55 protein-coding genes (1 of these 55 cut by a window edge) are annotated in these 56104 nt (G+C 57.9%); 36 read left to right on the top strand and 19 right to left on the bottom strand.

Features of this window, described 5'->3' with window-relative positions; genetic code table 11:
• Both AC13D2_RS07175 and AC13D2_RS07170 read left to right on the top strand, forming a co-directional pair.
• Positions 1 to 322, top strand: the 3' portion of a protein-coding gene (locus AC13D2_RS07175) for a UbiH/UbiF/VisC/COQ6 family ubiquinone biosynthesis hydroxylase (protein WP_292048737.1). The gene continues 902 nt to the left of window position 1, outside the view; 322 of the gene's 1224 nt are visible here — the last part of the coding sequence; the start codon falls outside the window, past its left edge; its stop codon occupies positions 320 to 322.
• Between the two features lie 52 nt (positions 323 to 374).
• On the top strand, positions 375 to 1289 hold the full coding sequence (locus AC13D2_RS07170) for a DUF808 domain-containing protein (RefSeq protein WP_300497170.1): 915 nt from the start codon (positions 375 to 377) through the stop codon (positions 1287 to 1289).
• Position 1290: 1 nt separating this feature from the next.
• On the opposite strand, the gene AC13D2_RS07165 is transcribed toward AC13D2_RS07170, so the two are convergent.
• The 9 genes from AC13D2_RS07165 to ubiE all read right to left on the bottom strand — a co-directional run bounded on the left by AC13D2_RS07165 (position 1291) and on the right by ubiE (position 7498).
• The gene (locus AC13D2_RS07165; protein ID WP_292048735.1) at positions 1291 to 2010 is read right to left on the bottom strand and encodes a 16S rRNA (uracil(1498)-N(3))-methyltransferase; all 720 of its coding nucleotides are present in this window, start codon (positions 2008 to 2010) and stop codon (positions 1291 to 1293) included.
• Complete coding sequence (gene tatC, locus AC13D2_RS07160; protein WP_292048734.1) at positions 2007 to 2801, bottom strand: twin-arginine translocase subunit TatC; 795 nt, start codon at positions 2799 to 2801, stop codon at positions 2007 to 2009. The genes AC13D2_RS07165 and tatC overlap by 4 nt, the downstream gene beginning before the upstream one ends.
• Positions 2798 to 3313, bottom strand: coding sequence for a Sec-independent protein translocase protein TatB (tatB, locus tag AC13D2_RS07155; protein ID WP_300497175.1), 516 nt, complete (start codon positions 3311 to 3313; stop codon positions 2798 to 2800). The genes tatC and tatB overlap by 4 nt, the downstream gene beginning before the upstream one ends.
• Before the next feature lie 10 nt (positions 3314 to 3323).
• The gene (tatA, locus tag AC13D2_RS07150) at positions 3324 to 3560 is read right to left on the bottom strand and encodes a twin-arginine translocase TatA/TatE family subunit (RefSeq protein WP_292048732.1); all 237 of its coding nucleotides are present in this window, start codon (positions 3558 to 3560) and stop codon (positions 3324 to 3326) included.
• A gap of 88 nt (positions 3561 to 3648) precedes the next feature.
• Complete coding sequence (locus tag AC13D2_RS07145; protein ID WP_007153186.1) at positions 3649 to 3978, bottom strand: phosphoribosyl-ATP diphosphatase; 330 nt, start codon at positions 3976 to 3978, stop codon at positions 3649 to 3651.
• Positions 3971 to 4408 (bottom strand): phosphoribosyl-AMP cyclohydrolase, encoded by a 438-nt coding sequence (gene hisI, locus AC13D2_RS07140; protein ID WP_300497178.1) that lies wholly within the window; start codon positions 4406 to 4408, stop codon positions 3971 to 3973. The genes AC13D2_RS07145 and hisI overlap by 8 nt, the downstream gene beginning before the upstream one ends.
• Positions 4409 to 4422: 14 nt before the next feature.
• Positions 4423 to 6072 (bottom strand): ubiquinone biosynthesis regulatory protein kinase UbiB, encoded by a 1650-nt coding sequence (gene ubiB, locus AC13D2_RS07135; protein WP_292048729.1) that lies wholly within the window; start codon positions 6070 to 6072, stop codon positions 4423 to 4425.
• On the bottom strand, positions 6069 to 6707 hold the full coding sequence (locus AC13D2_RS07130; RefSeq protein WP_292048727.1) for a ubiquinone biosynthesis accessory factor UbiJ: 639 nt from the start codon (positions 6705 to 6707) through the stop codon (positions 6069 to 6071). The genes ubiB and AC13D2_RS07130 overlap by 4 nt, the downstream gene beginning before the upstream one ends.
• Entirely contained in the window at positions 6707 to 7498 is a 792-nt protein-coding gene (ubiE, locus tag AC13D2_RS07125; RefSeq protein WP_292048726.1) for a bifunctional demethylmenaquinone methyltransferase/2-methoxy-6-polyprenyl-1,4-benzoquinol methylase UbiE, read from the bottom strand. The genes AC13D2_RS07130 and ubiE overlap by 1 nt, the downstream gene beginning before the upstream one ends.
• 114 nt (positions 7499 to 7612) lie before the next feature.
• Here ubiE and AC13D2_RS07120 point away from each other — a divergent pair, with 114 nt between their 5' ends.
• Positions 7613 to 7891, top strand: coding sequence for a polyhydroxyalkanoic acid system family protein (locus AC13D2_RS07120; RefSeq protein WP_007153181.1), 279 nt, complete (start codon positions 7613 to 7615; stop codon positions 7889 to 7891).
• Between the two features lie 14 nt (positions 7892 to 7905).
• Here the strand turns inward: AC13D2_RS07120 and AC13D2_RS07115 are convergent, their stop codons facing one another.
• Together AC13D2_RS07115 and AC13D2_RS07110 are read right to left on the bottom strand one after the other, a co-directional pair.
• Positions 7906 to 8655, bottom strand: coding sequence for a DUF8198 family protein (locus tag AC13D2_RS07115; RefSeq protein WP_292048725.1), 750 nt, complete (start codon positions 8653 to 8655; stop codon positions 7906 to 7908).
• 73 nt (positions 8656 to 8728) lie between these two features.
• Positions 8729 to 9652 carry an alpha/beta hydrolase gene (locus AC13D2_RS07110; protein WP_292048724.1) on the bottom strand — a complete coding sequence of 308 codons (924 nt, stop codon included), beginning with the start codon at positions 9650 to 9652 and terminating at the stop codon, positions 8729 to 8731.
• A 342-nt stretch (positions 9653 to 9994) separates the two neighbouring features.
• On the opposite strand from AC13D2_RS07110, the gene AC13D2_RS07105 reads away from it, so the two are divergent.
• From AC13D2_RS07105 to AC13D2_RS07090, 4 genes are all read left to right on the top strand, one after another.
• Complete coding sequence (locus AC13D2_RS07105) at positions 9995 to 11389, top strand: WS/DGAT domain-containing protein (protein ID WP_292048723.1); 1395 nt, start codon at positions 9995 to 9997, stop codon at positions 11387 to 11389.
• Between the two features lie 182 nt (positions 11390 to 11571).
• The gene (locus tag AC13D2_RS07100; protein WP_292048722.1) at positions 11572 to 12675 is read left to right on the top strand and encodes a porin; all 1104 of its coding nucleotides are present in this window, start codon (positions 11572 to 11574) and stop codon (positions 12673 to 12675) included.
• A gap of 243 nt (positions 12676 to 12918) precedes the next feature.
• Positions 12919 to 14088: a nitric oxide-sensing protein NosP gene (nosP, locus tag AC13D2_RS07095; RefSeq protein ID WP_421911403.1), complete on the top strand. Its 1170-nt coding sequence runs from the start codon at positions 12919 to 12921 to the stop codon at positions 14086 to 14088.
• Positions 14066 to 16327, top strand: a complete 2262-nt coding sequence (locus AC13D2_RS07090) for a hybrid sensor histidine kinase/response regulator (protein WP_286810471.1) — start codon at positions 14066 to 14068, stop codon at positions 16325 to 16327. Before nosP ends, AC13D2_RS07090 begins: the two co-directional genes overlap by 23 nt.
• Before the next feature lie 4 nt (positions 16328 to 16331).
• On the opposite strand, the gene AC13D2_RS07085 is transcribed toward AC13D2_RS07090, so the two are convergent.
• Complete coding sequence (locus AC13D2_RS07085) at positions 16332 to 17009, bottom strand: response regulator transcription factor (protein ID WP_040474417.1); 678 nt, start codon at positions 17007 to 17009, stop codon at positions 16332 to 16334.
• Positions 17010 to 17275: 266 nt separating this feature from the next.
• On the opposite strand from AC13D2_RS07085, the gene AC13D2_RS07080 reads away from it, so the two are divergent.
• The 5 genes from AC13D2_RS07080 (at position 17276) to AC13D2_RS07060 (ending at position 22480) form a co-directional block, all read left to right on the top strand.
• On the top strand, positions 17276 to 18295 hold the full coding sequence (locus AC13D2_RS07080; protein WP_482938389.1) for an ABC transporter substrate-binding protein: 1020 nt from the start codon (positions 17276 to 17278) through the stop codon (positions 18293 to 18295).
• Positions 18292 to 19068, top strand: a complete 777-nt coding sequence (locus tag AC13D2_RS07075) for an ABC transporter permease (RefSeq protein WP_482938388.1) — start codon at positions 18292 to 18294, stop codon at positions 19066 to 19068. The genes AC13D2_RS07080 and AC13D2_RS07075 overlap by 4 nt, the downstream gene beginning before the upstream one ends.
• The gene (locus tag AC13D2_RS07070) at positions 19061 to 19735 is read left to right on the top strand and encodes an ATP-binding cassette domain-containing protein (protein ID WP_300497198.1); all 675 of its coding nucleotides are present in this window, start codon (positions 19061 to 19063) and stop codon (positions 19733 to 19735) included. Before AC13D2_RS07075 ends, AC13D2_RS07070 begins: the two co-directional genes overlap by 8 nt.
• Before the next feature lie 91 nt (positions 19736 to 19826).
• Complete coding sequence (locus tag AC13D2_RS07065; RefSeq protein ID WP_482938387.1) at positions 19827 to 21881, top strand: phospholipase effector Tle1 domain-containing protein; 2055 nt, start codon at positions 19827 to 19829, stop codon at positions 21879 to 21881.
• Entirely contained in the window at positions 21878 to 22480 is a 603-nt protein-coding gene (locus AC13D2_RS07060) for a DUF2931 family protein (protein ID WP_482938386.1), read from the top strand. Before AC13D2_RS07065 ends, AC13D2_RS07060 begins: the two co-directional genes overlap by 4 nt.
• Before the next feature lie 31 nt (positions 22481 to 22511).
• Here the strand turns inward: AC13D2_RS07060 and AC13D2_RS07055 are convergent, their stop codons facing one another.
• Genes AC13D2_RS07055 through AC13D2_RS07040 form a run of 4 tightly spaced genes read right to left on the bottom strand, consistent with a single transcriptional unit; the run spans position 22512 to position 26237 of the window.
• Positions 22512 to 23315, bottom strand: coding sequence for an ABC transporter permease (locus AC13D2_RS07055; RefSeq protein WP_007153168.1), 804 nt, complete (start codon positions 23313 to 23315; stop codon positions 22512 to 22514).
• A 2-nt stretch (positions 23316 to 23317) separates the two neighbouring features.
• Positions 23318 to 24040, bottom strand: coding sequence for an ABC transporter ATP-binding protein (locus tag AC13D2_RS07050; RefSeq protein WP_482938385.1), 723 nt, complete (start codon positions 24038 to 24040; stop codon positions 23318 to 23320).
• A gap of 5 nt (positions 24041 to 24045) precedes the next feature.
• On the bottom strand, positions 24046 to 25020 hold the full coding sequence (locus AC13D2_RS07045) for a YVTN family beta-propeller repeat protein (RefSeq protein WP_482938384.1): 975 nt from the start codon (positions 25018 to 25020) through the stop codon (positions 24046 to 24048).
• Positions 25021 to 25064: 44 nt separating this feature from the next.
• On the bottom strand, positions 25065 to 26237 hold the full coding sequence (locus tag AC13D2_RS07040; protein ID WP_482938383.1) for an ABC transporter substrate-binding protein: 1173 nt from the start codon (positions 26235 to 26237) through the stop codon (positions 25065 to 25067).
• Between the two features lie 261 nt (positions 26238 to 26498).
• Between AC13D2_RS07040 and pedF the strand changes: the two genes are divergently transcribed.
• The 15 genes from pedF to AC13D2_RS06965 all read left to right on the top strand — a co-directional run bounded on the left by pedF (position 26499) and on the right by AC13D2_RS06965 (position 42397).
• On the top strand, positions 26499 to 26927 hold the full coding sequence (gene pedF / locus AC13D2_RS07035) for a cytochrome c-550 PedF (RefSeq protein ID WP_292048712.1): 429 nt from the start codon (positions 26499 to 26501) through the stop codon (positions 26925 to 26927).
• 76 nt (positions 26928 to 27003) lie between these two features.
• Positions 27004 to 27960: a substrate-binding periplasmic protein gene (locus tag AC13D2_RS07030; RefSeq protein ID WP_482938382.1), complete on the top strand. Its 957-nt coding sequence runs from the start codon at positions 27004 to 27006 to the stop codon at positions 27958 to 27960.
• Positions 27961 to 28186: 226 nt separating this feature from the next.
• On the top strand, positions 28187 to 29962 hold the full coding sequence (locus AC13D2_RS07025; RefSeq protein ID WP_482938381.1) for a PQQ-dependent methanol/ethanol family dehydrogenase: 1776 nt from the start codon (positions 28187 to 28189) through the stop codon (positions 29960 to 29962).
• A 228-nt stretch (positions 29963 to 30190) separates the two neighbouring features.
• Complete coding sequence (gene exaC, locus AC13D2_RS07020) at positions 30191 to 31711, top strand: acetaldehyde dehydrogenase ExaC (protein WP_292048709.1); 1521 nt, start codon at positions 30191 to 30193, stop codon at positions 31709 to 31711.
• Positions 31712 to 32075: 364 nt separating this feature from the next.
• Positions 32076 to 32147 carry a pyrroloquinoline quinone precursor peptide PqqA gene (gene pqqA, locus AC13D2_RS07015; protein ID WP_007153157.1) on the top strand — a complete coding sequence of 24 codons (72 nt, stop codon included), beginning with the start codon at positions 32076 to 32078 and terminating at the stop codon, positions 32145 to 32147.
• Between the two features lie 52 nt (positions 32148 to 32199).
• The gene (gene pqqB / locus AC13D2_RS07010) at positions 32200 to 33129 is read left to right on the top strand and encodes a pyrroloquinoline quinone biosynthesis protein PqqB (RefSeq protein WP_482938380.1); all 930 of its coding nucleotides are present in this window, start codon (positions 32200 to 32202) and stop codon (positions 33127 to 33129) included.
• Positions 33130 to 33149: 20 nt separating this feature from the next.
• The gene (gene pqqC, locus AC13D2_RS07005) at positions 33150 to 33881 is read left to right on the top strand and encodes a pyrroloquinoline-quinone synthase PqqC (RefSeq protein WP_421912097.1); all 732 of its coding nucleotides are present in this window, start codon (positions 33150 to 33152) and stop codon (positions 33879 to 33881) included.
• An 11-nt stretch (positions 33882 to 33892) separates the two neighbouring features.
• Complete coding sequence (gene pqqD, locus AC13D2_RS07000) at positions 33893 to 34156, top strand: pyrroloquinoline quinone biosynthesis peptide chaperone PqqD (protein ID WP_482938401.1); 264 nt, start codon at positions 33893 to 33895, stop codon at positions 34154 to 34156.
• Entirely contained in the window at positions 34153 to 35307 is a 1155-nt protein-coding gene (gene pqqE / locus AC13D2_RS06995) for a pyrroloquinoline quinone biosynthesis protein PqqE (RefSeq protein WP_482938379.1), read from the top strand. The genes pqqD and pqqE overlap by 4 nt, the downstream gene beginning before the upstream one ends.
• Positions 35308 to 35380: 73 nt before the next feature.
• Positions 35381 to 37171 carry a S9 family peptidase gene (locus tag AC13D2_RS06990; RefSeq protein ID WP_482938378.1) on the top strand — a complete coding sequence of 597 codons (1791 nt, stop codon included), beginning with the start codon at positions 35381 to 35383 and terminating at the stop codon, positions 37169 to 37171.
• Between the two features lie 64 nt (positions 37172 to 37235).
• A complete protein-coding gene (gene ercA, locus AC13D2_RS06985) occupies positions 37236 to 38399 on the top strand; it encodes an alcohol dehydrogenase-like regulatory protein ErcA (protein WP_036206008.1) in 1164 nt (387 codons plus the stop codon).
• Positions 38383 to 40134 carry a PAS domain-containing hybrid sensor histidine kinase/response regulator gene (locus AC13D2_RS06980; RefSeq protein WP_482938377.1) on the top strand — a complete coding sequence of 584 codons (1752 nt, stop codon included), beginning with the start codon at positions 38383 to 38385 and terminating at the stop codon, positions 40132 to 40134. Before ercA ends, AC13D2_RS06980 begins: the two co-directional genes overlap by 17 nt.
• A gap of 49 nt (positions 40135 to 40183) precedes the next feature.
• Positions 40184 to 40468 (top strand): hypothetical protein, encoded by a 285-nt coding sequence (locus AC13D2_RS06975; RefSeq protein WP_292048702.1) that lies wholly within the window; start codon positions 40184 to 40186, stop codon positions 40466 to 40468.
• 31 nt (positions 40469 to 40499) lie between these two features.
• Complete coding sequence (locus AC13D2_RS06970) at positions 40500 to 41876, top strand: class II fumarate hydratase (protein WP_292048701.1); 1377 nt, start codon at positions 40500 to 40502, stop codon at positions 41874 to 41876.
• 38 nt (positions 41877 to 41914) lie between these two features.
• On the top strand, positions 41915 to 42397 hold the full coding sequence (locus AC13D2_RS06965; protein WP_420389575.1) for a CDP-archaeol synthase: 483 nt from the start codon (positions 41915 to 41917) through the stop codon (positions 42395 to 42397).
• A 9-nt stretch (positions 42398 to 42406) separates the two neighbouring features.
• On the opposite strand, the gene AC13D2_RS06960 is transcribed toward AC13D2_RS06965, so the two are convergent.
• Complete coding sequence (locus tag AC13D2_RS06960) at positions 42407 to 43381, bottom strand: metallophosphoesterase (RefSeq protein ID WP_292048699.1); 975 nt, start codon at positions 43379 to 43381, stop codon at positions 42407 to 42409.
• A gap of 145 nt (positions 43382 to 43526) precedes the next feature.
• Between AC13D2_RS06960 and chrA the strand changes: the two genes are divergently transcribed.
• The 3 genes from chrA to msrB all read left to right on the top strand — a co-directional run bounded on the left by chrA (position 43527) and on the right by msrB (position 45889).
• Complete coding sequence (chrA, locus tag AC13D2_RS06955; RefSeq protein ID WP_292048698.1) at positions 43527 to 44705, top strand: chromate efflux transporter; 1179 nt, start codon at positions 43527 to 43529, stop codon at positions 44703 to 44705.
• A gap of 97 nt (positions 44706 to 44802) precedes the next feature.
• Complete coding sequence (gene msrA / locus AC13D2_RS06950) at positions 44803 to 45450, top strand: peptide-methionine (S)-S-oxide reductase MsrA (RefSeq protein WP_292048697.1); 648 nt, start codon at positions 44803 to 44805, stop codon at positions 45448 to 45450.
• A gap of 10 nt (positions 45451 to 45460) precedes the next feature.
• Entirely contained in the window at positions 45461 to 45889 is a 429-nt protein-coding gene (gene msrB / locus AC13D2_RS06945) for a peptide-methionine (R)-S-oxide reductase MsrB (RefSeq protein WP_292048696.1), read from the top strand.
• 9 nt (positions 45890 to 45898) lie between these two features.
• Here the strand turns inward: msrB and AC13D2_RS06940 are convergent, their stop codons facing one another.
• Entirely contained in the window at positions 45899 to 46870 is a 972-nt protein-coding gene (locus tag AC13D2_RS06940) for a calcium/sodium antiporter (protein WP_292048695.1), read from the bottom strand.
• A gap of 332 nt (positions 46871 to 47202) precedes the next feature.
• Here AC13D2_RS06940 and mqo point away from each other — a divergent pair, with 332 nt between their 5' ends.
• From mqo to AC13D2_RS06915, 5 genes are all read left to right on the top strand, one after another.
• Positions 47203 to 48684 carry a malate dehydrogenase (quinone) gene (gene mqo, locus AC13D2_RS06935; RefSeq protein ID WP_482938376.1) on the top strand — a complete coding sequence of 494 codons (1482 nt, stop codon included), beginning with the start codon at positions 47203 to 47205 and terminating at the stop codon, positions 48682 to 48684.
• Between the two features lie 153 nt (positions 48685 to 48837).
• Positions 48838 to 50070 (top strand): ATP-grasp domain-containing protein, encoded by a 1233-nt coding sequence (locus tag AC13D2_RS06930; protein WP_007153140.1) that lies wholly within the window; start codon positions 48838 to 48840, stop codon positions 50068 to 50070.
• Between the two features lie 53 nt (positions 50071 to 50123).
• Complete coding sequence (locus tag AC13D2_RS06925; RefSeq protein ID WP_482938375.1) at positions 50124 to 52148, top strand: hypothetical protein; 2025 nt, start codon at positions 50124 to 50126, stop codon at positions 52146 to 52148.
• Positions 52149 to 52176: 28 nt separating this feature from the next.
• Positions 52177 to 53847, top strand: a complete 1671-nt coding sequence (locus tag AC13D2_RS06920) for an acetolactate synthase large subunit (protein ID WP_482938374.1) — start codon at positions 52177 to 52179, stop codon at positions 53845 to 53847.
• A gap of 50 nt (positions 53848 to 53897) precedes the next feature.
• On the top strand, positions 53898 to 54767 hold the full coding sequence (locus AC13D2_RS06915; RefSeq protein ID WP_482938373.1) for a hypothetical protein: 870 nt from the start codon (positions 53898 to 53900) through the stop codon (positions 54765 to 54767).
• 132 nt (positions 54768 to 54899) lie between these two features.
• Here AC13D2_RS06915 and AC13D2_RS06910 read toward each other — a convergent pair whose 3' ends face one another.
• The gene (locus AC13D2_RS06910) at positions 54900 to 55496 is read right to left on the bottom strand and encodes an exopolysaccharide biosynthesis protein (protein WP_482938372.1); all 597 of its coding nucleotides are present in this window, start codon (positions 55494 to 55496) and stop codon (positions 54900 to 54902) included.
• Positions 55497 to 55677: 181 nt separating this feature from the next.
• On the opposite strand from AC13D2_RS06910, the gene AC13D2_RS06905 reads away from it, so the two are divergent.
• The gene (locus AC13D2_RS06905) at positions 55678 to 56025 is read left to right on the top strand and encodes an MgtC/SapB family protein (RefSeq protein WP_482938371.1); all 348 of its coding nucleotides are present in this window, start codon (positions 55678 to 55680) and stop codon (positions 56023 to 56025) included.
• The last annotated feature ends 79 nt before the right edge of the window (positions 56026 to 56104 follow it).

Below are 56104 nucleotides of genomic sequence, written 5' to 3'. Positions count from 1 at the left end.
CGATGCAGCCCATACCATTCATCCCCTGGCCGGCCAGGGGGCGAATCTGGGTTATGGGGATGTTCGTGCATTGCTGGACGAACTGGCCAGTGCCCGGAGCAAAGGCATTGATCCAGACAACGAGCTTGTGCTGGCCCGTTACCAGCGTCGTCGCAAGGGTGAGAATCTCGCGATGATGGCGGCCATGGAAGGTTTCAAGCACCTGTTTGGCCGTGATGAGTTGACTGTGCGTTGGCTGCGCAATACCGGCATGCGCTGGCTGAACCAGCTTGGACCAATCAAGAACCGTATTGCGGCCGAGGCCATGGGGCTGGATGCCTGATCATGGCTTGCGGGGCGCACCACCAACGTAGTTGAACCAAAAGGAATTCGTTATGGCTGCCAGCAGTCTTCTCGTATTGATTGATGACATCGCCACGGTTCTGGACGATGTTGCATTGATGACCAAGGCAGCCACCAAGAAAACGGCTGGTGTGTTGGGGGATGACCTTGCGCTCAATGCCCAGCAGGTAACCGGTGTGAAACCCGCACGGGAGCTGCCGGTGGTCTGGGCGGTGGCGAAGGGCTCCATGCTCAACAAGGCCATTCTGGTTCCGGGCGCTCTTGCCATCAGTTTCTTCGTGCCCTGGTTGGTGATTCCCCTACTGATGCTGGGTGGCGCCTTTCTCTGCTTTGAGGGGTTTGAAAAAATTTCTCACCGGTTCCTGCACAGGCAGGAAGATGAGCAACACAAGGAAGAGCTCCACAACGCCCTCAAAGATCCCGACGCCGATCTGAAAACGGTTGAGAAAGACAAGATCAAAGGCGCGATCCGCACAGACTTTATCCTGTCGGCTGAAATCATAGCGATTACCCTGGGAACAGTCAGCAGTCAAAGCATCGGAATGCAGTTTATGGTGCTGACGGTCGTCGCGGTAATGATCACCATCGGTGTCTATGGACTGGTGGCCGGTATTGTGAAGCTGGACGATGGCGGTCTGTACCTTAGCCAGAAAGAAAGCCCGTTAGCCAGGCGAGTTGGGGAGGGCATCCTCTGGTTTGCTCCCTGGATGATGAAAGCCTTGTCAGTGCTGGGGACCATTGCCATGTTCCTGGTGGGTGGTGGCATTCTCACCCATGGGCTGCCGCCGGTGTCTGAAGCCATTCGTCATTTTGTCGAAGGTTTCGGTGGTGTTGGGCAGGCCGTTATTCCGGTGCTTGCGGACGGCCTTTTCGGCGTTGCGGTGGGGGCGTTACTGGTGGCGGTGATCACACCACTGACAAAGCTGTGGAAGGCGCGTTCGGCCTGAATTAAACGCAGGCATCGAAAAGGCGGCTGACCAGCACCGGTACGGCGGTTTCCACCCGAAGGATGCGGCTGCCAAGGTGTACCGCCTCGCAACCTGCCTCGACCAGTTTGTCGACTTCATAGGGAATGAATCCTCCTTCCGGGCCTATACACAGGGTGGCGGGCTCGTTGATCATGGCTGGGCACGGCGTGCGGGTGCCGGGGTGGGCGACAAGCGCCCGGGTGTTTTCCATAAGTGCCGGTAGTTCATCCTCCACAAACGGCTTGAACAGCTTGCGGATACGAACGCGGGGGAGGCGGGTGTCTCGTGCCTGCTCAAGCCCCAATGCCATGTTTTCCCTCAGGTTATCTTCTGAGAGCCACGGTGTTTGCCAGAAGCTTTTTTCCACCTTGTAGGCGTTTATCAGCCAGATGTCCTTAACCCCAAGGGTGGCACAGGTCTGCAGCACGCGACGGAACATTTTTGGCCGCGGCATGGCGAGAATCAAGGTAAGGGGTATGGGAGCAGGGGGTGGGGTGGTCAATTCCACCTGTAGTACAGCCTCAGTATTGGTGAGCTGGAGCACGCGGCCCGTTCCAATCTCTCCGTCTGCCAGCCCCACAGGGACCAGGTCGCCTTCCGACACCTTCAACACTGAATTCAAGTGCGCCAGTCGGCGGCCTTTCAATATGGCTCTGTCTGCAGCCACGAAATCATCCGGGAATAATAGCGCCAGATTCATTCGTTGGAGGCATCCGTTGCGTCAGGTGATTCCACTTCCCGTCTGGCGAGTCGCCCAAACAGGATGCCCAGCTCAAACAGCAGCCACATGGGTAAGGCCAGTAGGGTCTGGGAGATGATATCTGGCGGAGTAAGCAGCATGCCGATCACGAAGCAGCCCACCACAATGTATGGGCGTTTTGCAGCGAGGTCCTCAGGCGTGGTGGCACCGGTGAGAATCAGCAGTATGGTGGCGATGGGAATTTCAAAGGCAACACCGAAGGCGAAGAACATTTTCAGTACGAAATTGAGGTAGCTGCTGATATCCGGCAACTCGACAATGCCTTCCGGGCCGATGGCGGTGAAAAATCCGAACACCAGTGGGAACACCACGTAGTAGGCAAATGCCGCCCCCAGATAGAACAGGACGACTGAGGTAAACAGCAAGGGGAACGCGAGTTTCTTCTCGTGGGCATACAGGCCCGGCGCAATAAAGCTCCAGAGCTGGTATAGAATCACCGGAATGGCCACGAAAACGGCCAACACCAGAGCCAGTTTCAAGGGGGCAAAGAACGGCGACGTGATGTCCGTTGCGATCATGGTCTGGCCGACGGGCAGCAAATCCCGCAAGGGTTGCGATATCAGCAGGTAGAGTTCGTTTGCGAACGGATAGATGGCGGCAAAGCAGATGATCACCGCCAACACCATTTTCAGCAGACGGTTGCGCAGCTCCAGCAAGTGTTCCACCAGCGGCATTTCCGGCTGGGTATCTTCGGGACGAGGGGCGTTTTTGCCGTCAGGCTGGGTTGTCATGAACGGTTATCCGGCGTGCTTTCCTGTTGTTTCGGGGTGCCATCGGCCGAAGGGTCCTGCGCCTTGTCATCTTCTCGCGGCGGACCCTCAGGGTCCAGAGAGGCATGGCCGGAGCCGTTGGCCGAGGTTGGGTCTTCCTCCGGGTCCAGCATGGGTTCCGTCTTGGGCTCTGACTGCGTGGCAATCCGCCGGGTTGCAGGCGCGGGCCGGTGTTTAGCCTTTTCGTCGTCGGACAGAACCATGTGCTCGTATTTCTTGGCCTCGTCCAGGGCGCCGCGAACCGATTTCTGCACATCATCCAGGCCGACATCGCCGGCCTTGCGCAGTTCTTCACGAAGTTCTTCCGCCTTGAGTTGGCGGTCGAGTTCCGATGAAAACTGGCTCACCATGCGACGGGCACCACCAATCCAGCGCCCGGCTGCCCGGGCTGCTGTAGGCAGGCGCTCGGGGCCGAGAACCAGTAACGCAATAACGCCGCAGATCAGCAGCTCGACAAAGCCGATATCAAACATTCAGCCCGTCTCAGCTGTGGGACTTGTCCCGTGGCTTCTCTTCGGCGCCGGCTTCATGGGCCTTCGCGTCGGACTCTTCTTCGATGGTGCCCGGGCTGTCGTCCTTCTTGTCGTCTTCGTTCATGGATTTCTTGAACCCACGAATGGCACCGCCCAGATCACCGCCGATGTTGCGGAGTTTCTTGGTTCCGAATAACAGGATGACAATGCCAAGTACGATTAGGAGTTGCCAGATACTGATGCCCATGACGGGACCCTCGTCTTAAGTTTCTGTTACGTTTGATTGTACGCCACTTCGGGGGGCTTCCGGAAACCCTCTTCGGGGGCTACCCGGGTTACTGATCCCGGGAGGCTTTCTCTTCAAGGCCAGACAGATCAAATCGGCTGGCGAGTTCGTCGATGACGTCCTTGGGGCCAAGACCTAACCGGGACAGCATCACCATGCTGTGAAACCAGAGGTCGGCGGTTTCATAAACCACGTCCCGGGTTTCGCCAGAGTGCTCCGCGTCCTTGGCGGCCAATAACGTCTCAGTGCACTCTTCCCCTACCTTTTCCAGGATTTTGTTGAGCCCTTTCTGATGCAGGCTGGCGACATAGGATGTCTCCGGGTCTGCTTCCTTGCGGGCTTCCAGCACCTGAGCCAGTTGCTCGAGAACGTCACTCATGGTTGCTACCTCCCTGTTTTTTGCCGTAAATAGCCTCGGGGTTCCGCAGAACCGGGTCGACGCTCGTCCATTGTCCGCCTTCCAACCGGCGATAGAAGCAGCTTCGTCGCCCGGTGTGGCAGGCGATACCGCCTTTCTGCTCGACCTTCAGAAGAATCACGTCCTCATCGCAGTCCAGCCGGATTTCCGAGATCACCTGCTGGTGGCCGGAGGTTTCCCCTTTGCGCCACAATTTTCCGCGGGACCGGGACCAATACACGGCCTGGCCTTCCTCGGCGGTCAGCCTGAGAGACTCTGCGTTCATCCAGGCCATCATCAGAATGTCGCCGGTAGCGGCATCCTGGGCAATGGCTGGTACCAGTCCATCTGTATTCCAGCGAATTTCCTTTAACCAGTCAGGCGCCCCGACTCTAGCGTTTGAATCTTGCATTTAGATGACGTCCGTCAGTTGTTTCGTTCACGGCCAACAACCAGCCAGGCCGCTGCGGCCAGTAAGGCCCAGCCATGAATGGGCATGGTCTGTGCCAGGGTGGCAAGGTCATGGTCGAGGCTCAGCCAGGCCACACCAGCCAGGGCGACTGCGGCCATTCCTCGTCGCCAGCGCCGGTCGGCCCGTGCACGGTTTTCACGAATAAGCTCCAGTGTAGCGCGACTGGGGTGGTCGTTGGAGCCCGTGTTGCGTAACTGCACCAGCGCGTCGTGTACCAGTTGTGGCATTTCCGGCGATTGCTCCAGCCAGGCAGGCAAATGGGACTGCAGGGATTTGATCAGGCCGGACGGGCCGATGCGTTTGCGCATCCAGGCTTCCAGGAAGGGTTGAGCGGTGCTCCACAGGTCCAGATCCGGGTAAAGCTGGCGCCCCAGACCTTCCACGTTCAACAGGGTTTTCTGCAGCAGCACCAGTTGCGGTTGCACCTCCATGTTGAAGCGCCGCGCCGTCTGGAACAGCCGTAGCAAAAAATGGCCGAAGGAGATGTCTTTCAGTGGTTTCTCGAAAATTGGCTCGCAAACGGTGCGTATGGCGGCCTCGAATTCATTGACCCGGGTGTCCGGTGGCACCCAGCCGGACTGGATATGCAGCTCGGCGACCTGGCGGTAATCGCGGCGGAAAAACGCCAGCAAATTGCGGGCAAGGTAGCTTTGATCATCCGGTGCAAGGGTGCCAACGATGCCGAAATCGATAGCAATGTATTTCGGGTCGGCGGGGTTGCTGACATCCACAAAAATATTGCCCGGGTGCATGTCGGCGTGGAAGAAACTGTCGCGGAAAACCTGGGTGAAGAAGATTTCCACCCCTTTTTCCGCCAGTACTTTCAGATTCACGCCGGCTTCACGAAGCGCCGGAACATCGGCAATAGGAATGCCGTGGATGCGCTCCATCACCAGTACCGACTTGCGGGTGTAATCCCAGTCGATGGAGGGGATATAAATCAGCGATGAGTTCTCGAAATTACGGCGCAGCTGGCTGGCGTTGGCGGCTTCGCGTTGCTGGTCGAGTTCGTCATGAATGGTGGAGTCGTAGTCTGCCACTACTTCCACCGGGTGCAGCCTCCGGCCTTCCGACCAATAGCGTTCAAGCAGGCCGGCCATCATATACATCAATGCCAGATCCTGGCGGATGACCCGTTCAATGCCGGGGCGGATGACCTTGACCACCACTTCCCGGCCGTCAAGGAGAGTAGCGGCATGCACCTGGGCGACCGACGCAGAAGCCATGGGTTCGCGGGAAAACTCTGCAAACAGTTCCGAGACCGGTGCACCGAGGGATTTTTCAATAATGCTCTGGGCGGCATCGCCAGGAAAAGGCGGCACCCGGTCCTGCAGGTGCTTGAGAGAAAGCGCCATGTCGTCGGGAAGCAGGTCCCGGCGCGTCGACAGGATCTGACCGAATTTGACGAATACCGGCCCCAGCTCTTCAAACGCAAGGCGCAGGCGGTCCCCGCGGTCCAGCTTGGGTTTCGGGAACAGGTGCCAGGGGGCCAACAGGAAAAACACCTTCAGCGGAACAGGCAGTTCCGCCAGTGGTAGAAAGGTGTCCAGCCGGTAGCGGCAGAAAACCCAGGCAATGCGGAACAGGCGTTGCAGGCGCGTCACGGCGTCTCCGTTTGGTTTTGTTCTCTGGAATGCTCCAGCCGCTTGATCCTGGCTTCCAGGCGTTCAGTCTTCAGGTTCAGCCGGTCGATATCGGTAAACGTGGCTTCCAGCTCCCGGCGCCCAGGCAGGCTTCGGCTTTCCTCATGAATGTATTCTTCAACATTGGCGTTCAGGGATGTAAACGCCTGTCGGCTCCAGCGAACAGCCCCGCGAACGCGCTGGCCGATAAAATGCGCAGGCACATCACCCACATACCCGGCCATGGCGGCTTCCCAGTCAGGGTTGAGTTGGTCGATGGCGCGCTGGAACTGGTGCGCCATGGCGGTATCGCCAGTCACGTGAATGCGGCCTTCGCTGAAAACTCCGTCATCGCCGGTGGCCAGGGCGGCAAATGCCATGGGGCGGCCGGACAGGATCAAAGCAGGGGCTTCCGCCGGCTGGCTGGCAACCCGAATGAGATTCCCCGCCTGTTGCAGCGTCAGTGTGAGGCCGAGCCCGTCCAACGAAAACTGTACCGGCTCCGTGAGCGCTGACATCAGCGCCCGCCTGCCAGCGGGGTCCAGCGCCAATGCCCGGTTGAGCGCGCTCTCAATGATAGAGGTGGCGGCGGACAACAGGGTCGGGCCGGGAAACATCAGGGCTTGATTCCCACATGCAGGGCGACCACGCCGCCGGTCATGTTGTAGTACTTGCAGTTCACCAGGCCGGCCTCTTCCATCATCGCCTTGAGCGTATCCTGGTCCGGATGCATGCGGATGGACTCGGCCAGGTATTGATAGCTGTTGGAGTCACCTGCAATCAACTGGCCCATCAGCGGCAGCGCGTTGAATGAATACACGTCATAGGCTTTGCTGAGCAGAGGGTTCTTCGGTTTGGAAAACTCCAGCACCATCACCTTGCCACCGGGTTTCAGTACCCGGGTCATATCCCGCAGGGCCTGGTCCTTGTCGGTGACGTTACGCAGGCCAAAGGCAATGCTCACAGCGTTAAAGCTGTTGTCCGGGAACGGCAGGTGTTCGGCGTCCGCCTGTACGTATTCGATGTTGCCAGCGTAGCCACGGTCCATCAGCCGACCCCGCCCAACCTGCAGCATGGACGCATTGATGTCGGCCAGTACAACCTTGCCAGTTGGGCCGACCAGGTCGGAGAACTTCATGGTCAGATCGCCGGTACCACCGGCAATATCCAGCACCTGGTGCCCCTTGCGCACGCCGGAAAGCTCAATGGTGAAACGCTTCCAGAGGCGGTGGATTCCCATGGACATGAGGTCGTTCATCAGGTCGTACTTGCCGGCCACGGAATGGAACACGTCAGCGACCTGACCCGCTTTCTGGCTTTTCGGCACGTTGCGAAAGCCAAAATGGGTAACGTCGTCTTTTGGTGCTTCCGCCTGCGGCTGGTCGGTAGACGGTTGTTGCTCGCTCATGGGCCTGTCCTGTCAGAATCTGAACCCCGTATTCTAACGCTTGCGGGGGTGGCTACAAGTTTAATGCCGCCTTACACTATAAATTGCGTCCGAAATCCTGGAGATATCCGTTTCATGTCCACAATTGATGTACGCCGTACTCATTCCCTCGACAAAGAACACGCCCGTCAAGCGGCGGAAACCCTGGCTGAGGACCTGTCAAAGCAGTTCGATGTGAACTATCAGTGGGAAGGGGATCACCTCAAGTTCAAACGCAGTGGCGTTAAAGGCCAGTTGGAAATCACCGATAGCAATCTCCATGTTCATCTCGAACTGGGCATGATGCTGCGGCCGTTCAAATCGCGGATTGAGCAGGAAATCCACTCCCAGCTTGACCAGATCCTGAAGGCCTGAGTTCCCCTCTGTCGTTAAAGGTCACTCGGCAGCTCAAACGGTTTCGGGTGGCCGTCCAGGATGTTCTTCATGACCCGTTTCTCCCGTGTGACCAGCCGGTCAATCAGCAGGTCTACATCGTCCATTTTACGGAACGCGGAATAGCCCCGGTGCAGGAAGCTGTGCAGGTCGCTGAGGTCCGCCATTTCTGCGGGTGCCCGGCTCATTGATAGCAGCCAGCCAAGGGAGCGGTTACGCACATAGCGGTCGAGCTGGCGCCCCACTTCAGCCACCAGGGTAATCTGCCGTTCCCGCTGTTCCAGTTTCTGGCTGCGGCGAAAGATCTCGCAGTAGGCGTCGCTGGAAAGTTCGCGGGAAGAACAACCGTGTAAGTGGCAGAGTTCGGCCAGCTCGAGGTCCAGTTGCTGAGTGATCAGATTCAACTCCACCAGCCCGGCAAAGGTGTCCAGTAGGTTGTCCGGCAGCCACTTCACCATCTTCGGGAATACGCGGTCGATGTTGTCGTCGCGTCGGGTCATGCCGGCGGGGGCGTAGAGGTCCGTGAGCAGGAACTCCAGGCCGGTGTGATAGCCAGGGTGTCGATAGAGGTCCGCGTGGGTGGCCTTCAGGCGCTCCGCTTGCCAGTCCGCTATCCGGAAGGTGTGTTTCAGCAGGGGGTGGGTGGCTTTGTACTGGCGGAAATCGTGGTAGTCCAGCAGCAGCTGCTGCAACCGGCGGGCGCTGGCGGAATGGGTTGGGGTAGCGACTAGGCGCTCGCGATACATGGGGGTGTGGCTCCACTGGACCTGCAATAGAAGCGCGCCAGTTTAGCGGAGCCGGAGCTTGAGTGCAGCTGTGCTAACCCTGGGCCGTTGCCGGCAGACTCTCAAATCCCGGCACCCATTCCTTGCTGTCGAGGGTGATAAAGTGGCTGGGTGCCTCGGTTTCGACAATCCGCATGGTGGTTGGGCTTTGGCGTGCACTGGCCAGCATGGCCTGTCGATCCAGTATTCTGTCCACAGCCGGTATCAGGAAGGTGCCGTAACGAACCTTGCTGTATACACTGGTGTCTGTCCTCTCCATCCAGGCCATCAGGTTCTCTATGTTGCGAACAATGGTCAGGTGGTCCTTGGTGGCGGAAAACAGTTTACCCAGCAGCTGCTTCTTGCGTGGGTTCATCTTGCCGAAGAAGGTTTGGCCATAGGCGGAGGAGGGCGCGCTGTTTATCAGGCGAATCAGCCAGGGCCACATGCCGTGGCTCACCGGTTCGAGTACCGCAGTCACCAGTGCAGAAAGGCGCCCCTGGGGCAGCACGGGGGCTTCCAGCACCAATTCCACATTTTCATACAGTTCCGGCCATTGATTGATGGCTTCAAGAATGACAGCTCCGCCACGGGAATGGCCGTGCACGCGAATGTTGTCGGTATTCGGCAGATTCGCCAGCGCCTGATTGAGTATGCAGGCGTCGTACTCGATCGTGCCGTCGAGGTGTTTGATCGGCACTTCCCAATCCGGTGCTTCGGGCGTCACGCCGTTTACGGGAATATGATAGTTGCTGCAGGTCAGCAGGATCAGTTCGGTTGTCGGTGCTTCGTAGGCCTGGGTGAAGTAGCAGTGATTTTCCAGAAAACCGTGGACGCCAATCACGGTCTGTTCGGCCTTGCCGCTGTGATTACGGACCGAAACAGCGCCAGTGCCGACGCGGTAGACTCGCCCTGAGAACATCTCCGAGTAGGCGCTATCGATCGGTTTTATCAGTTTTCGTACATGGCTCGCTTTCATGACTGCTCTCCTTCAGCACCTGATGCCTGCCTTTTTGGGTCTTTATGGGCGCTGGTACATTCAGTTGTACCGACTTCTGCCACCGCAGGTATTGGCACTGATTACTGTTTTTACGCTCAGTCAGGGCCAATAGACGTTTGGCGAACAGTGCGTAAAGGCACGTGCAGTGCCTAATAACCATTTCATCAAGCTTTATCCCGAGTATAGGGGGGGAAGGTTACTTCCGTGTAACTTTTTGTAACTCCGTGACGTTGGCAGCCTTATGGAGCCTTCAGTGCTTGTCTGGCACAATGCGGCGTCAACTTTTCATTTCTTGCAGCATTTATCCGGGGACAGACAGGTTTGAGTCAAAAGGAATCGCATCTGCTGTTGCCTGTGGACTCGGCCTGGTTGGCTCTTGAGCGGCCCGACAACCCGATGACCATCACCGTCATGTTGCGGGTGGAAGGGCTCACGGAAGCTCGGTTGCTGGAATTCCTGCGTATTTACTGGCTCGCCTGGGAGCGTTTCCGCTATATACCGGTTCGCCGCGCCCCTGGCTGGTGGTGGGAAGAAGATCCGGTATTTTCGCTCCATCATCACCTGGAGGTGGTCGGCGGCCAACTGGATCGGCAGGCCTTGCAGGACTGGGTATCAGCAAGGTTGAACCAACCGTTGCCCACGTACCGTCCACTCTGGAAATTCTGGCTGCTTCCCGATGCCGAAGGCGGCGCAGCGCTCCTTCTGCGTATGCACCACTGCTACGCTGACGGGCTCTCTCTGCAGGGCATATTCGACCGCTTGTGCCCGCCGTCACCGCAACAGGCACCGGTGCTTTACGGTGCCTCGGAACAGGCGGATACCGGGCGCTGGGGAAGAGCCGCCAACGCCTGGTTGCGTGAGCTGACGGCCAGTGAGTGGCCGCGGGAAGAGGTTGGTCCGGGTGGCGACATACCCCGCAACGGCGGCACCGCCAGCCGCAATGCCCTGGAACGGGCAACCTGGAAAAGCCTCAAGCTGGTCAATGAACTCAGCCAGTTCCTGGTAGAGCCGGAAGACACGGATTCCTCACTCAAGCGGTCACTGCTGGGTCGTCGCCAGTGCCGCTGGTCGCAACCCGTCGAACTTGAACGCTTTCGACGGATTGCAACGCATACCGGCGTTACCATCAACGATGTGCTACTCAGTTGTGTGGCGTCTGCAGTCCGCAACCGGCTTGTTGCGGACGATACCGACATGGATGAGGCAGTGCTTCACGCGGCGGTTCCAGTGGATATCCGCAACCGTCTACCGGAAGGGGTAAAGCCGGAACCTGGTACTCTGGGCAATTATTTCGGAACCGTATTCGTGCCGTTACCGGTGGATGGTGAAAGCGCCCTGGAGCGGCTGTTCCGCATCAAGCATGAAACCCGAAAACTCAAGAAAAGTTGGCAGCCTGGCCTGTCCTGGGCGTTGACCGGCAGCGCGTCGCTGATTCCCGAAGCCTGGCGTCAGCCGGTAGCCGACCTGTTCTACCGCAAAGCCAGTGCGGTGGTGTCCAATGTCCCCGGTACCCGGGAACAACGCTACCTGGCCGGTTGCCGCATTCTGGAACAAATGTTCTGGGTACCCCAGGCCGGGGATATCGGGCTCGGCGTCAGCATTGTCAGTTACGCCGGCCAGGTCCAATTTGGTGTGGTGGCCGATGAGGCTGTCATGGCCGATCCCGAGTCCTTCCTGGATGACTGCCTGCAAGAGTTGGAATGCTTCCCTCTCTGACGGGTCGTAGTTCCAAAGTCCTGTTTTTATAGCCTCCTAAAAGATCAGAAAACCTGCCCCCTTGGCGCATTTTCCACCCCCGCTGCTTCACCGACCATTGAATTCAGGCGAAAGAATGCGCCTGAGACACGGGTAACCACCCGCTGCTCAACACCCAGATCCAATAAAAACCGGGGGAGTTTATGAACAACAACAATTTCCGAAAGTCAGGGCTGGCGATTGCAATGGCTGGTGCGATGTCGGTCAGCGCCGGCGCAAACGCGGCCATCGAAGTGTACAACGAAGACGGAACCAGCTTTTCCGTGGATGGCTATTTCAACGCCTTCTATGTCAATCGTGACGACAAGCTGAACGACACCCGCAATTCCGACGTTAAAATGGGGTTCCTGCCCAACACGATCGGTTTCAACTTCAGCAAGGAGATGGGCGACCTGACCCTGGGTGGCCGGTCTTCGTTCTGGTCCACCATCAACGACAGCCTTCAGTCACCGACGGATACCGCCATCGATGTGCGTCAACTGTACGCCACGGTAGACGGATCTTTCGGTCAGGTTCTGATTGGTAAGGATTTTGGTTTGTACGCCCGCTCCAACATCTTCCTGGACGAAATCCTGATGGGTTTCGGTTCTCCGGGTGCGTCAACTGGCGTCTCGTTTGGCAACATACGCACGGGCTATCCTTACCCCAATCCCTCTGCCCAGATTACCTATCGGACCCCGGATATGGGCGGTTTGAAGGTGGCCGCTGGTATTTTTGAACCTGCCAACACCACACCGGGTGCGGAGTCAGAACAGTCCGCGCCGCGTTTTGAAGCAGAGGTTACCTACAGTGCGGACCTGAATGGCCTGGCGTTGACAGGCTGGGTAAATGGTCGCCATCAGAGCTCTGAGAACGCAACCACGGAAGTGGATAGCCAGGGCCTTGGTTACGGCCTTAAAGCCTCTGTTGCAGGGCTGTCGCTGACGGCTTCTGGCTTCACCTCCGAGGGCGACGTTCCGGTATTGCTGACGGATGCGGCCCTGGCTTCGGAAGAGGACGCCGACGGCTACCTGCTTCAGGGGTCTTATACCCTTGGCGCCAATCGTTTGGTGCTGTCCTACGGTGAAACGGACTCTGACCAGGGAAATTTTGAAACCGAGAACACCTCGGTCGCGGTCTTCCATGATGTAAACAGCAACTTCAAGCTGGTTGCCGAATACAACATGTTCGAGCAGACCACGAAGTCCACCGGCGCGGATGCAGCAGAATTCGACACCCTGGCGCTGGGTGCTGTGATCACGTTCTGAGTGTTTGAAGAGTGCCCCGGCACCGGCAAGGATTCCTGGTGCTTGGGCCTTGCCCCTAAGACTAAAGTGCCGGTTTGCTTTACCGCAAACCGGCAGCGCCAGCAGGCATTGATTCAGGAGGGTTTTTAATCAATGGCTTACGATCACTTTGGCGCGCCAATTAAAAGCACTGAAGTCGCATTGGCTCCGTTTGCGGATTCCGTAGAATCGAGTGAAAGCCACTCGGTTTCGGAGCGCGTATCCATGAAACCCGTTACCACGCTGCCAGCTGTTCGGGTAGCCAGCTCCCATGTTCGTGACCCGATGCTGGCCGCCACCAATCTTGCCAGCGAGCTCAATCATGAACACCTGGGTTGTGTCCTGTTTTTCTGTTCCGCTGAATACGATCTTGGCCGTCTGGGCATTGCGCTTGAACACGTCTTTGACGGCGTGCGGGTCAGTGGTTGTACGTCTGCGGGGGAGATAACACCGGAAGGTTACGGCCGGGGTTGTATCACCGCCATTGGTTTTGACCGACGGTATTTTTCCATTGAATGCGCCCTTATCAGTGAGCTTGAGCATTTTACCCTTCATGACGCTCAGGGGGTCATTGATGGCCTGCTGTCCACCTGCCGTGATGCTAGCCTGGCATCGGTCAAGGGCAACACCTTTGCCATAACCCTGCTGGATGGACTGTCTAGTCGGGAAGAGCTGGTGCTGGCGACACTGAATGCCGCGCTCGGCACTATCCCACAGTTTGGCGGGTCCGCGGGCGACGACGAGCGCCTGGCCAATACTCACGTGTTTTTTGAGGGCCGCTTCCATACCGGGGCTGCCACCGTGATGCTGGTCAATACGCCGTTGGACTTCCGGGTGTTTTCCACGCACCACATGCAAGCCCGCGAAGAAAAACTGGTGGTTACTCATGCGGACGCGAAGAGCCGGACAGTGTATGAGTTGAACGCGGAACCGGCAGCGGAAGCATACGCCCGTGCAGTGGGCGTGGCGGTGGACGAACTCGACCGTAAGGTGTTCGCGCTCAGACCGATGGGGGTGAGGATCGGGGGGCATTATTTCGTGCGCTCTGTGCAGCGGGTGAACGCCGACGGGAGTCTGACGTTCTACTGCGCGGTGGAGACTGGCATCGTGATGACCGCCATGGAGCCCGGCTCGCTTCTTGACAGTGTACGCACACAAATTGAAGCGTCCGAGCGGGTCGTGGGGCCGCCGCTGGTCACCATAGGCTGCGACTGCTTTCTTCGTCGCCTGGAGGCGGAATTTACCGGTGTGGTGGACGAAGTGTCGGACTTCCTGCGCCACCATAAAGTGATCGGATTCAACACCTACGGTGAACAGTTCGATGGCATGCATATCAATCAGACGTTTACGGGGGTGGTGATTGGTCAGCCCGATGCCGGTTACGGTCATAGCTGAGTCTGATCCCGACGACCGCAGGGATCAGCGGATTGCCGAGCTGGAGGCAGAGAACGAACGCCTCCGAAAAATACGGGACGCACTGATTGTTCGAGTGGAATCCGGCTCGGCCCACAAACCCGAACCCTATGCGGCGTTTGAACACTCTGTGGTACTGGCGGAACAGGTACGGGAGCGCACGGAGGCGCTCAACCAGACCATGGACGAACTCAAGCACAGCAATAAGGCCTTGAACCGGGCCCGCGAGGAGGCTGAAACCACACGCCAGCGCCTGGCGGACGCCATCGAAAGCATTGCTGACGGATTTGTGCTGTTTGATCATCAGCACCGTCTTATCCAGTGCAACAGCCGGTTCCGCAGTTACTGGACCTATGCCCATCTGGACGTTCCTCCTCCTGGCACATCAATCGCAGATGTAAAAGCTATGGCGATCAATTCCGGGCTGGTGGTCGAGGAGCATGTAAATGAGTCCTCCGAAGGGGCGGTGTTCCTGCTGTCGAATGGCCGTTGGGTACAGATGACGGAAAGGAATACCCGTGAGGGCGGGCTGGTTGTTCTTTATTCTGACATCACCGACGTCAAGAACAGTGAAATGGCTCGCCGAATCAAGGCGCTTGAAGAGAGTGAGCGCTGGATCCGCGTGGTGACGGACCATGTGCCCGCACTGATCGCCTACGTGGGTGCGGACATGACCGTGCAGTTTTGCAACAAGGTTTATGAAGCCTGGTATGGCCGCAATGGCGAGTCTCCACTCGGTAAACACCTGGAGAATATTCACCAACCTGAGCTTTACCAACGGCTAATGCCTCATATGCAGGCCGTGCTCAGGGGTAACAGCGTTAACTTCGAATTCGAGGAAACCAACGACACCGGAGAGACCCGCTACATGCTCCGCGCCTACGTGCCCAACGTAGATGAGCAAGGGCAGGTCATCGGGTTTTTTGTGCTGATCCGGGACATTACCGACCGCCGCAAGACCGCGTTGGCACTGGAGCAGGCGTACGATAATCTGGAACGGCGGGTGAAAGAACGTACGGCAGCTCTTACCGGCCTCAACAGTCAGTTGCGACAGGAAATCAGTGAGCGGGCGGCGGTGGAAGCCCGACTGCGTGACGCCAAGATGGACGCCGAGCGCGCCAATCTGTCCAAAACCAAATTTCTGGCGGCCGTCAGCCATGATTTGCTGCAGCCACTGAATGCTGCCCGCCTGTTCACCAGTGCTCTACTGGAGCACTCTTTCGGGCCCAAAGCCGAGGGGCTCGTGCGCTCGGTGAGCACCTCCCTGGATGATGTGGAAAACCTTCTGGGCACCCTGGTGGACATCTCCAAACTGGATGCCGGTGTGATCAAGCCGGACATCATGGCCTTTGACCTGCGGGACTTGCTGAACAACATCGCTCGCGAATTTCGCCAGATGGCGATGGCGGAGGGGCTGACGCTCGACTTCGTGCCATCGTCGGCAATCGTGGAGTCCGATTCCCAGCTGCTGGCGCGGATTCTGCGCAACTTCCTCACCAATGCCATTCGCTATACCGGTAACGGACGCATTCTTCTGGGGTGCCGCCGGCATCGGGACCATGTATTGCTGCAAGTATGGGACACCGGCCCCGGCATTCCGGCAGACAAGCTGACCGAGATTTTCCAGGAATTCAAACGCATTCGCCCCGCTGGCTCTCAGCCGGACAAGGGGCTTGGGCTGGGATTGGCGATCGTCGACAAGATTTCCCGCATGCTGGGCCACGAAGTGACAGTATCCTCGATAGAAGGGAAAGGCTCGGTCTTCAGCGTAAAAGTGCCGTTCGGGCGGTTGTTGCCCAAACGGCCGGCAGCGGATGATGACCGGGTGGTGTCAAACCACGGCGGCCTGGGCGGCGCCAGAATCTGGGTGATCGACAACGACCACGCCATCTGCCAGGGCATGCAGACGTTGCTGGAAGGCTGGGACTGCCAGGTGGTTTCAGCGGTGTCTCTGGAAGATCTTGAGCGACAGCTGGACCCGGCCAAGAGCCCCGTGGACCTTATCCTGGCGGATTATCACCTGGACAACGACGAAAACGGGGTAGATGTGGTGGCCGAGATCAACGGTCGTCGCCATTGCCCGGCGCCGGTGGTCATGATTACCGCCAATTACACCAACGAGTTGAAGCAGCACATCCGTGAGTTGGGGCACGTTTTGATGAACAAGCCTGTGAAGCCGTTGAAGTTGCGCAGTGCGCTGAATCACCTTTTGAGAGGGTGATCTCCTACCGTTTCAGATACTGACTGAAATCCACATCGCTGGCCGACAGAATCGCCTGCACCCGGTTGTGAACCCCCAGCTTACGAAGAATCGCCGAGACGTGAGCTTTTACCGTGGTCTCTGCAATGTTCAGGTTGTACGCAATCTGCTTATTGGATTCCCCTTTGGACATGCGCTCCAGCACCAGCAACTGGCGGCGGGTCAGGGAGTTCAACAGCTCTGGGGAAATAGGGTTGTCCTCATGACGACTGCGGCGATGGGTGCTTTCCTTGCCGGTACGGATAATGTCGGAAGGCAGGTAGACATTGCCGTTGAGGATCTGCTGGATGGCATCGGTCATCTGGGCGCGGGGTGATGACTTGGTAATGAAACCACAGGCGCCATAGGTAATGGCTTGCAGGACCACCTGTTTATCTTCCTCTGCTGACACGATTACCACAGGAATGGTCGGTGCTTCGTTCCGCAATGTGATCAGGCCGTTCAGGCCGTGCATCCCCGGCATGTTCAGATCCAACAGGATCAGGTCCAGGTCATCGTTTTCGCGGGTAATGTCCAGGGCGCTGTCCAGATCAGCGGTTTCAATGATCTTACTACCGTCAAAACCGGTCGATATTACGCTGCTGATGGCCTCGCGAAACAGCGGGTGGTCGTCTGCAATCAATATCTTGTAGGTTGGCTCCATCACTGGTTCCACTGGCTTGTTTTCGTTATCAGGGACGGTTTCCGAGACATCATAGCGCTTTTCGGGAGAGAGTGTGGCATCGGGCTCATTCAGCATGGCGGCCTCCTGGGACAGGGGATCTCCCAAGTGGGATTCAATCCTCTGTTTATTATTGTGATGATTGCATTACACGCGATCCTCGCCCTGGGTTGAATGCGACCATCGCACCAAAAAACAGGCACCAAAGTACTATTCTTGATGGCTGGCGAGCTTCGTATCGTGGAGGCATGAGCCAACAAACCCTGATAACGCCCAACCTTGCACGTTTCTCTGCCAATCCCCGACCGATGTGGTTGGCTGGCGCCGCACTGTTGCTCGGTTTGATGTTATCGAGCGGGGCCCACGCCAACGACAAAACCGCTATACCGACGTTGTCCGTCAGTGTGTTGCAGTTCGGCACGGCGCATTGGGAACTGGACCATATACTCCACCGGGGGCTGGACCGAAAGAACGGCTACCAGTTGGATCTCACTCTGGTGGCCAATCTGCCAGCGTCTCGTCTGGCGGTAGCCAGTGGGTCCGTAAACGGGGCTGTGGCCGATCTGCTTTGGGCTCAGGCGCGTTTTGAGGACGGGGTGCCCTACCTGTACGTACCCTTCTCGTCCCAGATTGGCGATATCGTGGTGGCTGACGACTCTGATATAGGTGCCTTGGCCGACCTGGCCGGCAAGCGTGTCGGCGTTGCCGGCGGGCCGGACAGCAAAGGCTGGATACTGCTTCAGAAGGTAGCCGAGCAGCAGGGTATTGATCTTGCGGGTTCCGCCAAGGTGCAATTCGCTGCCCCGCCGCTGCTGAGCCAGGCTTTGAGGCGGGAGCAGGTGGATGTCATCATTACCTACTGGCATTTCGCCGCACGCCTGAGAGGAGAGGGCGGCTGGCGTTCGGCGTTCAGAATGTCGGACCTTCTGGCCGCCGTTAACCTGGATCGGAACTTGCCGGTTCTGGGGTATGTTTTCCCGGCTGATTGGGCGGAAGACCATCGCGCGTTGATGGATCGTTTTGCCGCCTCGTTGCAGCAGGCCAAGAGTGAGCTTTCGGATAGCGAAAGACCCTGGCAGCGACTGCGACCACTGATGGGAAACCCGGAGGACGGAGTGTTCCAGTCGCTTCGGGAAGGATTTGTGGCAGGCACCCCCTTACCGCTAACGGACCAGCGCGTTGCTGACCTGCATCGCCTGCTAGCGCTCACCGGTGCCAGCCCGGACCATCGTATGCCTGCCAACCTGTTCTACCGGAGCCAGCCGTGAGCGCGTTTTCCGGCAGTCCTCCGGCCTGGAGCTATTGGGTGGTGTTGCCGTCTTTCGTCCTGCTTTGGGCGGTGTTGGCCTGGTGGATCAAATCACCCTTGCTGCCGACGCCCCTGAACGTTCTTGAAACCCTGGTGCAGGAATCCGGCTCCGGAGCGCTCTGGCACCATCTGGGCGCCACCCTGGGCCGCGTGGTGGTGGCCTTTGCACTGGCCATGCTGCTTGGTACCGGGATCGGCATCGTTATGGGGCGTTCCCAAACAACCAATGCCTTGTTCGATCCGCTGCTGGTCCTGTTTCTCAACCTGCCTGCGTTGGTGACCATCATCCTGATGTATGTCTGGTTTGGACTGGTGGAAACGGCAGCCGTGATGGCAGTGGTGATCAATAAGGTTCCCAATGTGGCAGTGACAGTCCGGGAAGGTGCCCGCAGCCTGGACCACCGGCTTGAGGAAATGGCCATCGTCTACGAGTTCACCCGCTGGCAACGGTTCCGTGAGGTCTGGGTACCACAACTGTTTCCCTATCTAATGGCAGCCACGCGTGGTGGACTGGCGTTGATCTGGAAAATCGTCCTCGTGGTCGAGCTGCTGGGTCGCTCCAGTGGTGTCGGCTTCCAGTTGCACATGGCTTTTCAGGTGTTTGATGTGGCAGCCATCCTTGCCTACAGTCTGGCCTTTATTGCCGTTGTGCAAATCATCGAGCTTACCATTCTGCAGCCCCTTGAACGCCGCTCCAGCCGCTGGCGTCAGCCGGAGGCCGCCCATGCTTGAGCTACGAATCGCCGGCCGAAGTTTTGGCAAACCCGTATTGGGCGAGGTTTCCGCCACCATAGAGCGGGGCGATCGCATCTGCCTGCTGGGGCCGTCCGGCATTGGCAAAACCACGCTGTTGAACGCCATCGCCGGGCTCGACAAGGCGATCCCGGCGGGTGCGATTATAGGCCGTGACACATTGCGAATTGGTTACCTGTTTCAGGAACACCGATTGCTGCCCTGGCGGACCCTGAACGCCAATCTCCAGCTTGTGGGAGCAAGTGATGCGGAAGCTGAAAACGTCCTGGGCCAGGTTGGCCTTGCCGGATACGGGCACTACCTACCGGATCAGCTCTCACTTGGCATGGCGCGGCGGGCAGCCCTCGCACGTTGTCTGGCGGTGAAACCGGATTTGTTGTTGCTTGATGAACCCTTCGCGTCGCTTGATCCGGTAATGGCAGGTGAACTGAAAACACTGATTGCTGGCATCATGGACGCAAATGCCAGCATGGCCCTGATTTGCGTGACCCATGATGGAGGCGATGCCGAGATCCTGGCGAACCGTCTATGGTACCTGGATGGCAAACCGGCGCAGCTGCAGTGGGATGATGCGGTTGGTGAGCCGTGCCTGATCAATGATCTTCTGGAAAAGTTGCGAGATGTCGAGGGCGTGGGCCTGGTGTAATGGCCGAAACGTGACATCTGAATTGTGGCCTTCATAACACATCGGCTAACATGGCCTGCTTGTTTCTTACCGTCAACAAGGAGTGCTGACGATGGGCTTTATGGACCTGGTCCCGATGTGGGACCTGAAGGCCTACCACCTTCCCCGTATTGAATCCCCCTTTATCGCCGCCAGTATGGCCGGGCGCCTCATCCAGAACGATGGCAGTGTCCGCGCACGCATGGAGTCGGCATTCGGGCCCCTCGCCCGTGGCGGCCATGACCTGGCCGAGACCGTCCGCCGTGCAGTCGGCGATAGCAGACTGCTGCTGGTCTACACCGGGTCTGGCAGGCCCCTTTCCCCCGTAGTGATCTGGCGGCCAGACGACAGCCTGCCAGTTGGAGGGCTCTGGCACTTAAGCGGCAGTGGAACGAGCGCACCTTACGCTATCACAAAAGGCGTCGCAGAGCTGAACGCCTGCGATATCACCCCTGAACAGCTGCGCCAGTATCATCCCCAAGGCATCGGTGGGCTCGGTGTAGGGTTGTTCTCGGCGAATTATCGTCAGTGGCGGCGATCAGAGCGCGAGGCGCAAGGCGGGGCGGAGGATCATCGCCTGAGCCTGCCACTGGGAGCCGCTGCGTCGGTCGCACCGCTGAATGTTTCGCCGGCAAAAGCGGCCGGGAACGCCAAGGCCGATTCCCCGAAAGTACACCTGGAAGTCGGGATATTCACCGATGGCACCATGAACAACGCTGCCAATGCACGGTCGTTTGCTGAGCAACTGGAGCGGGATTGTCTGATTCCCTATGAAAACGATGAGATAAGTCGGGAGGAGTGTGAGTGGCGATTGGCGCTGTTGATGGGTGGAAGTTATGGCAATGCGGTTACCAATGTGGCGAAGCTGTGGGATTTGTATCCAGAAGATGAGCTTGAGTCTGAGGGAGTCATTACCTACCGACGCACCGTTTATTCGCCTGGGGCCGGCACGAAGACAGGTGACAGTGATGTACTTTATGGGGCGGCCACAGGTATGGGAGAGACAGGCGTTATCCAGCAGGTAAACGAGGCTTTTTCACAACTGGCATTGCGGTTAAGGGAAACCTTGCAGGGCGATGTTATCGATCAGTTAACCCTGGACTTGTTTGGCTTCAGCCGAGGTGCGGCGGCGGCTCGCCATGCCGCCCACGAGATCAATTTAGGAAAAGCTGGCCGACTGGCGAAGGTTTTGGAAGACAACGGCATTCTTTGGCCAGAGCATGTCCAGATCCGGTTTGTCGGGGTGTTCGACTCCGTGGCAGCGATCATTAACCCGTTAGCCGGTGACCTGCTGCCTCACAACGATCGCAATTACCCGGTTAAACTCTATCTAGATCCTGTCAAAGTGGGGCAAGCAGTTCACCTGACCGCTGCCAATGAGCATCGTAAGAACTTTGCCTTGAACAGTCTTAGGGATAGCAGTGGAAGCCTCCCTGGGAACTTCAAAGAGGTCACGCTTCCGGGTGTCCACTCTGATATTGGCGGCGGTTATGGCGCCAGGCTGAGAGAAGAAGTGTTACTCAGCCCAATGCTGAAGGTGCCCCAAGACCGGATAGGCTGGCCAGAGAAGACCTCGCAGTGGGACAATCTTGAGGCCCTGCGTCGGGAAATGGTCGCCGAAGGTTGGGTCGGTCCCTATAGTCTGTCTTTACAGCAAGAAAGTCCGGCGAAAAGTCATGGTTCGGGTGGGGGCGCCGGCCTGGATATTGTCACCCGTCATCATGATCATCCGGCACCAGACGGCCGTGTGGAACTGGGGCTGAGAATGCTGCGACAGATTCGGGGGGAGTATTCGCGCATACCCTTGAGATTGATGCACCATCTGGCTGTGGAGCAAGCAGTGCCGCTAGACGAAATTGATCCTACCGAGGAAGCTGTAGCGGTGCCGGCAGAGCTGGAGCCTATCCTGCAACAAGTTCTCGAGCAAGTTAGCCGGGGAGTGGATTCACCTTCCCTCGACAAAGAACAGCAAGAACTGCTGCTCCAACGTTATATTCATTATTCAGCACACTTTAACAGTATCGAGACATTGATAGCGGGGGTGCCATCGAAATTTGAGGGCATATACCCTCATGCTCCATCACTGTCCCGTGAACGTCTTATACATCCACAGATGAAAAGTAAATGATGATTAGCAAGGTTTTAGTCATAGGTATAACCTTTCTTGCCCTCCTGTTCAGTGGCTGTGTAGCACCTGTTAAGGAGGGCGTTCCCTGGAGCGTCAGAGTAGCCGCGCCAAAGCATTATGAAGTGTGGGTGGAGGAGATGTTCTTGGAAAAGACCGGCGAGCGTAGTTGGCGCCAGCCAATTGGCTCAGTTGGTTGCTGTTGGCAGGGCGCACGGGGTCCATCTGGTAAAGGGGCCAGAGTTGATCCTTTCCCTGAGCTTATCTTGTTGCATTGGTTTTCCTTTGCTGAGCAGAAATACTACGTCAAGCTGATTGAGGTGTCTGGGGCACTTCAGGAACGCATGATGGAGCCTGCCTCTTACAAGACTCAAATTGACGAGCGCTCTGGCCCAAGGCATTCCATGGTTATCGGTCTGGCTCCCGGAGGCACGGTTGTAGTTTGGATCATGAACCAGATCGGTAACGAGATCGAGGTAATGCGCATGCAGGCCTCAGAGGGGCCGGGTGACCCTTCCGACTTCACGGAGCGCACGAAGGGCTATCTAAAACGGCACGGCGACTACCTCGAAGAACACGGCATACCAACGGAAGGTTGGTAAGCGGGTATCCTGCCTGCCGAGTGCCATTTGGTCAGGCAGGCTTTGTCCCCAGTATCTTCGTTCGTTGAGGCCGAAACCCGGCCGTGGCGAGTAGGGCCAGCACAATCGTCACACCTGCGGTGATGCCATAGGCTGTCGGGTTCCACTCCAGATACAGCGAAAACCGGATCGCCTCCACGGCGTGTGTGAACGGATTGAACTGGCAGATCCAGTACAGCCAGGGGCTGGCTTCGTTCATCTTCCAGAGGGGATACAGTGCCGAAGACATGAAAAACATCGGAAAAATGACAAAGTTCATGACCCCCGCGAAGTTTTCCAGTTGTTTGATCCAGGTGGCGATCAGCAGGCCCAGTGCCCCCAGCATCAGACTGGTTAGTATCAGGGCTGGCAAGACGGCCAGATACCCCCACAACGGTGGCTCTACATCCACCAACAGGGCCAGAAGCAGGAACACATACACCTGCCCAACCGACACCACCCCCATCGCCAGCAACTTGGTCACCAGCAGGAAGGGCCGTGGCAGAGGGCTCATCAATAACACCCGCATGCTGCCAAGCTCCCGGTCATACACCATGGAAAGCGCCCCTTGCATGCTGTTGAACAGGATGATCATCCCGCACAGTCCGGGGGCGATGTAGGTCTCGTAGGTGATGTAGGTCTGATAGGGCGGAATAATGGAAATGCCCAGCACCGCCCGGAAGCCGGCGGCGAACACCACCAGCCACAGAAGCGGCCGAACCAGGGCGCTGGCGAAACGGGTGCGTTGCTGCCAGAAGCGCAACCACTCCCGGGTCTGGATGCCGACAAAACAGTGCCAGTAATGGGCCGCTTTCATGATTATCCGGCTCCAGTCAGGGTATGGAAGGTTTCCGCCAGGTCCCGGGTGCCTTCGGCTTCGCAAATGTCGTGGCCTGCGCCGTCGGCCAGCAGTTGGCCCTGGTGCAGGATCAATACCCGGTCGTCCTGTTGCACCTCCTCGATCAGATGCGTCGCCCACAGCACGGTCAGACCAGCCTCGGCGCACAGAATGCGAACATGTTCGTTGAGCGCTCTGCGACTTGCCACATCCAGGCCGACGGTGGGTTCATCAAGCAGCAACAGAGTGGGCTCATGAAGTAAGGCACGGGCTATTTCCACACGTCGGCGGTGGCCGCCATTGAGCTTGCGCACGGGTTCGTTGGCGCGCTCCAGCAGTTCAAATCGAGCAAGCTCCCGATCACCCCGCGTTCGGGCTTCTTTGCGGGATAAGCCGTGCAGCGCGGCGTGATACTGCAGGTTCTGGCGCACTGTCAGGTCCAGATCCAGAGCGTTTTGCTGGAACACCACGCCAATCTGGCGCATGGCTTCGGAGGGCTGCTTTTTCAATGACTGCCCGGCCAGCAGGAGTTCGCCCTGCTGGATCGCCAGAAGCCGGGTCAGCAAACCAAACAGTGTCGACTTGCCGGCGCCGTTGGGGCCCAGAAGAGCGTGGAAGCGACCAGAGGTCAGCGCGAAGCTGACCTCCTTGAGCACGGGCGTGTCGCCGTAGCGAAAGCTGATATGGCTGGCTTCAATGGTCATGGTGGTTAGGAAGACGGATCAATGACCACACCCCAGGGGTAGCGGCCGACCTTGATGGATTTGATGACCTTCAAATCTTCGACATCAATCACCGAAACGTCTCCGGAAACGCCGTTGGTGGTGTACAAGTGCTTCTGGTCCTTGTCCAGATCCAGTTGCCAGACTCGGCTACCGACCAGCAGGTATTCCAGCACTTCATAGGTTTGTGCATCCACCACGGCGACGTGATTGGACGGGCCGAGAGCCACGAAGGCGTACTTGCCGTCGTCCGTCAGCTCGATACCCACCGGCTGTACACGGTCCTGGTTGACACCTGGGACTTTGAAAGACATCTCATGGACCTGCTTCAGATTGTCCACATCGATAATGTGCACCGTTCCGCCGATTTCCGCCGACGCCCAGGCAATCTTGCTGTCTTTGCTGAATTCCACGTGGCGGGGGCGTTGCCCGACAACGATGTTCTTCTCTATCTCAAAGGTATCGGTGTTGATCCAGTGCAGCATGCTGGTGGTTTCACTGGTGTTGACCGCCCATTTGCCGTTCGGGCTGACGGCCATGCCTTCCGGCTCGATGCCGACGTCGATCTGGGCCAGGACGTCTTTGGTCTCCACATCCACCACCGTCACGATGGCGTCGTCTTCATTGGCGATGTACAGGTGCTTGTTGTTTGGATGGAGCGCAAACTGCTCCGGATCCTCACCGGAGGGCAGGGTGTCGACGATCTTGCGGCTGGCCAGGTCCAGCACCTGAACGGTGTCGTCGTCGCTGGCACAGATGTAGAGCTTGGTATGGTCCTTGGACAGCAGGATGCCCCGCGGGCGCTGGCCCACATCAATAGTCTCAACGACTTCCCGGGTCTCGGTGTCGATGATGGACAGGGTGTTGTCTTTTTCGTTGGACACGTAGGCAAGGCTGGCCATGGCCGGTGTCGACAGGCCCATTATGGCGGCCAGGGCGGTGTGTTTGAGCAAAGACTTCATGAAGCAACTCCTTCTTGTTTTAGAAAGCTTCCGTCAGGGGGCGGTCAGCCGTTGATGCGACAGTTGCTCTCGGGTTCGTCGAAGCCGAGAGTGTCCATTTCAGTGTGGGGATGCAGAAACCCCTCGAATGGTGCTCTGGCAACCAGTCCCCGTGGATGAACCAGGGGAATCGGCTGCCGAAGCTGACCGTTCCAGTCCCGATAGGTGAGCTTGCGCCCCTTGAAGGCGGCAAGCTGGAATTCGTCACTGAACAGGAAGCGCCGAACGTCAGCTGGCTCAGCGCTACCAAGGTCGGTCACCGCTGTGCCGATGGAACGAATGGCGGCCCAGGCGGCGTAATCCTCGCCGGTCATGTCGCGGCCGGCCAGGTCACGGAAACGATTTTGTAGCTGAGCGGCACCCCAGCTTTCCACCACCCGGTGCCAGGTCACGGGGGACATTCCCTGAGTACCGACGACGGGGCGCGGCAGCCAGGTATTGAACGGCACGTACTCGCCGAAATCACCCCGAACATCGGCCACCACCACGGCATCGTAATCGCTGGCCTGTGTAAACAACGGCAGCTCCCTGGAGGCGGTGCGGCGAAGGTCGGCGTCAAAGGTCCATGGCTTGTCTTCGATCATCTCAAGGCCGAAGCGCTTGGCAGACCTGCGAAAGGCATTGGCCCAGTCTTTATCATCGTCAGTGGGCCCGGTAATCATGAAAATTTCGTCCCAGCGACGCTGGTTCAGCCACTGTGCCAGTGCGTCGGTCAGCATGGCGTAACTGGGCATGGTGTGAAGCAGGTTGGCGTTGCATTCGGTGGTTCGAAGCCCGTCCGCTTTTGAGCCGGCGTTAAACAGGAGCGTGTCTGCGCCCGCCTTTGCGATCATGCTCTTGAGTGTCTGTGCCGGAGCGTTGACCACAAACAGTTCGATACCGGACTTGCGCAGTTGGTCGAAAGCGGCGATCGCCTCGGCTTCCGAGTCGGCAACGGTACTTTTCAGGGTGTAAGTCTGGCCGAGAAACTTCCCGGTGGTGCTGTTGTCCTGCAACCCCAGCTCAGCGCCTTTGAGGCCGGCATCCTCCGGTTCCGGAATAACATTGGACAGCACCGGCCCCGGGTCTGGCACCCATTGCACATACCCCACACGTACCTCTAGAGAGTCTGCCTTCAGCGGGGCCATGCCGAGGGTCGCTGCCAGGAATACGGCTGCAGTCCTGAACAAAAGAGACATGGAATTCTCCGGTTTGTTGTTGTTCCTCCAGCTTAGAGAAGCGAAAAAGTCCCAGAAATATTCAGAAAGTAGGAATCTACCGGTACTAAAGGATGAGATTTCTGCAGCAATCCCTCGCATCTACTACCAAGGAACTACACCAAAACCTCCAAAGTGGCATTCGGATTGAGCGGTGCGGTTCCTAGACTGGGAGCAAGCACATTGGCGTCTGACAAAACCAACAGCCAATGGATGAGGAATCAAATAGCAGAGGTAGCAACAATGACCACGTCCTTTTCACTTCACGCGCTGCTGGCAGCCGCTCTTTTGGGAGCTGCTGGACTGGTAATGGCTCACGGCAACGTGACTCCACAGGAGGTGGACACTGGTGACCTGCCCGAACTCGGGGACGAAGTGCGGTCGGAGAACCCGTTTCGGGAAGGCAGTGAGTACGGCGAGCACAATGCCCAGGCCGTGGCCGTGGGTGAGAGCGCTTACGCTGGCAACTGCGCCGGTTGCCACGGTATCCGCGCGATGTCAGGTGGCCTGACGCCCGATCTGAGGGAACTGACCGAGTGGGATGACGAGTACTACGTTACCCGGGTTCTCAATGGTACTGACCGCGGCATGCCCGCGTGGAAGAAGACCTTGGACCAGAACGCCATATGGGCGATTCGGACGTATGTGGAGTCTCTGCCGAAGCCGGAATGATCGCCTCACGGATCTTCACACAAAGCCTGTACTCAGGCCGGCCCTGTGCCGGCCTGACGTCGTTGGGGAGAAAACAATGAAAACACTGTCCCGTATTATCGTACTGATGCTGTTTTTCCAGGTGGTCCCTGCGCAGGAAATGGACGACGGCGATCCGTTGCTGAACCGGCCTGCGGACCGAACCTACGACATCATTCTCGAATCCGGTTATCTGAAAGTCGGTGTTTACGAAAACTTCCCACCGTACTCCTACGAGGTAAACGGAGAACCCCGTGGCATTGACGTGGAAGTGGGCAAGCAGATTGCCGAGGCAATGGGCGTTGAATTCAAGGTGCACTGGATTGTGCCTGATGAAAACCTGGGGGATGACCTCAGAAACAACGTCTGGAAAGGGCACTACCTCGCCAAGCGCCGGCTGGCAGACGTGATGATGCGGGTACCCTATGACAAGCAGTATGCCTACATGCAGGACTCCACGGGGGAATACATCAATGAACAGGTGGTGTTGTTCGGCCCTTACCAGCAGGAGACCTGGCAGATTGCCTTCAACCCCGAAAAGATTGACGGCGTCGACACCGTTGCCAAGTTCCAGTACCACCCCATCGGCGTGGAGATCGACACCCTGCCGGATTTCTATCTGAGCTCCGGTCTGCAGGGGCGCATGCGGGATCAGGTCAGGCATTATCCAAACGTTCGCGAGGCCTTCGGCGCCATGCAGGATGGGGAGGTGAGTGCCGTTATGGGAATGCGAGCCGAGATCGACCATGAGCTGGGCCGCCCGGAGAATAACGAGTTCCAGTTTGCTGGCAATGGGTTTCCAGGCATTGGCAAGCAGGTCTGGGATGTGGGAATGGCCATCAAGCACACCCATCGCCAGCTTGGTTACGCGATTGAGGCCATCATCGGTGACCTGGTGAAATCCGGTGATATGCAGTCGTTGTTTGCGGAGCTCGGGCTGCGGTACAGCGTTCCCCAATATTACCGGGAGTTTCTCAGCGAGGAGGCGTTAGCGAAAGCCGAAGGCCGGCCTTGATCAGAATCCCGGTTCAGCCGCAAGAGTGCAGCAAAAAGCCCGCGACACCATCGCGGGCTTTGTTTTATGGAGGTAGTAATACCAAGTGATGAGAAAACCAGTGCCGGGGGGTAATTGTCGGTTTTCGTCCCAAAGCGAAGAATCACATCAGAGGCGGGAAAAGTTCCCGGTTCATCCTGAAACAAAAACGATAGCACCGAAAACAAGAGACTTGGAGAGCGCAACCATGACATCGAACAAGTTCGGGATTCGCATTGCAGCCAGTGCCCTGGCGCTGGCCGTATCGTATGGGGCCCAGGCGGTCACCGACGAAGACATCATGAACGATCACAAAACGCCGGACGATATCGTCAGCTACGGCATGGGTACCCAGGGCCAGCGGTTCAGTATCCTGGAAGACCTGAACACCGATAATATTCAACACCTTCAGCCAGCTTGGGCCTTCTCGTTTGGTAGCGAGAAAATGCGCGGCCAGGAGTCGCAGCCGCTGATCAAGGATGGCGTGATGTACGTGACTGCCTCCTATTCCCGCGTTTACGCCATTGATGCCAGAACCGGTGAGGAAATCTGGCAGTACGACGCGCGTCTGCCGGATGGCATCATGCCTTGTTGTGACGTTGTTAACCGTGGCGTAGCCCTGTACGACGACAAGGTTATCTTCGGTACTCTCGATGCCAAACTCGTCGCTTTGAACAAAGACACCGGCAAGCCCATGTGGATCAAGAAAGTCGCCGATTACCAGGCGGGTTATGCCATTACTGCCGCACCTATCGTCGTCAAAGGTAAGGTGATTACCGGCGTTTCCGGAGGTGAGTTCGGTATTGTCGGAAAGGTGGAAGCCTATGACGCCAATACGGGTGAGCTGGTGTGGATGCGCCCGACCGTTGAAGGCCATATGGGCTATGTCTACAAAGATGGCAAGGCGGTTGAAAACGGCATTTCCGGAGGCAAGGCCGGACAGACCTGGCCGGGCGATATGTGGAAGAACGGCGGTGCTGCGACCTGGCTGGGTGGCACCTATGACCAGGACACCGACTCCCTGTTCTTCGGAACCGGTAACCCGGCACCCTGGAACTCGCATTTACGCCCCGGCGATAACCTGTTCTCCTCATCACGGGTGGCGATTGACCCGGACGACGGCAGCATCAAATGGCACTTCCAGACCACACCCCACGATGGCTGGGACTACGATGGTGTCAACGAACTGATCTCGTTCGATTACAAAGACAAAGGAAAAACGGTGAAAGCGGCAGCTACGGCTGACCGTAACGGTTTCTTCTACGTTCTCAATCGTGAAAACGGTGACTTCATTCGGGGCTTCCCGTTCGTGGACAAAATTACCTGGGCTGAAGGTCTTGATCCGAAGTCTGGCCGTCCGATTTTCAAGGAAGGTGGTCGCCCGGGGGATCCCTCGGCAATGGACGGAAGCAAGGGTGAGGTGGTTGTTGCCCAGCCAGCGTTCCTTGGTGGCAAAAACTGGATGCCCATGGCCTACAGCCAGGACACCGGCCTGTTCTATGTACCGTCGAATGAATGGTCGATGGATATCTGGAACGAACCGGTTTCCTACAAGAAAGGCGCGGCCTTCCTGGGTGCGGGCTTTACCATCAAGCCAGCTAATGACGATTATATCGGCGTACTCCGCGCCATGGATCCGAAGACCGGCAAGGAAGTATGGCGTTATGAAAACACCGCTCCTCTTTGGGGTGGTGTAATGACAACCGCTGGCAACCTTGTCTTCACTGGTACGCCTGAAGGTTACCTGAAGGCTTTTGACGCCAAGACCGGCGAAGAGCTGTACAAGTTCAACACCGGTTCCGGCGTTGTGGGTACTCCTGTCACCTGGACCATGGACGGCGAGCAGTATGTCTCCGTGGCCTCTGGTTGGGGCGGTGCGGTTCCGCTTTGGGGCGGTGAAGTCGCCAAGGTGGTAAAGGACTTCAATCAGGGCGGTATGGTCTGGACGTTCAGGCTGCCGAAGGATCGTGTTGCCAGTAAGTGATCTGTAGACAGCGCCGATCCAGTATCGGCCTTACAGGGCTGCCTTCGGGCGGCCCTTTTTTGTTTGCTTTATCGGTATCTTGTCTTAGCCCCCCAGCCACCTACTACCAAGGGAGGAGTTTTTCACCTCCATCGAATCATTCAACTATTCGGTGTGGGGGTCTACATTGAATGGGTAAACGCGCAAGGCCGCGTTGTCCTGCGACAAACACAACAAGAGGTCGAGACCATGATCTACGCACAACCTGGTAAGGAAGGCTCCGTCGTCTCCTTCAAACCCCGTTATGAGAACTACATTGGCGGCGAGTGGGTCGCCCCGGTCAAGGGTCAGTATTTTGAGAACATCACGCCGGTGACCGGCGATGTCATCTGTGAAATTCCCCGCTCCTCGGCCGAAGATATTGAAGTGGCTCTGGATGCCGCCCACAAGGCCGCGCCTGCCTGGGGAAAGACTTCGACCACCGAGCGCTCCAACATCCTGCTGAAAATTGCTGACCGTATCGAGCAGAACGTTGAAATGCTGTCGGTCGCTGAAACCTGGGATAACGGCAAGGCTGTTCGCGAGACGTTGAATGCCGATATTCCTTTGGCGGTTGACCACTTCCGTTACTTTGCCGGTTGTATCCGCGCCCAGGAAGATACGTCCAGCGCCATCGACAACAATACCGTGGCCTATCATTACCATGAGCCGCTGGGTGTTGTGGGCCAGATCATTCCCTGGAACTTCCCTTTGCTGATGGCTGTGTGGAAGCTGGCGCCCTGCCTGGCGGCTGGTAACTGCACGGTGATGAAGCCGGCAGAGCAGACGCCCGCCAGTATCCTGATCCTGATGGATCTGATTGGTGACCTGCTGCCACCGGGCGTAGTCAACATTGTCAACGGCTACGGCATTGAAGCGGGTCAGGCACTGGCCAGCAGCAAGCGTATTGCCAAGATCGCCTTCACCGGCTCCACACCGGTGGGTTCCCACATTCTCAAGTGCGCGGCCGAGAATATTATTCCGTCCACGGTGGAGCTGGGTGGTAAGTCCCCCAATATCTATTTCTCCGATGTGATGAAAGCCGAGCCCGAGTTTGTCGACAAATGTGTGGAAGGCCTGGTTCTGGCGTTCTTTAACCAAGGCGAAGTCTGCACCTGTCCTTCCCGTGCGCTGGTACAGGAAGACATGTACGAGGAGTTCATGGCCAAAGTTGTTGAACGCACGAAGTCCATCAAGCGTGGCAACCCGCTCGATACCGATGTGCAGGTCGGCGCCCAGGCCAGCAAGGAGCAGTTCGACAAGATTATGTCCTACCTCGAAATCGGCAAACAGGAAGGCGCGGAAGTGCTGACCGGCGGTGGCCGAGAGGAAATGGATGATGCCTATAACAATGGCTTCTACGTTCAGCCCACACTGTTCAAAGGCAAGAACAACATGCGTGTGTTCCAGGAGGAAATCTTTGGTCCGGTGGTGGGTGTGACCACCTTCAAGGACGAGGAAGAAGCCCTGGCCATCGCCAATGATACCGAGTTTGGTCTGGGTGCCGGTCTCTGGACCCGCGACATCAACCGTGCCTATCGCATGGGCCGCGCTATCCAGGCAGGCCGTGTGTGGACCAACTGTTACCACCAGTACCCGGCTCACGCTGCCTTTGGTGGTTACAAGAAGTCCGGTGTTGGCCGCGAGAACCACAAGATGGCGCTGGACCATTACCAGCAGACCAAGAACCTGTTGGTCAGCTACGACATCAACCCGCTGGGCTTCTTCTGAGTCGGGTAATGACTGTTGTGCCCGGGCCTTCCCACACAGGCCCGGTGGCGAGTCAGCACACGGACGTGCACATTCCTCCCCGGTGTCTGGCCGGGGTGCATCTCTACCGGATTGCAGTTGACTGGTGGGGATGGATGGGTCTTCCTGCCAGTTTTAGGTCCTTCCCAGGGCCTTTTTTTGTGTCTGAGCCGATGCCCATCGGAATGGGTCGAAAGGATGAGTTTCGGGGCTCGGATCGGTCTGAAATCAGTGCCAAAGTACCATATTTGCCGTTTCAGGGACTGGGTAGGATTGGAGATGAGTTACCGGGCAACCGGTTAACGGATCCTCAATGCCACAACAATCATCACAAGAGGTAAGCGTTATGTGGACCAAGCCAGCCTATGAAGACCTGCGGATCGGCTTCGAAGTCACCATGTACTTCGCCAACCGCTGAGAAGTGATGGCCAGCCTCGTGCGCTGGCCATTTTGCTTCTGGAGTTTCCGTCATGCAGATTCGTATCCTCGGTTCCGCCGCCGGCGGAGGGTTTCCCCAGTGGAACTGCAATTGCGCCAATTGTGATGGCTTCCGCAAAGGAACGCTGAACGCCAGCGCTCGCACTCAGTCCTCCATTGCCATCAGCGAAGACGGTGTTCACTGGATTCTCTGTAACGCGTCTCCCGATATTCGTGCTCAGCTGGCAAGTTTTGATGCCATGCAACCGGGCCGCGCGCTTCGGGATACCGGGATCAACGCGGTGTTGCTGATTGACAGCCAGGTGGACCATACCACCGGACTGCTGATGTTGCGGGAAGGTTTGCCACTGGATGTCTGGTGCACGGCGCAGGTCCATGAAGACCTTAGTGGCGGCTTTCCGCTGTTCCGCATGCTTGAGCACTGGAATGGAGGGCCCCGGTGGCACGAAGTGCCTTGTACCGACCAGCAATCCTTTACCATTCCCTGCGCACCGTCGCTGAGGCTGACAGCCATACCGCTGCTGAGCAATGCGCCGCCTTATTCGCCACGCCGTCACAACCCGCATCCAGGTGACAACATCGGCCTTTTCGTAGAAGACACCCGCAGTGGTACAACGGTTATGTACGCGCCAGGGCTCGGGAAACCGGACGAGCAGATCCTGCAATGGATGCGCAAGGCCCACACTCTGTTAGTGGATGGCACTGTGTGGCATGACGATGAAATGCTGCGTTGCGAGGTGGGTACCCGCACCGGTCAGGAAATGGGGCACCTGGCCCAGAGTGGCCCTGGCGGCATGATCGAAGTGCTGGATACCATGCGAGCGCGCAGGAAAATTCTTATCCACATCAACAATACCAACCCGATTCTGGACGAGGATTCGCCTGAACGGGCCGTGCTGACCCGGCATGGCATTGAGGTGTCGTTTGACGGCATGCATCTGGATATGGAGGTCCCCCTGTGAACGCAACTGCTACAACCGTCATGAATCGGGGGGATTTTGAGCAGGCCCTGCGGGCAAAAGGCCAGTACTACCATATCCACCATCCTTACCATAAAGCCATGTACGGCGGTGACTGCACCCCGGAGCAGATTCGTGGCTGGGTCGCTAACCGTTACTACTATCAGATCAACATCCCCCGAAAGGATGCGGCGATCATGGCTAACTGCCCGGATGCCTCGGTACGTCGGTTGTGGCTCCAAAGAGTACTGGATCACGATGGCCACAGTGACGACGAAGGCGGTATCGAGGCCTGGTTGAGCCTGGCGGAAGCAGTAGGGCTAACCCGGGACGAGATCATCGACCAGCGCCACGTGCTGCCGGGTGTCCGGTTTGCGGTAGACGCCTACCTGAACTTTGCCCGCCGGGCGACCTGGCAGGAAGCGGCCTGTTCCTCCCTGACGGAGCTGTTTGCTCCGGAAATCCATCAATCCCGGCTCGATAGCTGGCCCCGGCATTATCCGTGGATCCAGACCGATGGATATGCCTATTTCCGCAAGCGGTTGTCGGAAGCGCGCCGTGACGTGGAGCATGGTTTGACGATTACCCTGGATCACTTTACCACCGCGGCACAGCAGGCCCGTGCCCTGGAAATCCTTCAATTCAAACTGGATATCTTATGGTCTATGTTGGATGCCCTGACTATGGCTTATCAGCACCGCACGCCGCCGTACCACACCGTAACCAGCCAGCCAGTCTGGCACAGGGGGGTGTAGTGGGCACGCTCATGGAGCGCACCCCGCGCCTTCGCCCGGGGTTCCGTTTCCAGTGGGAGCCGGCCCAGAAGGCCCACGTATTGCTGTATCCTGAAGGTATGGTACGGCTGAACGACAGTGCCGGGGCGGTGCTGAACGAAGTGGATGGCCAGCGCACCGTGGCCGATATTGTCGCTATCCTGGAGCAGAAGTTTCCCGATGCGGGATCCCTGGCAGACGATGTCAGCGATTTCCTCAAGGACGCTGAACAGCAACACTGGATACTGTTTCCATGAATCGGCACGACACCATGCCGGCGGGTGATCGCCCTGGTATTGGTCCGCCACTGTGGCTGCTGGCGGAATTGACCTACCGCTGCCCGCTGCAATGCCCATATTGTTCCAACCCACTGGATTTTGCGCAGACCCAGCAGGAATTGAGCACCGATGAGTGGGTCAGGGTGCTGCGCCAGGGCCGTGAGATGGGAGCAGCCCAGCTGGGCTTTTCCGGGGGCGAGCCGCTGGTGCGTCAGGACCTGCCGGAACTGATTGCAGAGGCACGGCAACTGGGCTATTACAGCAACCTGATCACCTCGGGGTTGGGGCTCACCGAAGCCAAAGTTAATGCTTTCCGTGACGCCGGGCTGGACCATATCCAGGTCAGTTTCCAGGCTTCGGACCCGGAGCTGAACAACGCCGTGGCCGGCTCCCGCAAGGCGTTTGAACAGAAACTGGCGATGGCTCGAGCGGTAAAAGAGGCGGGTTACCCCATGGTGCTCAACTTCGTAATCCACCGACACAATATTCACCAGATGAACGATATCATCAGCTTGTGTGAGCGATTGGGCGCGGATTACGTGGAGCTGGCTACCTGCCAGTACTACGGCTGGGCGTTCGAAAACCGCGAGGGGTTGATGCCCTCCAGGGCACAGCTGGAAAAGGCTGAGGCCGACGTAAACATCTATCGCAAGCGTCTGGCAGATGACGGCTCGGCGATGAGGTTGATCTTTGTTGCCCCGGACTATTACGAGGAGCGGCCAAAGGCCTGTATGAACGGGTGGGGCAGCCTGTTCCTCACCGTGGCGCCGGATGGCACCGCCTTACCCTGCCACAGCGCCCGCCTGTTGCCCATTGAGTTTCCCAATGTGCGGGATTCCTCGCTACACTCGATCTGGTATGACAGCCCGGGTTTCAACCATTACCGGGGGGACAGCTGGATGCCGGAGCCGTGCCGGTCCTGCGACGAAAAAGGGAAGGACTTCGGCGGGTGCCGATGCCAGGCCTATCTGCTTACCGGTAATGCCGACAATGCAGACCCGGTTTGCAGCAAGTCACCCCATCATGACCGCATCCTCGCCGCCCGCCAGGCGGCGGACCACGCCACCGCCGGGCTGGAGGAGCTGACCTATCGCAACGCCAACAACTCCCGGTTGTTCTTCAGGGGCTGATGCCGGGAATCCGCCCCGGTCTCCGTCGCTGTCAGCCGAACAGGCATCTGCGGCGTTTACCCAGCGCGGGTGGGTGACGGCCAGCCAAATCGGCGTATTCTGGCTGGAATTCGACCCTGACAGCGGTCACAACCTGCTCCGAAAAGTGAGTGGTGAGAGTCCTCAATGGGTTACTCCTCCAACTTTTGGTATTCGCAGCCAGGTCAATGGTTACGGCGGAGGTGCGCTGTGTGTCGGGCCCGACACGCTGTACGCCGTTGAGGCATCCCAACAGCAGATTCATCGTATCGATCCTGTTACGGGCGCCACAAACGCTGTAACACAGGATACGGGCGCCAGCTTTGGTGGGCTGGTATGGGATCCGCTTCATCACCGCACCCTGGCCATACGTGAACGTTCGGGTTGTCAGCAGTTGGTGGCGGTTCGAGACCACAACGAGGTTGTGCCCCTGCACGACAGCGAGGATTTTTACGGCGCACCGGCGCTCTCCGCCAGCGGTGAACGCATGGCATGGATCTGTTGGTCGTTACCGGATATGCCCTGGGTGAGATCCGTTCTATGGACTGCGGATGTTAATGAAGACGGGCAGTTGGTCCACGCCCGTTGTTGGCCCACATCACAAGAAGGCAGCGTGCAGCAGCCTGTATTCGATGGTGAAACACTGTACGTGCTCTCGGACCACGAAGGATGGTGGCAGGCATGGCGCGTGTCGTGGCGAGATGAACGGGCCAGGTGGACTTGCCTGGACACGACCCCAGCGGACCACGCAAGTGCACCCTGGCAATTGGGCGAACGCCATTATTGCCCGTTAGGGCGGGACGGTTGGGCCTGGGTGCGCTACCTAAACGGGGTTGGGGAGCTATGGCTGAAGCGGTCCGCCGGCTTATCGCCGGAAAGGGTTGTGCCTGATTTCAACGACTTCCGACATCTAACGGTTTTCGAAGGCCAACTTTACTGTGTTGCCCGATCGGCGTCCCGTCTCGACTCGGTATTGGCGGTGGATCTGGCAACCAAGCGGGACCGTCTGCTGGCAGGGGGCGAATCGCCGTTCGCCGATATGCCCATTGTTGCGCCTGAATTCTTTCGGGTGCCTTCATCGAGTGGAAGCCAGGAAGAGGTAGGTGGGTTTTTGTATCCGCCCGTCGATGGTCCATCTGAAAACTGCCCACCGCCGTTGATCCTGATTGCTCACGGTGGGCCCACGTCGACGGCCTGGCCGGTCTTCAATCCACAGGTCCAGTTCTGGTGCCACCATGGCTTTGCGGTCGCCGATGTCAATTATCGCGGCAGCGCGGGATTTGGCCGCCGCTTTCGCATGGCACTCGCTGGCAACTGGGGCCAGTCCGATGTGGAGGACATGGAGCGGGCAGCGGACCACTTGGTAGCCACTGGCAGGGCTGACGCCAGCCGGTTGTTTATACAGGGCCGTAGCTCTGGCGGATATACCGCGTTGATGGCGATGATTCGCAGTACACGGTTCCGGGCCGGTGCCAGCCTGTTTGGTGTTAGCGATCCGGCCCATCTGAGGGAGGTGACGCACCGATTTGAGTCAGGCTACCTGGACTGGCTGTTGGGTGCGCCGAGTGATTATCCAGAGCGCTGGCATGAGCGCACACCCGTTCAGCAGGCGCATCGCATCCGCAGGCCGATGATCTTTTTTCAGGGTGGCCAGGATCGTGTGGTCGTGCCCGAGCAGACCCGGGAAATGGTACGAGTTCTGGAGCAGAACGCGCAGCCAGTGGAGCTCTGGTGGTTTGAGGACGAAGGGCACGGTTTCCGGCAGCAGAAAAACCAGGTTGCCCTGTTGGAGAATCTGCTCACTTTCTACTGTCGAAATAGCCAAAAGTGGAATGATGGCGGGTAACGCTTAAGGTAAACTCAGGGTCTATACAATAACAACAGCAACAGCAACACCGAAGAGAGCGCCCATGAGCTACGACATTTCTGCCCTGCGCAAGTTTGTGTCCCCCGAGATTGTCTTTGGTGCCGGCTCACGCAAGGCGGTAGCCAACTTCGCCAGTAACGTTGGTGCCCGCCACGTGTTCCTGGTATCAGACCCTGGTGTGGAAAAGGCTGGCTGGGTTGCGGAGATCATGGATATCCTGGTGACAGCCGGGCTTCGTGTCACTGTTTTTACCGGTGTTTCTGCCAATCCGAAAGTGGATGAAGTCATGGCCGGAGCAGAGCTGTACAAATCCAATGAGTGTGATGTCATTGTCGCCATTGGTGGCGGCAGCCCCATGGACTGCGCCAAGGGCATCGGCATCGTCAGCGCCCATGGCCGGAACATTCTCGAGTTCGAGGGTGTGGACACCATTACCTCGCCGTCGCCGCCAATGATCCTGATCCCTACCACGGCCGGCACGTCCGCCGATGTGTCGCAGTTCGCGATCATTTCCGACCCGGACCGGCGCTTCAAGTTCTCCATTATCAGCAAGGCGGTAGTGCCGGATGTATCGCTGATCGACCCGGAAGTGACGGAAACCATGGACGCCTACCTGACGGCCTGTACCGGGGTGGACGCCATGGTGCATGCTATTGAGGCCTATGTGTCCACAGGTAGTGGGCCGCTCACTGATACCAACGCCCTGGAAGCGATCCGGCTGATCAATCGCCATCTGGAACCGCTGGTCTTGAACACCGCCAACGTACACTTGCGGGAGCAGATCATGCTGGCCTCCATGCAGGCCGGCCTGGCGTTTTCCAATGCCATCCTGGGGGCGGTGCATGCCATGTCCCATAGTCTGGGTGGGTACCTTGATTTGCCCCACGGACTTTGCAACGCCTTGCTGCTGGAACACGTTGTGGCCTACAACTACACCTCGGCAGAGGATCGATTCCGGCGGGTGGCGGAGGCCATGGATATCGACACCCGCGGTATGTCGAAACCGGTGATCAAACAGCGTTTGATGGGGCGAATCATCACGTTGAAACAGGCCGTGGGGCTGGAGGCCAAACTGGGCAAGCTGGGCGTGACCACGTCTGACATCCCTTACCTGTCGGGCTTCGCACTGCAGGACCCATGCATCCTGACCAATCCCCGCAAGTCCTCACGCCGTGACGTCGAAGTTGTTTATGAAGAAGCCCTCTGATTCCAGCGACGCTGACTACGACATCGGCGATCTGCTCGGCCTTGGCAGCCAGTCGGTACGCAAGAATTACTACCCGGCCCTGCAGGAACGGATCGATGAACTGGAAAAGGAGCGCAACCGCTACAAATGGCTGTTTGAAAACGCCCTTCATGGCATCTTCCAGGCCAACCTCCGCGGTGGCTTTGTGGCCGTTAACCCGGCCATGGCGCGGATCTGCGGCTACGACAGCGCCGAGGCCCTGGTGGCCGGGGTTATCCGCTTGCGCGAACAGCTGTTCTGCAGTTCTGGTGAGTTTGATGCCATCCGGCAGGAGTTGCTGGACAATGGCAGCCTCAGTGCAAGGGAAACCAGACTCAGGCGGGTGGACAATACGCCAGTGCATGTGGCAATCACGTTGTTGCGGCGGCCAGACCTCGGCCCGGAAGTGGTGGAAGCCTTTGTCGCCGATATCACCGAGCGGCACCAGGCGCGGGAAAAGTTACGTCAGCTCAACGCGGATCTGGAGCGCCGTGTGGAGGAACGCACCGACGAGCTGCAGAACGCCAACGTGGTGCTACGTTACCAGATCGAGCAGCGCGAACGGGTGGAGCGGGAGTTGGTGGTGGCTGTAGAGGCCGCCAAGGAGGCCAATGAGAGCAAAGACAAGTACCTCGCGGCGGCCAGTCATGATTTACTGCAACCTCTGAATGCGGCCAGGTTACTGGTGTCCGCCCTGATGGACAGCGATCTGCCTGCGGACGAGAATCGACTTGTTCAGCGAGTGCAGCGGTCACTGGAAAGTGCCGAGGATCTGCTGGCGGATCTTCTGGATATATCCAAACTCGACCAGAAGGCCATGCGACCGGACTTTGTCCATGCCGACATCGGCGAACTGATGCGAGGACTCGCCCAGGAATTCGAACCGGTGGCTGAGAACGCGGAACTGCACTTTCGGGTACGCTCTGGCGCAGGTTACGTGCGTACTGACCCGCGAATGCTCACTCGAATACTCCGCAACCTGTTAAGCAACGCGTTTCGTTACACCCGTGAAGGTGGGGTGCTTTTTGCTGCCCGCAAGCGTGGTCCCAACCTGGAAATCGGGGTGTGGGATACGGGCGTGGGTATCGAGCAGGAAAAGCTGGAGGATATCTTCCGGGAGTTTCACCAGATACTGCCGAAGGGCGGTGGCCGCCAGGGGGTGGGCCTGGGATTGGCGATCGTTGAGCGAATGGCGAGGGTATTGGCCTGCGACATCCGTGTGGATTCACGTCATGGCAAAGGCTCCTGCTTCAGTGTTCTCATTCCCCTGGCCCGCTTCACAGAAGCGTCCGCCAGCGGCCTGAAAGCGGAGCCTTTAGCGATTGCGCCGGCGTTCTTCGACGGACTGCGTGTTCTGGTGATCGACAACGAAGAGCCAGTACAGGAAAGTATGCGGGCTCTGCTGGAACGCTGGGGTTGTATGGTTGCCACAGCGGGTAGCGCGGCGGATGCCGTGGCGCATTGCAGTGGCACCGATATCATCCTGGCCGATTTCCACCTGGATGAGAACCTGACGGGTTGTCAGGCGGTGTGCGCGGTTCGGCGTCACTTTGGTCGTGATATACCGGCCGCCATCATTACCGCTGATCGCAGCGATGAAACACGCCGGCTCATCAGTGCACAGTATCTGCCTGTGCTCAACAAGCCGGTCAAGCCCAACCGCCTTCGGGCGCTGGTATCCAGTCTTGCCACATCCCTGAACTCAGAATCGCAATGACGGTCTACACTTTATTCTGTCAATGTTCGTTTTGTCAGGAGAGTGTGCCATGTCCGGTTCGGAAAACGCCCTTACCAATCACGAAGTGACTGTTTGCCTGTCTGGCGGTGCCGTCCTAGGGCCCTTTAACGCCACCTGGTCGAGGGACGAGGGAGGAGACGTGCGGGAGCTGGTGCGGGAGTATGACGGTTTCCTTCAGGGGGAGAAGCAACATCGCTTCAAGTTTCACCTTCACGACACCTATACCAACACGGTTCATACCCTGATCCTGAATTTTGATCAGGTTACCGGCATTTGCGACCATGTCAGACTGAAGTCACCGCCAAACGGGTGAGCCCCAATGCCTGTGAACAGAGGAGGATGTCATGACGAATTTCAGGACTGAAAAAGACAGCCTGGGCGAAGTACGCGTTCCTGAAGAGGCTCTTTGGGGCGCACAGACCCAGAGGGCCGTAGAGAACTTTCCGGTAAGTGGCTTGCCGATGCCGCCGGCGTTCATTGCGGCGGTGGTAAGAGTGAAGCAGGCAGCCGCAGATGCCAACGCCAGCCTCGGTTTATTGGATAACGATCTGAGAGATGCGATTGTCGCGGCCGGCGATCGCCTGATAAACGGTGAATTCGCTGACCAGTTTCCCATAGATCGTTACCAGACGGGGTCAGGCACCAGCACTAACATGAATGTGAACGAGGTCATCGCAGCCCTGGCAGCAAGGGAGGATGTCGAGATTCACCCCAACGATCACGTCAACATGAGCCAGAGTTCCAACGACGTGATCCCGACGGCCATCCATATCAGTGCCCTGGCAGGCATTTACGAGCGTTTGATTCCGGCGCTGACCCACCTGTGCGGGGTTATTTACGAACGTGAGGCATTGTTTGCGAATCAGGTTAAAACCGGCCGCACCCACCTGATGGATGCCATGCCGGTCACCCTGGGGCAGGAGCTGAGAACCTGGCGGGAGCAATTACTCGCCGCGGAAAAACGGCTTGAGACCGCGGCTGAGGATTTACTCGCCGTACCCCAGGGCGGGACTGCCGTGGGAACCGGAGTGAATGCACTGGAAGAATTTCCGGGGCAGTTCATCAAGTTCCTCACTTCCAATACGGGTTACCATTTCCGCTCCCTGGAACATAAATTCGTGGGGCAGAGTGCCATCGACGCGCCCGTGGCCCTGTCGTCCCAACTGCGGGGGCTGGCCATCGTACTGACCAAGATCGCCAATGACCTGCGCTGGATGAACAGTGGGCCGATTCACGGTCTGGCGGAAATCAGCCTGCCGGCCCTACAGCCAGGCAGCAGCATTATGCCAGGCAAGGTCAACCCGGTGATTCCGGAGTCGGTGGCCATGGTCGGGGCCCAGGTAATGGGACTGGATAGCACCGTTGCCCTGGCCGGGCAATCAGGCAATTTCCAGTTGAACGTGATGTTGCCGTTGGTGGGCGCCAACCTGCTGGACATGATCGAACTGCTGACCAATGCGTCAACCATACTCGGTGACAAGGCGATCCGGGATTTTACGGTGAATACCGATCATCTGGACGCAGCGGTCGGCAAGAACCCTGTACTGGTCACCGCGCTCAACCCCGAAATCGGTTACAGCCTGGCGTCGGATATTGCTAAGGAAGCCTATCAGACTGGCCGACCGGTGATTGACGTGGCGGAGGAGCGCAGTGGCCTTGACCGGAAGCGGCTGGAGGAACTGATGGACCCGCTGAAACTGACCAAAGGCGGGCTTGCCTGAGGCCTGCCGCCGGACGGTCCTGACGGAGAGTGAGCCGATTGCTGATTTCTATCGAGCTCCTGGTGATGCTGGTGCTGGCAAATGGCGCACCGGTACTGGTCGCCCGGCTGTTTGGCCGGCGCTGGTCGGCCCCTGTTGATGGTGGCAGGCTATGGCGGGACGGGCAGCCGGTGCTGGGACGAAGCAAAACCTGGCGTGGTGTTGTGTCCGGTGCATTGGCGTGTAGCTTGTTTGCATGGATCACCGGAATAGGCGTCGTATTTGGCCTTGCATTCGGAATGCTTGGGCTGATGGGCGATATCATCAGCAGTTTCATCAAGCGTCGTGCCGGTCTTGCCTCCAGTGCCCGGGCGGTTGGGCTTGACCAGGTTCCAGAAGCCCTGCTGCCAATGATCCTGGCGTGGTTTTGGCTGGGGCTGGACTGGTTCACTGTGGCGGTTGTCGTGGTGCTGTTTACCGTGTCGAATATCCTGCTGTCGCCCGTACTGTACCGCCTGGGTATACGCCACCAGCCGCATTGAGCTCGGGCTTCAGCCGGGGCCCCGAGTCAGGGTGTGTACCGTCACTTCCGGCGGGCAATTCAGCCTTACGTTGACCACCGACGTACCTGCGCCTGGGGAGGTATAGCCCTGCATGCCGTTGCGGCGCCAGTAACCACGGCCGAGTTCTCTGGGACAGTCGGAATCCAGGGTCACGGGGATGCCACCGGGCAGGCAGATCTGACCGCCGTGGGTATGGCCGCACAGAAAAATGTCGTAGCCCGCATGGGCAGCCTCGCGCCAGATTTCCGGTGTGTGACTCAGCAGAACGCTGATACCACCCGTGGGAATCTCGTCTCCTGCCCGGTGCAGATTATGCGCCTTGTAGAAATGGGCATCGTCCACGCCCGCCAGATAAAGCTTATCGTCGCCCCGCTGCAGCACTGCATGCTCATTCATCAGCAGGTGATAACCCATGTCCTCAAGACCAGGAACCATGCGCACGCTGTCGTGATTGCCCAGTACAGCGTAGGCTTTGCCGTGAATGGCACTCCGCAGTCTCGCCATACCGTCCATGGCACCCTCAATCGAGCCCCAGGTGAGGCGCCGGTAATCGCCAGTGAGCACACACACATCATATTTGAGGGGCTCGATTTGACGTATCACGGCCTGCAGGTTGGCCTCATCCATATCCACGTGGAGGTCGGTAAGGTGCAGAATGCGGAAGCCTTCGAACGCTTGGGGCAGGCTTGGGATGTGAAACTGATTGTGGGCGGTATCCAGCCGGCGGCTGTTGTGCTGGCCTCGACGGAACAAGCCCGCCAACTTCAGGCAGGCGCTGATGAAACGTGGAGCTGAGGTGATGTTTTCCAGATGGAACGACTGGTGGCCAGGCCCGAACACGCGAGCTTCCGCTTCCCGCTCGATACCGAGGCGCTGGCGCGCGTGTACCGGGCCAAGGCGGAGGCTCAGGCGATACTCCAGGAGTTCATCCTGATTGTCTGGTGTATGAGCCCGGGCGGTCATTGCTGGTCCTGTTGGTTGTTGGAAACGTTACCTGTCACGATCCGGTCAACCCGTCTTTTCATTATGGTCGGGACTGGGACTGATGCAACCGGGAAGTCATAATGTTCATCATTCTTAATACACGTTGCCACGATAAGAGCGTTCCATGACCAAGGGTATATACGCCGGGGCCTTGCCAGCCTGGCACATTTTCCTATTGTTTCTGCGTCTTGGCCTGACGTCTTTCGGCGGTCCGGCAGCCCATTTGGGGTTTTTCCATGACGAATTCGTAAAGCGCCGGCGATGGTTGTCGGACGACGCCTATGGCGAGGTAGTGGCATTGTGTCAGCTATTGCCTGGACCTGCCTCCAGCCAGGTGGGGTTAACCCTGGGGTTTCTCCAGAGAGGTTATAGTGGCGGCGCTGCGGCCTGGCTTGGCTTTACCCTGCCATCGGCACTATTGATGACGCTGTTTGCGCTCGGCCTTGGCCTGTGGCCGGATGCAGGGCAGGGTGGCTGGATAGCCGGCCTTAAGTTGTTTGTGGTCGCTGTGGTTGCCCAGGCGGTTTGGCAGATGGGCAAAACCCTGTGCCCGGATGCTCCGCGCCTGTCGATTGCCGTGGTGGTCGCGGTTGTTCTGTTGATGGCGGGCGCAGCCTGGATGCAGATACTTGTCCTGCTCGCAGCCGGCGCGGTGGGTGCTGCGATGCAACTGCCGCAAAAGCGCGTGGAAGAATCATTGACCATACCGGTTCAAACCCGGCGGCCTATGACGTTCCTGGTGGTATTTTCAGTGCTGCTGTTGATGGCATTCGTTCCCCTGGCTTCCGGCTCCCTGGCCTGGATCTGGTCTGAGCTCTATCGCGCGGGGGCCCTGGTGTTCGGGGGTGGTCATGTGGTGTTGCCCTGGCTGCAGGAGGGGTTTGTGGCGCCCGGACACCTGTCGGCGGATACCTTCCTGGCCGGTTACGGTGTCGCACAGGCCATGCCCGGACCACTCTTCACTTTCTCAGCGTTTTTGGGTGGTGTCGAGAGTGGGTGGACCGGTGCCGCCGTGGCTGTGGTCGCTGTTTTCCTGCCGGGAACCCTGCTGGTATTTGCCGGTCTACCCCTGTGGTCGTATATTCGTAGCCATTCAGTTGCACGGGCGGCCCTGGCTGGGGTGAATGCCGGTGTTGTCGGACTTCTGCTGGCGGCGCTGTATGATCCGGTGTGGACCTCTGCCGTACACGATGCAGTGGGAATTGCGTTTGTCCTGCTGGCATGGGTTTCCCTGGCGATATGGAAGGTGCCGGTCTGGATACTGGCACCCGGCAGCGCGCTGGTGGGCTTGCTGGTTTTCTGATGCCCCAAAGTGGGGGTAGCTAAAACCGGTCAGGAAGGCCACACTTGGACATTGGAAAACTAAACGAACGGTAATGATTCAGAAGCAGAGGTTGATTATGTCCACATCCTGCACAATTCCGGGCTTGAATGTACCGAAAAGCCGCTTTCCGGAGCCTGAAAGTGATTTGCCAACCGGCGATAACCGCGAGCAAAGGGTCGTGCTTGGCGGTGGCTGTTTCTGGTGTGTGGAAGCCGTTTTCCTGGCGGTGAACGGCGTTAGCCGGGTGGAATCCGGCTATGCCGGGGGCAGAGCGGATACCGCCAACTATGAAGCAGTGTGCAGCGGCCAGACCGGCCACGCGGAAGTGGTGGATGTTCATTACGACCCGCAGACCGTCAGCTTCGGGGAAATCCTGAAGGTATTTTTCTCAGTGGCCCACGACCCAACCCAGCTTAACCGGCAGGGAAACGACCGTGGCACCCAGTATCGGTCCGCCGTTTTTTACGAGAATGACGAACAGAAACAGGTGGCAGAAGCCTACATTCGCCAACTGAACTCGGCGGGCGTTTATGATAATCCTCTGGTGACGACCCTGGAGCCGCTGGATGCCTTTTATCCGGCGGAAGACTATCACCAGAATTTTGCCGCACGGAATCCACACCAGCCCTACATCATGGCTGTTGCGGCACCAAAGATGGAAAAGCTTGTGGACACTTTCGGTGACCAGCTCAAGCCTGGTTACACCGACAACAATATTGCCTGAGGAGGCTGCTATGAGCGTTTCTGCTGCAGGCTATGACCTGACCCCGCTAACGCCACAAAAAGTGGACGAAAAGGCCGCAGGCCTGACGGACGAGGAGCGCCGCGTGTTGCTCGATCATGGCACCGAGCGGCCATTTTGCGGCACCTTGTTGGACAACAAGAACGCAGGCGTATACTACTGCCGATTGTGTGAGTTGCCGCTGTTCAGTTCCGAGTCCAAATTCGATTCCGGTACTGGCTGGCCGAGTTTTTTCCAGCCCTTCGACACCGACCACATCCGTTACATTGAAGACAACAGCATGGGCATGGCTCGAACGGAAATCCGTTGTCCGCGTTGTGATAGCCATCTGGGGCATGTGTTTCCAGATGGCCCGCCGCCAACCGGTCAGCGCTACTGCTTGAACTCGGTGGCGATGGTGTTCAGGGAGAACCAGGCCTGATTGGCCTGGTCAGCGGATCACTGTTGACACCAGATAGCTGGTGTAGCAAACGTACACAATCAACAGCAGCACGCCGTCCGGTCGCCCGATGGTCCGGGATTTACCGGTCAGCCCAAAGCTCATCAACAAAAGCCCAACGGTGAGGGCCGTCATCAGGGTCCAGTCGCGGTAAAGCACTTCCATATCCACGGCCAGGGGCTCAATGGTCGCAGCAAGGCCAACCACGGCGAGGGTGTTGAAAATGCCAGACCCCACGATGTTGCCGAGTATCAGGTCGTGCTCGTTTTTCTTGACGGCTGCCAGGGCCGAGGCCAGTTCCGGCAGTGAGGTACCGATGGCAACGATAGTCAGCCCGATGATCAGATCGCTGACGCCCAGGCCCTGGGCAATAAACACCGCCCCCCAGACCAGCATGCGCGAGCTCACCAACAGAAGAACCAGGCCGACAACCAGCCACATCAACGCTATTTTCAATGGCATTGGGTGGGCAACCAGTTCGGAGTCGGTCTCGCCGATCAACGAGTCCCCCTTGCCCTGGATGCCTTGATAGATGGACCAGCCCATGACGGCTGCGAACACACCAAGCAGCACCCAACCGTCGAGTCGGGTCAGGTTGCCATCAATCAACTGGTAGCCGGCGATGGCCGTCAGAACCAGCAGCAGCGGAAGTTCCTTTCGAATCACCTGAGAATGGACCGTAATAGGGGCGATCACTGCAGTAAGGCCGACGATCACTGCGATATTGGTGATGTTAGAGCCATAGGCGTTGCCCAGCGCCAGCCCCGGGTTGCCATCGAGTGCGGCCATGGCTGACACTGCCAACTCAGGCGCAGAGGTGCCGAATCCGATGATCACCATACCAATCAGCAGCGATGGCATACCGAGGTGTTTGGCGGTGGCCGCCGCGCCTTCAATGAAGCGGTCTGCGCTCCAGACAAGTAAAATCAGACCAGCGATGATTGCTGCGATTGCCAAAAGCATAAAGGGTGCCCTGTTGGTGTAAGCCGCACGGTATGAGACTAAAGTGGCGGTGATATCGTTGCGCGCAGACGCGAGAATGTAACAAAGATCGTCCGGCGAGCGCATTTTAAACGTTTGACCTACGCACGGCCACCGTTGGTAAATGAAATCAGCACGTTGGCCCTTGCCACATGCGCCGGCGCACTCAGCTCCAGGCGGGTTCCGGTCGCAAGTCAGTTGTTAATCGCAATTTATTATCCGGTCAAAAAGCGGGATAATCGCGCCGCAACTTCAAAGCCCCTCTACTGATCGTGGGCGGGTAACAGGCTTTAAACTAGCTAGGGTGATAACCAATGGCCGTTAGACAGGCAGATGTAGTGCTGGTCGGCGGGGGCGTCATGAGCGCCACCCTCGGCATGATGCTCAGGCAGCTCGATCCCTCCCTGGACATCGTCATGGTTGAACGTCTTGATCACGTAGCCCATGAAAGCACCGACGGATGGAACAATGCAGGGACCGGACACGCCGGCTACTGCGAACTCAATTACACCCCCGAAACCGAAGATGGCGATGTTGCTATTGAGCGGGCGTTGAAGATCAATGCCTCGTTCGAAGTGTCTTTGCAATTCTGGTCCCATCTGGTTGAGCAGGGCATGCTGCCGGACCCCAAAAGCTTCATTAACCGAACCCCTCACCAGAGCTTTGTATGGGGTGAAGATGGCGTGAAGTTCCTCAAACGCCGCCATGAAAAGCTCAGTGCCCATCACCTGTTCCGCGAAATGGAATACACGGAATCGCCGCGGGATCTGGAAGAGTGGATGCCGCTGGTGGTCAATAACCGGGATCCAATGCAAAAGGTAGCCGCCACTCGAATCAAGCACGGTTCAGACGTGGACTTTGGCTCTCTTACCCGCAGCATGGTGGAGTTCCTGGAAACCACGCCGAATTTTGAGCTGATGCTGAGCAGTCCCGTGCATTACCTGGCCAAGCGTGACAATGGCCGCTGGAAGGTGCGGGTGAAGAACCAGAAGACCGGTGAGCTGACGAAGCTAGAGGCGGGGTTTGTCTTCCTGGGTGCCGGCGGCGGAGCGCTGCCGATGTTGCAAAAGTCCAACATCGATGAATCCAAGGGCTATGGTGGTTTCCCCGTCAGTGGTCAGTGGCTGGTTTGTCAGAAGCCGGAAATCGTTCAGCAACATCACTCCAAGGTGTACGGCAAGGCACCGATCGGGGCGCCGCCGATGTCGGTACCGCATCTGGATACCCGTATCATCAACGGTGAACCGGCGCTTCTCTTCGGCCCCTTTGCCGGCTTCACCACACGCTTCCTCAAGCAGGGCTCGGTATTCGACCTATTCGGCTCGGTCCGCTCAGCGAACCTTCGTCCTATGTTATCGGTGAGCCGTACCAACATGGACCTGACTCGCTATCTGATTGGTGAAGTGTTCCAGTCGCACAGCGACCGCGTGGCTTCCCTGCGCAATTACTTCCCGGACGCCCGCGAAGAAGACTGGCGCCTTCAGGATGCTGGCCAGCGTGTGCAGATTATCAAGAAGTCACTGGAAGGTGGCGGAAAGCTGGAGTTCGGCACCGAAATTGTGGCGGCGCAAGACGGTTCCCTGGCAGCTTTGCTTGGCGCATCACCAGGGGCTTCAACGGCTGTCCAGGCCATGATCGATGTGATCCAGCGCTGCTTCCCGGATCGTATAGAATCCCCGGAGTGGCAGGAACGCATGAAAGTGATGGTGCCTTCCTACGGTCAATCGCTGGTAGACGATGAGCAATTACTTAACAAAGTGCGGGAACGAACGCTCTCAACCCTGAAATTGAGCTGATATTCCCAAACGATCTAATACCTGCGGAAGCGCTGGCAGTCCTGGCTTAAAAGCCGGGGCTGCCGGCGCTTTTCGGTTTTTGGGCGCCGGGCCCGGTTGCGATTTGCGCCTGAAACGTTAGGTTATAAGGAAACACCACCAAGGAGAACGAACATGAGCGAGCAAGAATTCGATCCGAATAAAGGCTATATCGCACTCCTGGGATGGAGCTTGAACGCGGTGGAAGCGGCCGACAAATTTGATCGACGATATGTGGTGGTTGCCCCCGATTGGGCAGAGGCATACTGCAAGGAACATGACATTCCCTACGTGCCATGGAATTTTGAGCGGCTGAACGACCGGTCTGTTGAAATTGCTCAGACACTCAAAGAGATGGGCGTTAATGTGGCTATTCCCTTGTTTGAGGAAACCGTGGAGTGGGCTGGTGCTATCAACTCGGTTCTGATGGATCAGCCAAAGCTGTTTGGCCAGTCCATGTTGTTGCGAGATAAAGCTTTGATGAAGCGCCGCGCCCAGCTGGGCGGTATTCGTGTGGGGATTTTCGAGGAAGCCCACGACCGGGACGACGTTATCCGTTTCCTGAAGCGAGTCAACCAGACCCTTCTGAAGCTGGACGGTGACCCGAATGACCCGATCCACCTCAAAGCATTCGACAAGGCCGGTTGTCTGGGCCACCGGGTGATCCGTACCCCGGATGAAGTGGATACCATTCCCGAGGAAGAATTTCCGGTGCTCATGGAATCCCACCTGGACGGTTGGGAATTTGCCGTCGAGGCCTGGATTCACAACGGCAAGATCGCGTTCCTGAATATCTCGGAGTATGTGACCCTGGGTTACTCGGTGTTTGTACCGGCTACGCCGGACCTGGAGAAATACCGGGAGCAGATTACCCGCGAGATCGAAAAACTGATCAAAACGTTCGATATCGAGTTCGGGTTCATTCACCCAGAGTATTTCGTGACCAGCGACAGCACCATGTACTTCGGTGAGGTGGCGTATCGGCCACCGGGCTTCAAGGTGTTCGAGCTGCTTGAACGTGCATACGGCTTCAATGCCTATCAAGCACTGATCATGACCTTCGACCCGAAAACCACCGCCGAAGAGGTTAAAGCCTTCTTCCCGAAAGAGGTCGTGGATGCCAAAGGTTATGCCGGCTGTTTCGGCGTGTATCCGCGCCGCCGGGTGGTCAGCCAACTGGAAATGCCGGAAGAGACCGAGAACCACGATTACTTCGAATCCCACGAACTCACGCCGCCGCTGGAAGAGACAGTTACCAAGCGTACCGCCTTTGGCACGCATTGGGGCCTAGTTTACTTCTTCGGTGAAGACCCTTATGTCATGCGTGATTTACTGAAACATCAGGAAGAACTGGATTTCTATGTATAATTCCGGAAGGAATTAACAACAACGGGCCTGGTCCAGGCCCTGAGGAAGACAGTTTGAGCAATTCCGACGCTGGAAACCCAGCCCCCGTCGTCAATTTCGACAAGCTGGTGCAGCGACTGGACGACGCGATTGCGGCTCTCGATGAGAGTCGCGCTTTCGCCAAGCCAGGTAAGCTTCCCCGACTGTTTGACACAGTTCGACGGGTTTTGCTTCAGCCTGAGGGTTGCCTTGCGTTGCAGGAGCGATCCGAATGGCTTGAGCGTTCTGGTGTGTTTCTTGGAACCGACTGGGCGGATCCCGCCATCCTGTTGCCGTCATTGACGACCTATTCCCTGCAAAGCCCCCATGCCGATACAGTCATCATCGAAGCGCTCAGTGAATTGCGGCTGCTGGCGGTTGCCCGAGGCGATTATCAGCATGAATCATTCTCCGCGGAACAGGCGCATCACTACCTGACTCAGGTGTTGGCCATCAACCTGAACTTGCTGTTTGGTGAGTCTGGCGAGGCCGAACGGGAACAGGGAAAACTGGCACTTGTCAGCCGCGCGGTGGTGCAGCATATTGCCACTCAGATTGGCTATGAGCATGTCATCGATCAGCTCATCGAAGAGATCTGGCGAATCCTGCAGCAGCGCCCGATCCAGGTCAGCAGCGTGCGGCAGATGATTACCCAGATTGCGCTGTGCCGCATTGATCCCGATGTGGATCTCGGTGGTGCGGGGCAGGGTGCTGAACGTCTGATTTCGAGCCTTTACGGGCCGACACAGGCATGCCGTGAAGACCCTGGCATTTCTGTGTACCAGGAACGGCTGCAGTCCATGGACGCTGTGGCCCTGCAAAGCGAAGCGACCGGTTTTGCCCGTTCCATGCATGACACCGGACTGGTATCTCCCTATCACGCCACCTTTGTCCGCCACATTCTGGAGCGGCAGGATGCGCTGCTGACGGAAGCCCTGGGCCTGTCCAGTACCGGCCGTGATTGCCTGCTTTGCTACAAGGATCTGGTGCACGAGTTGATCAACGAGGGTGTCTATCCGGAAACAGCCCAAGGTCTATATGGCCTTGCGTTAATGCTGGAGCGAGGCATTCTCTATCAGCCGCCGCTTGCGCCCGCGCTATGGCGCCAGGCCAAGCTTTCTATCTGCACGCAAGCCCGTGAGCGCATCCAGTTGGCGTACGGCTATCAGCCACAGCCGAAGGCGTGGCTGTTGCAGGGGGTGCTAAACATGCTGGGCCAGCCCCTTGGCGTGGGGCAGGGAAACAACCCTACCTGCCAGTCAGCCCGGGCGCTGTCCATGTGGGCGTACAACGATCCGGACTATCTGTTGCAGATGGTGGCCTGGGCCGCCCGCGACAACGAAATTATCATGCACTTCGAGGGCGTCCCGGTTTCTTCGTCCAGCAGTCAGGGAGGTGTGGCCTCCGAAGTAACGCTTGACCTGGACCCGGTTTCGCTGGTGGTAGTACCGCACCTTGACCGGATTTACGCAGAAATGGGCCGCCTGTGTATGTACCGTCAGGGCGACCCCCACCAGTGGGTTAACCCCGAATTCCATGGCTGGTCCGCCGGCCGTGGATTCCGCATTAACGTGGACGTTGCAACCGGGGACCTGGAAGAGCTGGAAACGTTCCTGCGGCATTTCTATGCCAGCTACCACCCCTACTACAATGGCAACCAGCCCCTGATCCACCCGCAACCGGCCGGCGTAGCTATTACTGACAGCGCTGCTAGATTCATTGGCTGGCACGCCATCACCATTCTCCGTGTGACCCTGGACCCGGAAGACGTCATGCGAGTGTATTTCTTTAACCCCAATAACGACAGCGGTCAGAATTGGGGTGACGACGTGGTGGTCAGTACCTCCAGGAAAGGTGAACGGTTCGGTGAGGCTTCCTTGCCCTTTGAACAGTTCGCCTCGCGGCTGTACATTTTTCACTTCGACCCCCTCGAACGCGGTGAGCCCGCAGACGTGGGCGAGGAGGAATTGGCGCGGGTGATCAGCCGCATTCACCGCAGCTGGGGCCGGGACCGGTTGCCGGCAGAGACACTGCAGGCAGAGCCCCCGCAGGAAGGATAGATCCAACCAAGACAGAACGGGAGAGATGATGACCGCTGAGGCCAGTAACTGCCGAAACGGCGCCAAGCTGTTTGTTCGCGCCCTGGAAAACGAAGGTGTTCAGTACATCTTCGCGGTGCCGGGTGAAGAAAACCTGGATCTCCTTGAGGCCTTGCGCGAATCCAGCATTGAGCTGGTTCTCAATCGCCACGAACAGGCGGCGGGCTTTATGGCCGCGACCTACGGGCGCCTGACAGGCCGCGTGGGCGTTTGCCTGTCGACCCTGGGCCCCGGTGCCACCAACCTGGTAACAGCCGCCGCCTACGCCCAGCTTGGCGGCATGCCAATGATGATGATTTCCGGGCAGAAGCCCATTAAATCCTCCAAGCAGGGGTTGTTTCAGATTCTGGACGTGGTGGACCTGATGCGGCCGCTTACCAAGTACACCCGCCAGATCAGCAATGCCAACACCATCCCCGCCAAGGTGAGGGAAGCCTTCCGGTTGGCTTCGGAAGAACGCCCGGGTGCGGTCCATCTCGAATTACCCGAAGACATCGCCTCTGAGGTGTCAGAGAGCGATACCCATATCTTCCAGCCCAGTGATGCCCGGCGACCCACTGCCAGTACCAAAAGCCTGGACATTGCCTGTGACATGATCAGCAAAGCCAGATACCCGCTGATCATGATTGGCGCCGGTGCTAACCGAAAACGGGTTTCCCAGGCCCTGATCCATCTGGTCAACGTGACCGGCATTCCCTTCTTCACCACCCAGATGGGCAAGGGCGTAGTGGATGAACGCCACCCCCGCTACCTGGGGAATGCGGCACTCTCGGCCGGTGACTTTGTGCACTGCGCCATTGACCACGCTGACCTGGTGATCAACGTCGGGCACGATGTGGTTGAGAAGCCACCCTTTTTCATGCATCCCGGCGGCAAACAGGTTATCCACGTGAACTTCAGTGCCGCCGATGTGGACCCGGTCTATTTTCCCCAGCACGAAGTGGTGGGCGACATTGCCAACAGCGTCGAATACCTGGCTGAACAATGTGGCCAGTGCTCTTCACACGACTTCCGCCGGTTTATGGAAGTGAAGGCTTCTGTGGACCGCCATATGGCCGACAAAGCAGACGATGGCCGTTTCCCGGTCATTCCCCAGCGCATCGTCAACGACGTACGCCAGGTCATGCCGGATGACGGCATCATCGCGCTCGACAACGGCATGTACAAACTCTGGTTTGCCCGCAACTACCCGGCTTACGACAACAACACCGTACTGCTCGACAATGCCCTGGCCTCCATGGGCGCAGGCCTGCCCAGCGCCATGATGGCGGCCATGCTATACCCGCACCTCAAGGTGATGGCAGTGTGTGGCGATGGTGGCTTCATGATGAATAGCCAGGAGTTGGAAACCGCCGTGCGGCTGAAACTGAACCTGGTGATACTTATCATCAACGACAATGCCTACGGCATGATCAAATGGAAGCAGGCCCAGGAGGGCTTCGAGAACTTCGGGCTGGATTACAACAACCCGGACTTCGTGAAATACGCCGATGCCTACGGTGCCACCGGCCATCGAATCACCCGCACTGAAGACCTGCGGACGACGCTGAAGAACGCACTGGCCTCGGGTGGTGTACACCTGATCGATGTGCCCGTGGATTACAGCGAAAACCGCCGTGTGTTTGATGAAGAATTGGTAAACCTGACCTGTAACCTCTAAGGCCTATAGTATCATTCGCCCAGTATTGAACGTTGATTGAGGATGGGCGAATGAGTTACTCGTGGTTCAGAGTGGTGGCACTAACGCTGGCAGCCGTTGTGGTCACCGGGTGTAGCAAGCCGGAAACGCCCCAGGAAGTGGCTGCCGAATTCTGGCAGGCCATGTCCGAGAAAGATGCGGATACCGTTGCTGACCTATCGACGCTGGCCGCCGCCTCTGCCTTCGATAGCTACGCCCGGGACTGGTCTGACATCGTGCCCGATTTTGGTCGGGTGGTCATTGACGATCGCGAGGCTACGATTGTAACCCGCTTGCCCGCTGAAGACGGCGTCCCCGGCGAGCGCCGGGAAGTAAATACCTACCTTGTGGAGCGGGGCGGCGACTGGCTGGTGGACTACGACCGCACTGGGGAGGCGATAATGAATCCGTCTCCGTTTGCAGGTCTAATCGGAGAAATGAGCCGCTTGGGCGATCGCTTGACGGCCAGCTTCGGACAGTCTTCCGATGACCTTTCTCGCCAGATGGACGCCATTGCCCGCGAATTCGAGGCGTATTCCGACCAGACCCAACGCCGGGCAGAGCAGGCCATGGAAGAGTACGGCCAAGCCCTACGGGGGCTGATGGAAGAGTTGGAAAAATCCATCGAAGAGGCGCTGGAAGACAACCAGCGGGCGCCAGAGAGAGATCGAAGCGCCCTGCAGCGAACCGCGGCGGACCTCAATCGAAGCAGCGGCAGGCTGGATGAGCCGGATTTCGACGCCTTTGTCGACAGTTCTCGCGCGTTAGCCGAGGCCGGAGCGCGCTTCTCGCGCCTGAGTGACGATACCTTCAAAAGCTACAAGCGCACTTGGGACGCCAAACTGGACGAAATCACGGAGCGTACCCGGGCATTTTTTGAAGAACTTCATGGAAGCGGGTGATAACCCTGAGTCATAGAACTGTCATATTGCTCTGGTGTACTGAAGATGTGTTAGTCCCTGAAAGCGACTATAGGAGCACCTGCTCCACTGCATCTTTGGGCCAACGGACGGCTCCTTTTTCCGCCTCTGGCATTACCCTGCCAGCCCGGTAACCACAAACCAGCCGGTCACCAGCGTGAGCGATGTGGCTACAATCGCCAACAACCCGTCCCTCGCTACGATTGCCAGCCCAAAGGCCGTCAACGCAGCGCCGCCGCCATTGGCGCTGAAGGGCACCACCTCCATTGCGGGCATGGCCAGAGCCACCAGCATGCAGATAATGGCCATCATATAGAGCCCTGGCCCATCTGCCAGAAACACCAGGCGCGGCCCCGTCCAACGATCCAGAAAACGAGCCGGTTTTTGCAGCCAGTCCAACCCCTTCAAGAGCTTGTCCTGGGGCACGGAGCGCTGGGAAATCCACGAGGGCATCCAGATGGTGTGTCTGCGGAACAACAGTTGCCCCAGTGTCAGCAGAACCACCAGCCCCAGAATGGTTGGAACCCCGGGAATGTCGCCGATCAACGGCGCCAGGGTGATCAGCCCAGCGACGAGCACCACGGGCCCGAACGAACGTTCCCCTACGCCATTAAGGATATCGTGCACCGACACTCGCCCGGTCCCGGTCGCAGACTCGCGAATCTGCTCCAGTAGCTGTTGCATGTTGGTAGGGTCACCATTATTGCGCATAGATGGGGCTCTTCCTCGAATCAGAGTAACGTCTGCCAAATCGGGCCTTTAAAACCTACCATTCCCAGTAATCGGAAAACAGCAAATGTGGCCGAACAGCGGCGGAAAGGATTGAAGCCTTTGCAGACCAGGACTAATCTCGACCCAGTGATAACAAAAACTTCAGAACCCGGAAATCCCCATGGCAGATTTATTCAACGTTGACTGGATGCTCACCCTCAACAACCTGCTGTTGATGGCCATTGCCTATCTGCTGGCGTTCCCTATTGGTTTTGACCGGGAAGAGCAGGGGCCCAGAATCGGCCTGAGAACCTTCCCCCTGGTCGCCGTGGTGTCATGCGGCTTCATGCTCGTTGGCCGCGCTGTCATCGACTCCCCGGGCGAACAGGGCCGGGTCCTGCAAGGCATCGTCACCGGCATCGGCTTCATTGGTGGCGGCGCGATCCTCAAGGACGACAGTCGTGTTATCGGTGTCAACGCCGGTTTAAAAGTGACCCACTTATTGGCAATATCGCCGGTTGAAAACTGACCCACCCTTGGCGTTTAAGTGTTGGTTAATAGATCCTGGCTGCTGGCTGAGATCGGTGCGATACCCGCCATTTTCTTGT

It is taken from the genome of Marinobacter sp. B-12, assembly GCF_056857915.1.
The sequence above is the reverse complement of the archived record's forward strand: the minus strand, read 5'-3'. Positions and strand labels throughout refer to the sequence as shown.

What these genes read in the sequence shown, in the direction of transcription:
- AC13D2_RS07170 (WP_300497170.1), top strand. Translation starts at nt 375, where the DNA reads ATGGCTGCCAGCAGTCTTCTCGTATTGATTGATGACATCGCCACGGTT.
- AC13D2_RS07165 (WP_292048735.1), bottom strand. Translation starts at nt 2,010, where the DNA reads ATGAATCTGGCGCTATTATTCCCGGATGATTTCGTGGCTGCAGACAGA.
- tatC (WP_292048734.1), bottom strand. Translation starts at nt 2,801, where the DNA reads ATGACAACCCAGCCTGACGGCAAAAACGCCCCTCGTCCCGAAGATACC.
- tatB (WP_300497175.1), bottom strand. Translation starts at nt 3,313, where the DNA reads ATGTTTGATATCGGCTTTGTCGAGCTGCTGATCTGCGGCGTTATTGCG.
- tatA (WP_292048732.1), bottom strand. Translation starts at nt 3,560, where the DNA reads ATGGGCATCAGTATCTGGCAACTCCTAATCGTACTTGGCATTGTCATC.
- AC13D2_RS07145 (WP_007153186.1), bottom strand. Translation starts at nt 3,978, where the DNA reads ATGAGTGACGTTCTCGAGCAACTGGCTCAGGTGCTGGAAGCCCGCAAG.
- hisI (WP_300497178.1), bottom strand. Translation starts at nt 4,408, where the DNA reads ATGCAAGATTCAAACGCTAGAGTCGGGGCGCCTGACTGGTTAAAGGAA.
- AC13D2_RS07130 (WP_292048727.1), bottom strand. Translation starts at nt 6,707, where the DNA reads ATGTTTCCCGGCCCGACCCTGTTGTCCGCCGCCACCTCTATCATTGAG.
- ubiE (WP_292048726.1), bottom strand. Translation starts at nt 7,498, where the DNA reads ATGAGCGAGCAACAACCGTCTACCGACCAGCCGCAGGCGGAAGCACCA.
- AC13D2_RS07120 (WP_007153181.1), top strand. Translation starts at nt 7,613, where the DNA reads ATGTCCACAATTGATGTACGCCGTACTCATTCCCTCGACAAAGAACAC.
- AC13D2_RS07115 (WP_292048725.1), bottom strand. Translation starts at nt 8,655, where the DNA reads ATGTATCGCGAGCGCCTAGTCGCTACCCCAACCCATTCCGCCAGCGCC.
- AC13D2_RS07110 (WP_292048724.1), bottom strand. Translation starts at nt 9,652, where the DNA reads ATGAAAGCGAGCCATGTACGAAAACTGATAAAACCGATCGATAGCGCC.
- AC13D2_RS07100 (WP_292048722.1), top strand. Translation starts at nt 11,572, where the DNA reads ATGAACAACAACAATTTCCGAAAGTCAGGGCTGGCGATTGCAATGGCT.
- nosP (WP_421911403.1), top strand. Translation starts at nt 12,919, where the DNA reads ATGAAACCCGTTACCACGCTGCCAGCTGTTCGGGTAGCCAGCTCCCAT.
- AC13D2_RS07090 (WP_286810471.1), top strand. Translation starts at nt 14,066, where the DNA reads ATGCCGGTTACGGTCATAGCTGAGTCTGATCCCGACGACCGCAGGGAT.
- AC13D2_RS07085 (WP_040474417.1), bottom strand. Translation starts at nt 17,009, where the DNA reads ATGGAGCCAACCTACAAGATATTGATTGCAGACGACCACCCGCTGTTT.
- AC13D2_RS07080 (WP_482938389.1), top strand. Translation starts at nt 17,276, where the DNA reads ATGAGCCAACAAACCCTGATAACGCCCAACCTTGCACGTTTCTCTGCC.
- AC13D2_RS07070 (WP_300497198.1), top strand. Translation starts at nt 19,061, where the DNA reads ATGCTTGAGCTACGAATCGCCGGCCGAAGTTTTGGCAAACCCGTATTG.
- AC13D2_RS07065 (WP_482938387.1), top strand. Translation starts at nt 19,827, where the DNA reads ATGGGCTTTATGGACCTGGTCCCGATGTGGGACCTGAAGGCCTACCAC.
- AC13D2_RS07060 (WP_482938386.1), top strand. Translation starts at nt 21,878, where the DNA reads ATGATGATTAGCAAGGTTTTAGTCATAGGTATAACCTTTCTTGCCCTC.
- AC13D2_RS07055 (WP_007153168.1), bottom strand. Translation starts at nt 23,315, where the DNA reads ATGAAAGCGGCCCATTACTGGCACTGTTTTGTCGGCATCCAGACCCGG.
- AC13D2_RS07050 (WP_482938385.1), bottom strand. Translation starts at nt 24,040, where the DNA reads ATGACCATTGAAGCCAGCCATATCAGCTTTCGCTACGGCGACACGCCC.
- AC13D2_RS07045 (WP_482938384.1), bottom strand. Translation starts at nt 25,020, where the DNA reads ATGAAGTCTTTGCTCAAACACACCGCCCTGGCCGCCATAATGGGCCTG.
- AC13D2_RS07040 (WP_482938383.1), bottom strand. Translation starts at nt 26,237, where the DNA reads ATGTCTCTTTTGTTCAGGACTGCAGCCGTATTCCTGGCAGCGACCCTC.
- pedF (WP_292048712.1), top strand. Translation starts at nt 26,499, where the DNA reads ATGACCACGTCCTTTTCACTTCACGCGCTGCTGGCAGCCGCTCTTTTG.
- AC13D2_RS07030 (WP_482938382.1), top strand. Translation starts at nt 27,004, where the DNA reads ATGAAAACACTGTCCCGTATTATCGTACTGATGCTGTTTTTCCAGGTG.
- AC13D2_RS07025 (WP_482938381.1), top strand. Translation starts at nt 28,187, where the DNA reads ATGACATCGAACAAGTTCGGGATTCGCATTGCAGCCAGTGCCCTGGCG.
- exaC (WP_292048709.1), top strand. Translation starts at nt 30,191, where the DNA reads ATGATCTACGCACAACCTGGTAAGGAAGGCTCCGTCGTCTCCTTCAAA.
- pqqB (WP_482938380.1), top strand. Translation starts at nt 32,200, where the DNA reads ATGCAGATTCGTATCCTCGGTTCCGCCGCCGGCGGAGGGTTTCCCCAG.
- pqqC (WP_421912097.1), top strand. Translation starts at nt 33,150, where the DNA reads ATGAATCGGGGGGATTTTGAGCAGGCCCTGCGGGCAAAAGGCCAGTAC.
- pqqD (WP_482938401.1), top strand. Translation starts at nt 33,893, where the DNA reads ATGGAGCGCACCCCGCGCCTTCGCCCGGGGTTCCGTTTCCAGTGGGAG.
- pqqE (WP_482938379.1), top strand. Translation starts at nt 34,153, where the DNA reads ATGAATCGGCACGACACCATGCCGGCGGGTGATCGCCCTGGTATTGGT.
- ercA (WP_036206008.1), top strand. Translation starts at nt 37,236, where the DNA reads ATGAGCTACGACATTTCTGCCCTGCGCAAGTTTGTGTCCCCCGAGATT.
- AC13D2_RS06980 (WP_482938377.1), top strand. Translation starts at nt 38,383, where the DNA reads ATGAAGAAGCCCTCTGATTCCAGCGACGCTGACTACGACATCGGCGAT.
- AC13D2_RS06975 (WP_292048702.1), top strand. Translation starts at nt 40,184, where the DNA reads ATGTCCGGTTCGGAAAACGCCCTTACCAATCACGAAGTGACTGTTTGC.
- AC13D2_RS06970 (WP_292048701.1), top strand. Translation starts at nt 40,500, where the DNA reads ATGACGAATTTCAGGACTGAAAAAGACAGCCTGGGCGAAGTACGCGTT.
- AC13D2_RS06960 (WP_292048699.1), bottom strand. Translation starts at nt 43,381, where the DNA reads ATGACCGCCCGGGCTCATACACCAGACAATCAGGATGAACTCCTGGAG.
- chrA (WP_292048698.1), top strand. Translation starts at nt 43,527, where the DNA reads ATGACCAAGGGTATATACGCCGGGGCCTTGCCAGCCTGGCACATTTTC.
- msrA (WP_292048697.1), top strand. Translation starts at nt 44,803, where the DNA reads ATGTCCACATCCTGCACAATTCCGGGCTTGAATGTACCGAAAAGCCGC.
- msrB (WP_292048696.1), top strand. Translation starts at nt 45,461, where the DNA reads ATGAGCGTTTCTGCTGCAGGCTATGACCTGACCCCGCTAACGCCACAA.
- AC13D2_RS06940 (WP_292048695.1), bottom strand. Translation starts at nt 46,870, where the DNA reads ATGCTTTTGGCAATCGCAGCAATCATCGCTGGTCTGATTTTACTTGTC.
- mqo (WP_482938376.1), top strand. Translation starts at nt 47,203, where the DNA reads ATGGCCGTTAGACAGGCAGATGTAGTGCTGGTCGGCGGGGGCGTCATG.
- AC13D2_RS06930 (WP_007153140.1), top strand. Translation starts at nt 48,838, where the DNA reads ATGAGCGAGCAAGAATTCGATCCGAATAAAGGCTATATCGCACTCCTG.
- AC13D2_RS06920 (WP_482938374.1), top strand. Translation starts at nt 52,177, where the DNA reads ATGACCGCTGAGGCCAGTAACTGCCGAAACGGCGCCAAGCTGTTTGTT.
- AC13D2_RS06915 (WP_482938373.1), top strand. Translation starts at nt 53,898, where the DNA reads ATGAGTTACTCGTGGTTCAGAGTGGTGGCACTAACGCTGGCAGCCGTT.
- AC13D2_RS06910 (WP_482938372.1), bottom strand. Translation starts at nt 55,496, where the DNA reads ATGCGCAATAATGGTGACCCTACCAACATGCAACAGCTACTGGAGCAG.
- AC13D2_RS06905 (WP_482938371.1), top strand. Translation starts at nt 55,678, where the DNA reads ATGGCAGATTTATTCAACGTTGACTGGATGCTCACCCTCAACAACCTG.